Origin of the sequence: Pedobacter polysacchareus (assembly GCF_019802255.1) — a bacterium.
GTDB lineage: Bacteria > Bacteroidota > Bacteroidia > Sphingobacteriales > Sphingobacteriaceae > Pedobacter > Pedobacter polysacchareus.
Window position 1 is genome coordinate 634,386 of sequence record NZ_JAHYSS010000002.1, and the last position, 57,671, is coordinate 692,056.

Annotated in this window: 51 protein-coding genes and 1 tRNA gene (2 of these 52 cut by a window edge); 41 read left to right on the top strand and 11 right to left on the bottom strand. The window is 39.9% G+C overall.

Annotation, left to right across the window (positions count from 1 at the left end; genetic code table 11):
* Positions 1-340 carry the 3' portion of a ribonuclease HI gene (rnhA, locus tag K7X70_RS06620; RefSeq protein WP_062547419.1) on the top strand. Its footprint begins 134 nt before the window's first position, so only the last 340 of its 474 coding nucleotides appear in the window; its start codon lies off the left edge, out of view; its stop codon occupies positions 338-340.
* Between the two features lie 17 nt (positions 341-357).
* On the opposite strand, the gene fbp is transcribed toward rnhA, so the two are convergent.
* The 3 genes from fbp to K7X70_RS06635 form a co-directional block, all read right to left on the bottom strand.
* The gene (gene fbp, locus K7X70_RS06625; protein ID WP_222536295.1) at positions 358-1,413 is read right to left on the bottom strand and encodes a class 1 fructose-bisphosphatase; all 1,056 of its coding nucleotides are present in this window, start codon (positions 1,411-1,413) and stop codon (positions 358-360) included.
* Positions 1,414-1,435: 22 nt separating this feature from the next.
* Positions 1,436-1,927, bottom strand: coding sequence for a metallophosphoesterase family protein (locus K7X70_RS06630; protein WP_222536296.1), 492 nt, complete (start codon positions 1,925-1,927; stop codon positions 1,436-1,438).
* A 141-nt stretch (positions 1,928-2,068) separates the two neighbouring features.
* On the bottom strand, positions 2,069-2,722 hold the full coding sequence (locus K7X70_RS06635) for a tRNA1(Val) (adenine(37)-N6)-methyltransferase (protein WP_255606951.1): 654 nt from the start codon (positions 2,720-2,722) through the stop codon (positions 2,069-2,071).
* A 197-nt stretch (positions 2,723-2,919) separates the two neighbouring features.
* Between K7X70_RS06635 and K7X70_RS06640 the strand changes: the two genes are divergently transcribed.
* The 9 genes from K7X70_RS06640 to K7X70_RS06680 all read left to right on the top strand — a co-directional run bounded on the left by K7X70_RS06640 (position 2,920) and on the right by K7X70_RS06680 (position 10,682).
* Positions 2,920-2,996, top strand: a tRNA-His gene (locus tag K7X70_RS06640).
* 431 nt (positions 2,997-3,427) lie between these two features.
* Positions 3,428-4,153, top strand: a complete 726-nt coding sequence (locus tag K7X70_RS06645) for a LytR/AlgR family response regulator transcription factor (protein ID WP_222536298.1) — start codon at positions 3,428-3,430, stop codon at positions 4,151-4,153.
* Positions 4,146-6,059, top strand: a complete 1,914-nt coding sequence (locus K7X70_RS06650; RefSeq protein WP_222536299.1) for a sensor histidine kinase — start codon at positions 4,146-4,148, stop codon at positions 6,057-6,059. Before K7X70_RS06645 ends, K7X70_RS06650 begins: the two co-directional genes overlap by 8 nt.
* Positions 6,060-6,220: 161 nt before the next feature.
* A complete protein-coding gene (locus K7X70_RS06655; RefSeq protein ID WP_222536300.1) occupies positions 6,221-6,676 on the top strand; it encodes a hypothetical protein in 456 nt (151 codons plus the stop codon).
* A gap of 14 nt (positions 6,677-6,690) precedes the next feature.
* Positions 6,691-7,389, top strand: a complete 699-nt coding sequence (locus K7X70_RS06660) for a hypothetical protein (RefSeq protein ID WP_222536301.1) — start codon at positions 6,691-6,693, stop codon at positions 7,387-7,389.
* 4 nt (positions 7,390-7,393) lie between these two features.
* Positions 7,394-8,107, top strand: coding sequence for a DUF1266 domain-containing protein (locus K7X70_RS06665; protein WP_222536302.1), 714 nt, complete (start codon positions 7,394-7,396; stop codon positions 8,105-8,107).
* A gap of 188 nt (positions 8,108-8,295) precedes the next feature.
* Positions 8,296-8,814 (top strand): hypothetical protein, encoded by a 519-nt coding sequence (locus K7X70_RS06670; RefSeq protein WP_222536303.1) that lies wholly within the window; start codon positions 8,296-8,298, stop codon positions 8,812-8,814.
* A 192-nt stretch (positions 8,815-9,006) separates the two neighbouring features.
* Positions 9,007-10,236 (top strand): hypothetical protein, encoded by a 1,230-nt coding sequence (locus tag K7X70_RS06675; RefSeq protein WP_222536304.1) that lies wholly within the window; start codon positions 9,007-9,009, stop codon positions 10,234-10,236.
* Positions 10,233-10,682 (top strand): hypothetical protein, encoded by a 450-nt coding sequence (locus K7X70_RS06680; RefSeq protein ID WP_222536305.1) that lies wholly within the window; start codon positions 10,233-10,235, stop codon positions 10,680-10,682. The genes K7X70_RS06675 and K7X70_RS06680 overlap by 4 nt, the downstream gene beginning before the upstream one ends.
* Before the next feature lie 293 nt (positions 10,683-10,975).
* On the opposite strand, the gene K7X70_RS06685 is transcribed toward K7X70_RS06680, so the two are convergent.
* Positions 10,976-11,146: a hypothetical protein gene (locus K7X70_RS06685; RefSeq protein WP_222536306.1), complete on the bottom strand. Its 171-nt coding sequence runs from the start codon at positions 11,144-11,146 to the stop codon at positions 10,976-10,978.
* A gap of 115 nt (positions 11,147-11,261) precedes the next feature.
* Between K7X70_RS06685 and K7X70_RS06690 the strand changes: the two genes are divergently transcribed.
* The 14 genes from K7X70_RS06690 (at position 11,262) to K7X70_RS06755 (ending at position 30,140) form a co-directional block, all read left to right on the top strand.
* Positions 11,262-12,323 carry a LacI family DNA-binding transcriptional regulator gene (locus tag K7X70_RS06690; RefSeq protein ID WP_222536307.1) on the top strand — a complete coding sequence of 354 codons (1,062 nt, stop codon included), beginning with the start codon at positions 11,262-11,264 and terminating at the stop codon, positions 12,321-12,323.
* A 116-nt stretch (positions 12,324-12,439) separates the two neighbouring features.
* Complete coding sequence (locus tag K7X70_RS06695; RefSeq protein ID WP_222536308.1) at positions 12,440-13,726, top strand: sugar MFS transporter; 1,287 nt, start codon at positions 12,440-12,442, stop codon at positions 13,724-13,726.
* A gap of 38 nt (positions 13,727-13,764) precedes the next feature.
* Entirely contained in the window at positions 13,765-14,424 is a 660-nt protein-coding gene (locus K7X70_RS06700; RefSeq protein WP_222536309.1) for a carbohydrate-binding family 9-like protein, read from the top strand.
* 131 nt (positions 14,425-14,555) lie between these two features.
* The gene (locus tag K7X70_RS06705) at positions 14,556-15,335 is read left to right on the top strand and encodes a family 16 glycosylhydrolase (protein ID WP_222536310.1); all 780 of its coding nucleotides are present in this window, start codon (positions 14,556-14,558) and stop codon (positions 15,333-15,335) included.
* A 136-nt stretch (positions 15,336-15,471) separates the two neighbouring features.
* Positions 15,472-18,564, top strand: a complete 3,093-nt coding sequence (locus K7X70_RS06710) for a SusC/RagA family TonB-linked outer membrane protein (protein ID WP_222536311.1) — start codon at positions 15,472-15,474, stop codon at positions 18,562-18,564.
* 4 nt (positions 18,565-18,568) lie between these two features.
* On the top strand, positions 18,569-20,026 hold the full coding sequence (locus K7X70_RS06715; protein ID WP_222536312.1) for a RagB/SusD family nutrient uptake outer membrane protein: 1,458 nt from the start codon (positions 18,569-18,571) through the stop codon (positions 20,024-20,026).
* Positions 20,027-20,038: 12 nt separating this feature from the next.
* Positions 20,039-21,547 (top strand): CBM96 family carbohydrate-binding protein, encoded by a 1,509-nt coding sequence (locus K7X70_RS06720; protein ID WP_222536313.1) that lies wholly within the window; start codon positions 20,039-20,041, stop codon positions 21,545-21,547.
* Between the two features lie 50 nt (positions 21,548-21,597).
* Positions 21,598-23,145 carry a beta-N-acetylhexosaminidase gene (locus K7X70_RS06725; protein ID WP_222536314.1) on the top strand — a complete coding sequence of 516 codons (1,548 nt, stop codon included), beginning with the start codon at positions 21,598-21,600 and terminating at the stop codon, positions 23,143-23,145.
* 31 nt (positions 23,146-23,176) lie between these two features.
* Positions 23,177-25,765, top strand: coding sequence for a family 20 glycosylhydrolase (locus K7X70_RS06730; protein ID WP_222536315.1), 2,589 nt, complete (start codon positions 23,177-23,179; stop codon positions 25,763-25,765).
* Complete coding sequence (nagA, locus tag K7X70_RS06735) at positions 25,743-26,930, top strand: N-acetylglucosamine-6-phosphate deacetylase (protein ID WP_222536316.1); 1,188 nt, start codon at positions 25,743-25,745, stop codon at positions 26,928-26,930. Before K7X70_RS06730 ends, nagA begins: the two co-directional genes overlap by 23 nt.
* Positions 26,931-26,935: 5 nt before the next feature.
* Positions 26,936-27,697 (top strand): glucosamine-6-phosphate deaminase, encoded by a 762-nt coding sequence (locus K7X70_RS06740; protein ID WP_222536317.1) that lies wholly within the window; start codon positions 26,936-26,938, stop codon positions 27,695-27,697.
* Positions 27,698-27,975: 278 nt separating this feature from the next.
* On the top strand, positions 27,976-29,076 hold the full coding sequence (locus tag K7X70_RS06745; protein ID WP_222536318.1) for a helix-turn-helix domain-containing protein: 1,101 nt from the start codon (positions 27,976-27,978) through the stop codon (positions 29,074-29,076).
* 410 nt (positions 29,077-29,486) lie between these two features.
* Positions 29,487-29,876: a hypothetical protein gene (locus K7X70_RS06750; protein WP_222536319.1), complete on the top strand. Its 390-nt coding sequence runs from the start codon at positions 29,487-29,489 to the stop codon at positions 29,874-29,876.
* A gap of 60 nt (positions 29,877-29,936) precedes the next feature.
* Positions 29,937-30,140, top strand: a complete 204-nt coding sequence (locus K7X70_RS06755; protein WP_222536320.1) for a hypothetical protein — start codon at positions 29,937-29,939, stop codon at positions 30,138-30,140.
* A gap of 17 nt (positions 30,141-30,157) precedes the next feature.
* On the opposite strand, the gene K7X70_RS06760 is transcribed toward K7X70_RS06755, so the two are convergent.
* A complete protein-coding gene (locus K7X70_RS06760) occupies positions 30,158-31,459 on the bottom strand; it encodes an NRAMP family divalent metal transporter (protein WP_222536321.1) in 1,302 nt (433 codons plus the stop codon).
* A gap of 513 nt (positions 31,460-31,972) precedes the next feature.
* On the opposite strand from K7X70_RS06760, the gene purL reads away from it, so the two are divergent.
* The 6 genes from purL to K7X70_RS06790 all read left to right on the top strand — a co-directional run bounded on the left by purL (position 31,973) and on the right by K7X70_RS06790 (position 40,045).
* The gene (gene purL / locus K7X70_RS06765; RefSeq protein ID WP_222536521.1) at positions 31,973-35,638 is read left to right on the top strand and encodes a phosphoribosylformylglycinamidine synthase; all 3,666 of its coding nucleotides are present in this window, start codon (positions 31,973-31,975) and stop codon (positions 35,636-35,638) included.
* 100 nt (positions 35,639-35,738) lie between these two features.
* Positions 35,739-36,443 (top strand): dipeptidase PepE, encoded by a 705-nt coding sequence (pepE, locus tag K7X70_RS06770; protein WP_222536322.1) that lies wholly within the window; start codon positions 35,739-35,741, stop codon positions 36,441-36,443.
* Positions 36,444-36,451: 8 nt separating this feature from the next.
* Complete coding sequence (gene pxpB, locus K7X70_RS06775; protein ID WP_222536323.1) at positions 36,452-37,138, top strand: 5-oxoprolinase subunit PxpB; 687 nt, start codon at positions 36,452-36,454, stop codon at positions 37,136-37,138.
* Positions 37,139-38,104 (top strand): 5-oxoprolinase subunit C family protein, encoded by a 966-nt coding sequence (locus K7X70_RS06780; protein ID WP_222536324.1) that lies wholly within the window; start codon positions 37,139-37,141, stop codon positions 38,102-38,104.
* Complete coding sequence (locus tag K7X70_RS06785; protein ID WP_222536325.1) at positions 38,097-38,867, top strand: LamB/YcsF family protein; 771 nt, start codon at positions 38,097-38,099, stop codon at positions 38,865-38,867. The genes K7X70_RS06780 and K7X70_RS06785 overlap by 8 nt, the downstream gene beginning before the upstream one ends.
* Positions 38,864-40,045 carry an NRAMP family divalent metal transporter gene (locus K7X70_RS06790; RefSeq protein ID WP_222536326.1) on the top strand — a complete coding sequence of 394 codons (1,182 nt, stop codon included), beginning with the start codon at positions 38,864-38,866 and terminating at the stop codon, positions 40,043-40,045. Before K7X70_RS06785 ends, K7X70_RS06790 begins: the two co-directional genes overlap by 4 nt.
* Positions 40,046-40,055: 10 nt before the next feature.
* Here K7X70_RS06790 and K7X70_RS06795 read toward each other — a convergent pair whose 3' ends face one another.
* Together K7X70_RS06795 and K7X70_RS06800 are read right to left on the bottom strand one after the other, a co-directional pair.
* Entirely contained in the window at positions 40,056-40,535 is a 480-nt protein-coding gene (locus K7X70_RS06795; RefSeq protein WP_222536327.1) for a MarR family winged helix-turn-helix transcriptional regulator, read from the bottom strand.
* Entirely contained in the window at positions 40,535-41,023 is a 489-nt protein-coding gene (locus tag K7X70_RS06800; protein WP_222536328.1) for a GNAT family N-acetyltransferase, read from the bottom strand. The genes K7X70_RS06795 and K7X70_RS06800 overlap by 1 nt, the downstream gene beginning before the upstream one ends.
* A 199-nt stretch (positions 41,024-41,222) precedes the next feature.
* Here K7X70_RS06800 and K7X70_RS06805 point away from each other — a divergent pair, with 199 nt between their 5' ends.
* The 3 genes from K7X70_RS06805 (at position 41,223) to K7X70_RS06815 (ending at position 46,523) form a co-directional block, all read left to right on the top strand.
* Entirely contained in the window at positions 41,223-41,867 is a 645-nt protein-coding gene (locus K7X70_RS06805) for a hypothetical protein (RefSeq protein WP_222536329.1), read from the top strand.
* 118 nt (positions 41,868-41,985) lie between these two features.
* Positions 41,986-44,121 carry a response regulator gene (locus K7X70_RS06810; RefSeq protein WP_222536330.1) on the top strand — a complete coding sequence of 712 codons (2,136 nt, stop codon included), beginning with the start codon at positions 41,986-41,988 and terminating at the stop codon, positions 44,119-44,121.
* 188 nt (positions 44,122-44,309) lie between these two features.
* Complete coding sequence (locus tag K7X70_RS06815) at positions 44,310-46,523, top strand: beta-N-acetylhexosaminidase (RefSeq protein WP_222536331.1); 2,214 nt, start codon at positions 44,310-44,312, stop codon at positions 46,521-46,523.
* 77 nt (positions 46,524-46,600) lie between these two features.
* Here the strand turns inward: K7X70_RS06815 and K7X70_RS06820 are convergent, their stop codons facing one another.
* Positions 46,601-47,644, bottom strand: a complete 1,044-nt coding sequence (locus K7X70_RS06820) for a hypothetical protein (RefSeq protein WP_222536332.1) — start codon at positions 47,642-47,644, stop codon at positions 46,601-46,603.
* Positions 47,645-47,797: 153 nt separating this feature from the next.
* Between K7X70_RS06820 and K7X70_RS06825 the strand changes: the two genes are divergently transcribed.
* Together K7X70_RS06825 and K7X70_RS06830 are read left to right on the top strand one after the other, a co-directional pair.
* Complete coding sequence (locus K7X70_RS06825) at positions 47,798-48,040, top strand: hypothetical protein (RefSeq protein WP_222536333.1); 243 nt, start codon at positions 47,798-47,800, stop codon at positions 48,038-48,040.
* 64 nt (positions 48,041-48,104) lie between these two features.
* Positions 48,105-48,551, top strand: coding sequence for a hypothetical protein (locus tag K7X70_RS06830; protein WP_222536334.1), 447 nt, complete (start codon positions 48,105-48,107; stop codon positions 48,549-48,551).
* Positions 48,552-48,605: 54 nt separating this feature from the next.
* On the opposite strand, the gene K7X70_RS06835 is transcribed toward K7X70_RS06830, so the two are convergent.
* The gene (locus K7X70_RS06835) at positions 48,606-49,616 is read right to left on the bottom strand and encodes a helix-turn-helix domain-containing protein (RefSeq protein ID WP_222536335.1); all 1,011 of its coding nucleotides are present in this window, start codon (positions 49,614-49,616) and stop codon (positions 48,606-48,608) included.
* A 2-nt stretch (positions 49,617-49,618) separates the two neighbouring features.
* Positions 49,619-50,599, bottom strand: a complete 981-nt coding sequence (locus K7X70_RS06840) for a helix-turn-helix domain-containing protein (protein ID WP_222536336.1) — start codon at positions 50,597-50,599, stop codon at positions 49,619-49,621.
* Positions 50,600-50,905: 306 nt separating this feature from the next.
* On the opposite strand from K7X70_RS06840, the gene K7X70_RS06845 reads away from it, so the two are divergent.
* Positions 50,906-51,271, top strand: coding sequence for a hypothetical protein (locus K7X70_RS06845; protein ID WP_222536337.1), 366 nt, complete (start codon positions 50,906-50,908; stop codon positions 51,269-51,271).
* 8 nt (positions 51,272-51,279) lie between these two features.
* Here K7X70_RS06845 and K7X70_RS06850 read toward each other — a convergent pair whose 3' ends face one another.
* Entirely contained in the window at positions 51,280-51,882 is a 603-nt protein-coding gene (locus tag K7X70_RS06850) for a hypothetical protein (protein ID WP_222536338.1), read from the bottom strand.
* Between the two features lie 96 nt (positions 51,883-51,978).
* Between K7X70_RS06850 and K7X70_RS06855 the strand changes: the two genes are divergently transcribed.
* The 5 genes from K7X70_RS06855 to K7X70_RS06875 form a co-directional block, all read left to right on the top strand.
* The gene (locus tag K7X70_RS06855) at positions 51,979-52,896 is read left to right on the top strand and encodes a UbiA family prenyltransferase (protein WP_222536339.1); all 918 of its coding nucleotides are present in this window, start codon (positions 51,979-51,981) and stop codon (positions 52,894-52,896) included.
* Between the two features lie 65 nt (positions 52,897-52,961).
* Complete coding sequence (locus K7X70_RS06860; protein ID WP_222536340.1) at positions 52,962-53,648, top strand: class I SAM-dependent methyltransferase; 687 nt, start codon at positions 52,962-52,964, stop codon at positions 53,646-53,648.
* A 286-nt stretch (positions 53,649-53,934) separates the two neighbouring features.
* The gene (locus K7X70_RS06865) at positions 53,935-54,621 is read left to right on the top strand and encodes a hypothetical protein (protein WP_222536341.1); all 687 of its coding nucleotides are present in this window, start codon (positions 53,935-53,937) and stop codon (positions 54,619-54,621) included.
* Positions 54,622-54,887: 266 nt separating this feature from the next.
* Positions 54,888-56,639 (top strand): PAS domain S-box protein, encoded by a 1,752-nt coding sequence (locus K7X70_RS06870; RefSeq protein ID WP_222536342.1) that lies wholly within the window; start codon positions 54,888-54,890, stop codon positions 56,637-56,639.
* Between the two features lie 160 nt (positions 56,640-56,799).
* Positions 56,800-57,671, top strand: partial view of a pirin family protein gene (locus tag K7X70_RS06875; RefSeq protein WP_222536343.1) — the 5' portion only. The gene runs 1 nt beyond the window's last position; 872 of the gene's 873 nt are visible here — the first part of the coding sequence; its start codon is at positions 56,800-56,802; the stop codon is cut by the window's right edge — 2 of its three bases fall inside, at positions 57,670-57,671.

Sequence of the window (57,671 nt, forward strand, 5' to 3'; positions counted from 1 at the left end):
ATTACTGGCCGTGATCGAAGGTTTAGAGGCTATTAAAACTCCCGGACAGCAAGTAACTGTAGTTTCCGATTCTAAATATGTGGTAGATTCAGTAGAAAAAAAATGGGTATTTGGTTGGGTGAAGATTGGCTTCAAGGGCAAAAAAAACAAAGATCTCTGGAAGCGCTTCCTGGATGTCTATAAATTACATGATGTGAAATTCGTATGGATCAAAGGCCACAACGCCCATCCTGAGAATGAACGTTGTGATCAATTGGCCGTGGCAGCAGGAAAAAATAAAGCTGCATTGGCTATAGATGTAGAGTTTGAAAAAGAGAGAAATAAAGAAACGTTATTGTAACGTTCCTTTATTTTTTATTAACCTACCTGCTTTAATTTTTGTGAAGCTGTGGCATTGACGTTCTTCTCCGCAGAAAATTCAGCCATCATTCCTTCTGCCATATTGACCATTTCCTTTGAGCCAATAAAAATAGAACTGCGCTGATGTAATTCAGTAGGTTCTATATCGAGGATTCTGTTAAAGCCATCAGAAGCAACGCCGCCAGCTTGTTCTACAATGAAAGCCATCGGATTACATTCATATAACAACCTTAATTTTCCATTGGGTGAGCTTGCAGTAGTAGGGTAGATGTATATTCCGCCTTTAATCAAGTTTCTATGAATGTCACCAACCATGGAGCCAATATATCTGGAAGTATAAGGTCTGTTGGTTTCCTCATCATGAACCTGTACATATTTCAGGTATTTTTTTACGCCTTCAGGGAAGTGTACATAGTTTCCTTCATTTAAAGAATAGATGTTTCCGCCATCAGGAATAGTCATATTAGGGTGAGATAAACAGAATTCACCAATTGAAGGGTCAAGTGTGAAACCGTTTACACCTTTTCCTGTGGTGTATACCAACATGGTAGAAGAGCCATAAATTACGTACCCTGCAGCTACCTGCTGTGTGCCTTTTTGTAATACGTCTGCCAGGGTTGCTTCTCCTTCAACAGATTTCCTGCGGTAAATGGAGAAGATTGTTCCAACTGCTACATTACAGTCGATATTTGATGAGCCATCTAAAGGATCAATACATACGATGTATTTTGCATTTTTGGAGACTGGTGAGTCTATGCGTACAAATTCATCTTCCTCTTCAGTAGCTACAATACAGCATTCACCGCCGCTGGTTAATGCGCTGATAAACTGAATATTGGCAAAAACATCCAGCTTCTTCTGGCCTTCGCCTTGAATGTTGACTGTTCCGGCATCCCCTAGGATATCTACTAGACCAGCCTTGTTGACCTCCCTGTTCACAATTTTAGCCGCGATTCCTATATCCCGAAGCAATCTGGAGAGTTCTCCTTTTGCATATGAAAAATCAGCTTGTTTTTCAATGATAAATTGGCCTAGTGTTTTGATGCCTGACATATTACTTAGTGTATTTTATACGTTATCTATTTCCTATTTCTATGGCCTCTAAGGTATGGATTTTTTCGTCTGAAATACAAAATCTGATTAATGTTTTAACCTTGTGCCAGCCTGAATTTCCTGCTGCACCGGGATTTATATGGAGACAATTGATTTTTGGATCGAACATTACTTTCAGGATATGAGAGTGCCCGGTGATGAATAACATAGGAGGGTTAGTGTATATTTCACGCTTTATATTTGGCGCATATTTTCCGGGATATCCACCGATATGCGTCATCCATACATCTACTTTTTCACAGTTAAATCTGAGGTGTTCCGGGTATTCCGCCCGAATTTCTTTCCCGTCAATATTCCCGTAAACCCCTTTAAGCGGTTTAAAGGCAGCAAGTCGCTCGGCTACGTCTGGACCAAAGTCGCCGGCATGCCAGATTTCATCGCATTCGTCGAAGTGTTTGAAGACGGCATCGTCAAGAAAACCGTGGGTATCAGATAGAAGTCCTATTTTTTTCAAAGTATAGCTTTTATTGTCTATACAAAGCTATGTATATTGAACAGGAGATTCACAAAAAAGGACCGGAAAGAATCTATTATAGAATCAGAAAAAAATAATAGAAGAATTAAAAAAAATGTTTGAAGAATGGAAGAGAAATCCTCAAAAGGCCAGAAAGAAATCTTTTAGCAATTCCTTATAGGCTGGAGTATGAATGCCTTTAGACTCGTAAATGTAAAAATTTTCAGAAGCTATAGCTGCTGTTTTTTGTTTTGATAAACAGATGATGTGACGGATCACCGGTCTACTTTGATCAGAACAAATGGCAATGCGTCTTTGCAATGATAATCCGTACTTTGTTGCGCTTTCCACAAGGAGTTCCGCTTGCTTTACGGGTAAAATTAACCAGAAAGAACCTACATCACTCAGTATTTCGCTTACTTTTTGGACTAAGGATTCAAAGAACTCTTCATCTGCATGTCTTGCAATACCTTTTCTGACCTCCGGGTTTTTCAAATCATTCACAAAGAAAGGAGGGTTTGATACTACCAGGTCGTATTTGCGTGTCGTTTGATAGTCGGCAATTGGACTAAGATGTGCTTTGCTGCGTGTGGCGAATTTTGAATTTTCAAAATTATTAATAGCAGCGTTTGCTGCGGATTCATCAATTTCTACTGCATCAACTTGTGCTTCCGGGAAGCGTTGTGCCAACATCATAGCAATAATGCCTGTTCCTGTACCAATATCTAGTATATATTCAGGCTGGCTCTGAACTGCCGTAGCACCCAATAATACCCCATCTGTATTGATTTTCATGGCACAGCCGGCTTGATTAACCTCAAATTCCTTAAATTTAAAAATACTGCCCATGATGGTAATTGATTGATATAAAAGTAACTGTAAAACTGAAGAGGGGATTGGGAACGCGGCAAAGATAAAAAAATACATTTATTTCACTGAAATATTGGGAAATCAAATTTTAATGCTACTTTTGTGGCCTTGAAAAAAACATGGTGGTTTTAGCTCAGTTGGTTAGAGCATCGGTTTGTGGTACCGAGGGTCGTGGGTTCGAGCCCCATATTCCACCCCAAGTTTTGAAAGCAGTCTGAAAAGACTGCTTTTTTTTTGCCCAAAGTTTTCTGTTGGATGAGTTTGGCTGCTAGATTCATTGAGGGTGTTCGATACATCACCCCATCAAAGGTCAGTTTCTCTGGGTATAACATCCCTACTAGGTATATTTTACCCTCTACGTCAGCTTTTTCATAAAATTCGTCCAATAACCGTTAGCTGTCCATACGCTTAGTTTGAGCGTTAACTACAAGTGCGCTTCCCGAATGGTTTTTTATTTTTTGAATAGCGGCCTTGATGGGGTCAATTGCAGTAGGGGGGCATAAAAAACGGATCCGTCATTTTACTGTGGTGATGGCTCACCTAAAACACATTCCTCTGTTAATAAAGTAATTAACAACAAAGCAGATTTGCTTTGTATATAAATTCCTATTTTTATTTTTTTTGCACGAAATGGCTAAAATTTTTATCGTCGAAGACGAAGCGGAAATACGGGAAGAACTGATACAATTAGTTAGTGCGCGGACTCATGATGGTATCGTAGGGGCCTGCGGCTCGGTAAAAGAAGCATTACTACTCATCCCATCTGCGGCTCCGGATATTATATTGATGGATATAGAACTTTCTGATGGCCATAGTTTTGAGATATTGGAGCGCCTTCCTTCAACACCATTTTCGGTAATTTTTGTAACTGCCTATGAGCATTATGCGCTACGTGCCATCAAGGCGGGGACATTGGATTATCTATTGAAGCCCGTAAAGGAAAAGGAATTGTATGATGCCCTCGATAAAGCCAGCTTGCGACCTAATGTCTTGCATGCGGTACAAAAGAAAATCCTCTTCGATAAGCAATCGACAATGTTGGTATTGAAAACCCTTAATGAAACGTATTTTGTGCGCCATTCCGATATTCTATATTGTAAGGGAGATGGTGGCTATACTACCTTCTTTTTACTTGATGGCAGAGAAATTACAACAAGTACAACACTCAAAGAATATGAAACCCTGTTGCCGGAAGGTTTGTTTCTGAGAATTCATAAATCTTTTCTGATTTGTCTAAATTTTATTATTTCGTACCATCATGATGGCTTTGTTTTTTTACAAGGTGGTATACAAGTGCCTGTATCTACCCGTAAGAAAGATTTATTGATGCAAAAAATGACAATTAATAATGCATAATAAACCCTTGAAGATCTCCTTCCTAATCTCTATTTGGCTAATCATTACCCTATTTATCAGCTGCGGGGAGCCTTCCTCTCCTCGAATAAATCAAGGCCAGTTACTGGATAGCTTATTTGAGCAGATAAAACTAAGTAAACAGCCTAAAAAAGTAATACCACAGCTACAACAATTAATAAAAGAAAATCAAACGGATAGCTCCATACTTAGTCGGGCTTATTTTTACCTCAGCTATTGCTTACTTAAAAATAAACAAGATTCTGCTTCGTTTGAAGTGGCCCAAAAAGCTTTAAATATATTGCCTTTGTCGGAAAAAAATGGGGCCCAGGCGGCTACCAATTTCTATTGGATGGGCTATCTTGAGCAAAAAAAAGCGCAATATTATGCGGCAACTTATTACTACACACAAGCGGCATATCTTATTGATGCAGGCAATTTGAAGCTCAGTTTTCCAAAATCTTCCGGTTTTATTTTATTATGGGCATCACAACTAAACAGTTTCAATAACAGATTGGATTTATCTAATAGATTTGCCAGGAAAGTGCTCTTTCTTTTGAAAAAAGATACCAGTATGTTGGCAAAAGACTTGTCTATATCCGCGAATTTATTGCTTTCACTAGGGTATTTAGATAAGAAAGGACTGGCTAATGACTCCGTTCGATTATATTTAAATCAGGCCACAGAAATAAAAAAGAAAACTAAATTTACCCGTATAGATTACAATTATTATATATCAAAAGCAAAAATATTTTACGAGGGTAAAGAATTGGATTCTGCCCTTTACTATCAATTAAAAGCCTATAAAGCAGATACCTCCAATGCTGATATGGCCTACAACAATCTATTGGGCATTTATGTAAAAAAGCATCAATTGGCAAAAGCACGTGTGGCAGAGCGTGAAGTGACCAGGCGGTTAAGCCAATTTGATGCAGATGATTACCTGATGTATCTGGAAAATAAGATCGCGTTTGCTATTGCTCGTGGCGATAATAAAAAGGCACAATCGACATTTGAAGAGTATGTTCAAAAAAAGAAAGAGAGAGAAGAAAATGAAAACCGAAAAGCAGCAAACGAAATATCTTCGCTTTATAAAACAGTGCAAAAAGACCAACAAATTGGTGCATTAAACAAAAACATAGATAAGATAACGGGACAGTTGGAGTTGAACAGGCTCTGGTTGGCGGTGATTATCCTTTTTTCAGGATTGCTATTTGCGATCATATTATTACTGTTTTTAGACCGAAGGAGAAAAGAACTCATCACCGAAAATAAGCAGGTTTCAGATCTTAATATCAAACTTGAATTGGAACAAAGGTTGTTGCGGAGCCAAATGGACCCACATTTTATTTTCAATTGTTTAGCGAGTATTCGTGCTTTGGTTCGGCAAGAGAAAACTCAGGAGACACTCACTTACCTGGATCATTTCTCCGTTTTGATGCGAGAGAAACTAACGGCAGGTAAACAACGAAATATTGACTTGAAATCTGAAGTGGACTTTCTGGAAAACTATTTAAAGCTGCAACAAATGAGGATGCCAGGCAAATTCGACTATGTATTTGAATTGGACAATGAGGTTGCCAATATGTTTGATGAAATAGAGATTCCGGCAATGTTGCTTCAGCCATTTGTAGAGAATTCTATTTTACATGGATTTAAAAACATCAGTTATAAAGGTCAAATACACGTATCAATGGCCATTAACAATGAGGTTTTAAAGATCATCATTAACGACAATGGAGTTGGTTTGGATACCACTGATAAGCCGACCCATACTTCGCGTGCCACCCAAATTGTAACAGAACGAATTCAGTATTTACAAGCTGAAGGTTTAGGAGAGGCTAGCCTGTCGATGAATTCCCAGGTGGATGCTCCTGGTACAATTGTCACTTTACGGATTCCGGTTTAAGTGTAGCGTTCGTTCACTGAAAGCCGGCACTTCTTTATCGCTTTGTTCACCTTAGATTTTATTTGTTTTATTTGTTTTTTAAGTAATTAATTGGCTTAAAATGATCTGCTGCGCTTATAGATTTCCAGCAATTGCGATACCATTTGAAACAAAAAATAGATATGATGAAAACAATTATTTTAACTGCATGTATTGCGTTTGCAAGCTTAAGTTTAGTATCTGCAAAAGCAAAAATCCCTATTTGTCTTCCCTGCGAATCCATCGAAACTGTGCAGGAATTACCTACAGATTCTGAAATTCAAAAATTGGCCGGACAAAAAGTAAACCTATCTTATGCTAATAAAGAATATGGCATTTTTGGGTTGTCTATTTGGAACACTGATGGAAGATTTGTATTGAGTGACATTTCTAATAATACGTATTTTGAAATTGATCCCCAGGTAGCTAAAATATTAAAAGAGAAACATGATTTTGATGCGGAAACTGCAGAAAATCCTTTGTCTTTTTGGAAAAAAGCAGGAGGAAAACTTGTTTTCTTAGTCATAATAGCATTACTAATTTGGGCAAGTATTCCTTCAAAAAACAAAACTAAAGACGTAGAACCAACTAATATTTAAAATAAGCATTTTTTATGAATCCAATATTCTTAATTCCTGCAGTATTAGTAATTGCCGGAGTGTGTTTTATGATCTACATGAACAAAAAACACCAATCAGCAAAATCAGAAATAGACTTAGATTTTGAAAGAAATAAATATGATGTTTACAAACAAGAGGTTTTAGCACAAGATTTCCCGCAAATAAAGCAATGGATGAAAGGAAAATCAATAGATGCCTATACCTCCGCATCTGTACCTCAATCTACAGCAAATAAAGTTCAGGATGTGATAAGTGACGGCATAAAAAACGTAGCACTCTCTGCAATTGGGGTAAAACTTAGACGAATAGAAACCGAATGCTTTTGGGTGTTAAGTGGCAGTGATTTACATTTTTTTAGCACCAATACTGTTGGCGAATTAGATGAACATGTGGTTTTTGACAATTTCAGAATGGAAGAAGCAACGCTTCGGTATGGAGGTATATTAAAATCACAGTTAGGTGTTTACTCAAAGTCTTCGGAAGAGTATTTACCAAAAACACACATTATCACATTTAACATCGATGGTACTCCTTTGTCACTTGAAGTTCATGACAGACTAAATTATGTACCAGACCCAACGGATATTTTAAACATGAACAAACAGTTAATGACAAGAGTTAAATATCAAATAGTGGGTGAAAAATTTGTGAAAATATTGCAAGACAAGTTCCCAAACCTTCAGGTAGCATAATTGTATGAGCATATTTTCGAAATTTATTAACGCCTTCAAGAATCTAAGACTAAACGATAAAAATGTAGTAATTGGCCTGCAATTAGATCATCTACTAATTAGTTCAATGTATGCTGAACAACAAGCTGCCTATCTTAACTCTTATGAAACGGGGCTTGATAAAGGCACATTGAAAACAATTCTAGAGGATTATTGGGAGATCTTTGACAAAGATGATGCAATTGAAGTTCTTTCAGATCTGCAAAACAGAAATCAAGACGAGTATTTAGATATTGTGTATAATGCCTTTGAGAATAGGGAAAATTATGTAGCTATTTTAAAATCTAATCTACCGGATGAAGCAGATGTTTTTAAACACTATGTGGAAATATATCGAAAACTAAGCAATGTTGTACCTGAGCTTATAGCACAGAATGTATTCCAGGATTTCTCAGCTATTAAGCATATAAGAGATACTGCCTGGAATTATGGAAGAGGTGCATTTTTATCACGCTGTTGTTATGAAGCAGGCTATATTTCTGAAGTAGAATTGATTGAATATTTACAGAAATCACATACAGGGCTAAGAAACTATTGCAGAACCTGGAGAGAATACACAACCAGTTATATTTTTGGAAGAGCAATCTGGGGTGGTTCAAACAACGATGGAATGATACAGATTGCAGACGATCTGCTGAATAGTGAAAAAAGCCCATTGAAGAACAAAATCTATCTGTAAAAAATGCCGGTCAGCCTCTACAATTTGGTGATAGTGAAGGTTGACCGGCAATAGACGGTACCATTAATCTGAATCAATCTCTTTTTCGTACTTCGATTGCCGGTTCAGCATGTATAGTTTCCAAACGATTAATCTTCAACAGAAAAAAATCACATTAGCTCACAATTGGGCTAAAAATGAAATTCAATATGAAATTTAGACTTTTAATTTTGTCATTATTGATCCTTGGTTGTCAAACAAACAAAATGGAAATAGTAAATAAAAAGTTTTCTATTGGTAACCTCAATAATTACAAAGAAAATGACACTGCATTTGTAAGTTTGAAACGGAATATAGAAACCGATGAAATTGAATGCGGAGGAAATAATTGTTTGATAAATATTGAATTTACAGAAAATGTCCCCAAAATAAGTATTGACCAAAGTTTGGGGATTTTTATTTCTAAAACGGGAGATTTAAATGACGATAAAGCAAATGAAATAATAATTTTTTCTCGAACCAATGAAGGTTACTGGAATAATATTTCAGTCTGGTCGTTTAAAGGCAGAAAGTGGAATGAAATTGCAAAAACTAGAGCATTTATATCAGAAAATCTAGATTTTGAAAATAGGATAACTAAAGAAGACGGCAACTATTATTTAATTGGAGAAAACCAATGGGAGGAAGATGAAAACGGAGATTTTAAAAAAATAAAGGTCAAAATATAAAATCCACATCGCTACGCTGCGGAGGTTAGCGTTAAGTTTGACTGGCCGACTGCAAGAGTCAGAAATAAACATTAACACAGAAAAAGTTATCGGTCACAATTCTGAACTAAATGAACTTTGGACAGACAACGAATAGCTTTACCCCAAATGGAAAAGGAATATTGAAAAATTAATAGAACGACTGAAATAGAAATGAGTAGAAAAAACCAAATTTCAAAACATTTTGGAAAATCAGTTTTAATTGCCTTTAGCCTAGCTGCGGTTTATGCCATAATTGCACCTGTTTTAATAAAGGGGATGTATGCTGAATTTTTTCATTTTTCCGTTGCAGTTGGGCTATTTTTAGGAAGCATTATTTTTTATTTCATTTTTATATTTTTCAGATCTATACAAAAATTACCATGGCTTTTTGGGGGTATTGCTGTTTATATTTCTATTGTAGTTATAGCCAATACTGATGTTGATATTTATTTCAGAAACTTATTTAACAGTAGTCATTTACCTCAGCAATACAGTGAATATCAAGACCTAAAACAGCCTGTGTTACAGTTTAATAACAAGGAAATGAAACTTGTAATTGATGGCAGTACTGATTTGGACCACTATTTAACGACAAAAAATCACTTGATAGTAGTAGAGGTTAAAAATGAAAGAACAGGTACTGAAGCTATACAACAAAAGGAATATTCTAAATTTGATAGTCTAGGCAATTTTATGGCTAAATACAAGCCAACTAATTCCAACGAAATTTTGTTTGAAGGTTATCTGATCAATGTAGTTGAGAACTACTACAGAACCTGGCCTTTAGATGGTGATACTTCGAAAATAAACATCGAAACTCAGAACGCAGATTTTAGTTTCGATGCGAATAAACAAGCTGATTTTATTGCAAACTTTGAGGAAAGGGCTACTTTTCTATTTTCAAAACAATGTTGGACAGCTGACCAGCCATCCAAGAAATTTATAAAAACAATATTTAGGGAAAACGATAAATGGATTGCGTTTTATAATGATACAAAAGCCAATCGGACTATTAAAAGTAGAGGTACGGTTTATAATGATCTATTCAGATATTATTCAATAGAAGATTATAAATTGGTTCCATATGATAATGAAAACATTCAATACCAATATTTTCAAGAAATAAGCTTGAAGCGCAGTGATTCCGGTACGGAAAATTGGGATGGTTACTTGTATACCAATGTCATTGTTAATAAAGACACTTTGAAAATCAAGGAAGCTTTAAAATTGGGTCTGGAATGGGAAATCAACCAATCAAAAATTAAGGATAAAGTTGTTGGAGGTCTATCCAAAAAAAGCCAGGGAGAATATTCACGTTATTTTTTTTATAGTAACCCCAAACTTCAATATCAATTATTTACAAACCATCTCGGCAAACTGTATTTCATCAAAAATAAATGAAAAACTCACAAAAAAGCATAAAACTAGTTGCATACTTTTTAATCATCATCTTTTTAAATTCTTGCTCTTCGAGATACATTAAATTGGTAAGTCCTGATACAAAAACAGAATTTGGAATAACACTAACAACGCCTTCTCAAGGAATATTTTTTGTGGAAAATGAAAAAGTTGGTGCCTCAAAAAATAAGATTGAAATCCATACCAAAACAGCTAACTCAATTTACAACAATTATGGACCAGCAACAGACAAAAGGTTTGTAGGAAGAACAAATGCCCGACAATTAAAATTTAATGTCAAAGACAAAACATACCTAATAGATATTACGAAATTTAAAAAAAGAACTGCTATGGTTTTGTTTAACGGAGAAAGCAAACCTATCATTAAGTATAACGCAAAAAACTACAATGCAGTAGTTAAAGATTATTTTGCTGCACAATACAAATAATATGCTTACCACTAACAAGGGTTCCTGCTTAATTTAAAAGTGGTTTTACATTTGCAAAGTCAGTATTTAGCTGAAAGTTTATGCTTCGAAACCAGTTTCTTCAACAAGCTACCACCACCATAGGCGGTAATTTCAGACAGACCAAAACCATATGAAAATAACAGACAAGCTGACGTTGTTGTTTATACAAGGCATCTAAAATATTGTTTCATAAAAATGAACGACATGTTTCTTATCACTAATAGAGAGGTTTGGACTTCTGTAGTAGTGATGAATTTTGGCCAATCTGAAGATCATTTTCCTGGACTAAAATAGTTTAGCCCTTTTCCAAGCTCATCAAATTCATCCATTTTTCTTTTTAAATCGGCCAGACGCTTCAAATCATTAATAAACTGAAAATTAATCAGAAACATAAGTGATATCAAGTTTTGAGAAACAGTCTGAAACAACTGTTTTTTTTGCATACAGAATTTTTTTTTTCAACCAAAAATCAGACTTGACTATTCTTTAGAGACCAATACTGAGCTAGTTGAACTTTTGAGAATATAATCTGTTATCTTTAGATAATTTTTTAAGTATATGTCAGCAAAAGATATTGAATTAACAGGGGTAAAGGAAATCGCAAGAAGGGCTAATGTTTCAATTGGAACCGTTGATCGTGTGATTCATGACCGCAAGGGAGTGTCACAAAATACGAAAGACAAGGTTAACGCAATTATTAAAGAGCTTGATTATCAGCCGAACATCCTGGCAAGAAGACTGGCTTCTAAAAAGCAGGTTATTTTTGCAGTGCTGATTCCAAAGGTTTCGCAAGAAACAAATTATTGGGAGGCACCACTTCTTGGTATTGAACAGGCAGGAGCGGAGATCAGTCCCTACGGCATTACCTTACAGAAATATCTATTCGATGTAAATGATAAAAACTCTTTCCTGGAGCAGATTAAACAGATCGATCTTTCCATGGTACAAGGAGTGCTTTTGGCACCAAGTTTTATCGAAGAGTCTGAACGTTTCGTGAAAAAGCTTGAAACAAGAAAAATACCATACGTATTTATCAACTCAGATATACAGGGACACAACAGCTTAAGTTATTTCGGTCCGGATCTTTATCAGAGTGGTTACCTATCTGCCCACCTGATGAAATACCTTGTTAAAAAAGAAGACGAGATTCTAATCGTTAACATCTCACAGGAAATAGATAACCAGCACCACTTGTTGCGCAAAGAGCAAGGTTTTAGAAACTATTTCGCGGATAAAAAACTGGAAAATGCGATCCTAAAAATTGATATCAAACAGACCGACTATACCTATATCAGCAACGCACTGGAAGAGGTCTTAAAAAAACATAACATCGTGGCTGTTTTCGTCACCAATTCGAGGGTTTCCACTGTTGCTAAGTATTTATCAAAGACAGGAGATCAGCATAGAGTTTTAATCGGATTTGATTATACCAAAGAAAACCTGACTTTCCTTAAAGAAGGTGATATTGATTTTCTGATCTGTCAGAAACCTAGGGAGCAGGGATATAAAGGGCTGATGGCATTATATCAATTTGTGGTACATTCTAAAGTTGGCGAAAAAAATAATTTTATGCCAATTGATATCATCACAAGCGAGAACTGTGACTTCTACCTGAATTAAAGCCCTCATTTCATTTCTATTCCCGTCAAATACAAAGTAACATTCTTCAGCTAATTTGGAATTCACAATAATGTTTTGTTTATTCGTGTACGTTAACGTTAAGCACGGTAAACTATATGGACAAGAAGACTTATCATAAATCTTTATATATCATCGCGGTACTTTTTTTTGTTTTTGGTTTCGTGACCTGGATAAATGCAATGCTGATCCCATACTTCAAAATTTGCTGTGAGCTTAATAACCTCGAGTCTTATTTTGTAGCTTTTGCTTTTTACATTTCTTATTTATTCATCTCCTTTCCCGCTTCAATACTGCTCAAAAAATATGGCTTTAAGAATGGTATGATGATCGGTTTTTTTGTGATGGCTATTGGTGCATTTATGTTTGTACCAGCTGCACTGTTACGTAATTACCCATTATTTTTAGTCGGCCTGTTTACGCTGGGAGCGGGGCTGGCTGTTTTACAAACAGCAGCAAATCCTTACGTCACTATATTAGGTCCAAAAAATAGCGCAGCAATGAGGTTCAGTATTATGGGAATCTGCAATAAGTTTGCAGGGATTCTCGCTCCCTTGCTTTTTGCTGCGGTGGTACTCCAATCTTCGGATCAGGCATTATTTGAACAAATCAAGTCGTTAGGACCAGCTGAAAGGGCACCGATTCTAGACGAATTAATCAGAAGGGTTATTGTTCCTTATTTATGCGTAGGTGGAATCCTGGTTTTACTAGGTTTTCTGGTACGCTTTTCCTCTTTACCAGAAATTAATACAGAGCAGGAAGATGAGCTGACCGCAGCAACGAATAAAGGGAAGCGCAACATCTTTCAATTTCCACACCTCGTTTTAGGCGCAATTGCCATATTTGTTCATGTAGGTTCGCAAGTTATTGCGGTGGATACCATTATCGGGTATGCCCATTCCATGGATATTTCTCTTTTAGAAGCAAAAGTGTTTCCTTCGTACACACTTGCCGCAACCATTGCTGGCTACCTCCTGGGAATTTCGCTGATTCCAAAATATCTTTCTCAGATTTTCGCTCTGCGTGCCTGTATCATTTTCGGTGTCATATTTACCTTATGCATCGTTTTCAGCAATGGCAGCGTGACGATATTAGGCCATAAGGCTGATATATCTATATGGTTCATTGTATTACTCGGCTTTGCAAACTCCATGATATGGGCTGGAATCTGGCCATTGTCTATGGATCGATTGGGACGTTTTATAAAAATTGGCGCTGCAATTCTGATCATGGGGCTTTCCGGAAATGCCGTTATGCCACTCTTATATGGCCACCTGGCCGATATTTATGGCTTACAGAATGCCTATTTAGTGCTTTTACCATGTTATGTCTACCTGCTATTTTATGCTTACAAAGGGTACAAACTCGAGCGCTGGGTTAGTTAATGTTAAATCACCTTTATTATTCTGCATAAAATTTCAAAATGAACTTAAACATCTTTTATCTCCATGAAGATTCCAATGTCTCTCCAGAACAGCTTTCAGAAAAACTAGCTGCCTTTCCCAGACATCAATTAAACAATGACTCCTGGCCTCATATCAATACAATTTGTACAGCCGATTTTACCATTGCCTACAGGAAGCAAGAGATCCTGTTAAAATTTAGGGTATATAATGATTATTTCCGCTCGATAAAAAGGCCGATTAATACGGAAGTACATTTCGATAACTGTGTAGAATTCTTTGTTGCTTTTGACCAGTCAGATCAATATTATAATATTGAGTTTAATTGTCTGGGGATTGGAAAGATGGCTTATGGCAGCCAAAAGGATAAAAGAACTTTATTACCGGAATCTGTCGTACAAAAGATTCATACCTGGACAAAATCAAATATCCTGGGAGCGGAGTTTAACTGGGAGATGACGATGAGTATACCTGCAGAAGCCTTTGTGTTCCATCAGATTCAAAGTTTTGAAGGCCTTAGTGCTAAGGCAAATTTTTATAAATGTGGGGATGAACTGCCAAATCCTCATTTCTTGTGCTGGAATAAGATTGTCTCGGCAACACCTGATTTTCATAGCCCGGACTATTTTGGGACCATCCAGTTTATGCCTGCACAAGCTGAACCGGCTAGTTTTAAATGATCACACCTATATTTTTTTAAATAAATTCGTGTACGTACCCGTTTATTTAATATATTAGCATTTAGATAGTTGTAATTGTTGTTCAACTGGATTTCTATCTGTCATTTACTAACCAAAACTAACCAAACAAGATGAAGAGATTTTTACTTTTACTGCCATTGATATGGACTTGTAAGCAAGATGTGGCTGCTTTCAGCAAAGAGAAAGTACCAGACAGCGCTGTTATATCGACATCCACACCCGCTTCTGCTACAACTTTAAAATTTGCCGGATACACCTGGGTTGTTAAAACTGGAACTGGTTTGGGACCCGGACCTAATTTCTGGAGTGAACGCAATGCCTGGGTAGATGCAGCAGGATTACTTCACCTTAAACTTTCTTATGATCAGGCAACTTCGAAATGGTTATGTGCTGGGATTACTTCGAAGGAGAATTTGGGATATGGTACTTACCAATGGCAGGTTCAAGGCCCAGCCAGTACTTTAGATAAAAATGTGGTGGCAGGGCTTTTTCATTATTCTGGTCCTGATGGATTTAATGAACTGGACATAGAATTTGCGCGTTGGGGAGACGCAGCTAAACCCAATGTAAATTATAGCGTATACCCGGCAGCTGGAAGTAAAGGAAAACAGCAGCGGATCACGACAGAATGGAAACAATCTGGCGGTACAGCAAGTACGCACCGCTATACCTGGACTAATGAATCGGTTGTGGTTAAAAGCATGAATGGTTTCTATAATGATGATACAAATATGTTTTTTACACATACTTTTTTGCCTCCTTCAGCGGTAATACCAACAGAGAAAATGCCAGTTAAAATGAATCTCTGGTGTTTCCGTGGTATGCCGCCAAGCGATGGAAAGGAAGTAGAGCTGGTCATCAGAAGCTTTAAATTTACACCAGCTCCATAATAAAAAAAATTTGACTTTTAATCGTGTACGTAAACGTTTAATTGTGCTTAGTTTAGTAATTTACAACACCTATTAAGAGAGGTCAGAACCGTTACCGGTGATGCTGATCTAATCTATCAACCAAATAAAACCGCTAATGAAAAAGATATACTTAATGGCCATAATGGTCGCATTTTCCATGCTAAGTACCTTTGCCCAGGTCAATCCCGATAAAGGGACCGGATTTACTTTAACCGGGCAGGTCACTGATGCAAAAACGAATGAGAGCCTGATAGGTGTTTCAATTCGTGTGCAGGGAACAGATAAAGGCACCGCAACAGATAAGAATGGCAAGTTTAGTCTGGCGATAAATCCTGGAGCAGTCATTTTGGTCAGCTATATTGGTTACCAGAACCAGACTGTCAACGTCGGAGACCGTAAAACCTTAGATATTAAACTTGCTGAAAGTGGCAAGCAGCTATCTGAAGTCACCATTAATGTGGGCTACGGTACTCAGAAGGTGAAAGAAGTAACTGGTGCTGTCGGTTCAATTTCGGCTAAACAGATGGATAACCATGCGCTGGGGGATGTAAATTCGAGTCTCCAGGGAAAGATTGCCGGACTTCAGATTACCAGTAATTCCGGTGAACCAGGTGCTGGGGCCACAGTTAGAATTCGTGGTGCCTCTTCAGTCAACGGAAGCAGTCAGCCTTTATATATTGTAGATGGTGTACCCATCAACGCTGATACTTATGGTGGTGGATTGGTAGATGATGCCTCTACTTTCAGTCCTTTGGCAGATTTGAATCCCCAGGATATAGAATCGATAGAAGTATTGAAAGATGGAACCGCATCTATATATGGCTCCAGAGCATCTAATGGTGTAATTATCATCACTACTAAAAGTGGAAAAAATTCCAAGAAACCGGAGATACAGTTCTCTGCTAATGGAAGTATTGCTGACATCACCAGGAAAATTGGCGTGCTGAATGCACCACAATTCAGAAGCGCATTTATAGATGCGATATATAATTTCACAGGAGCACAGACCACTAAAGTTTCGGTAATAGATTCCCTGCATCCCTATTATAATAAGTCTAACAATTGGCAGGACTTGATGTATCGTACCGCGTATCAGTATAAAGCTGATGTGAGTGTCAAAGGCGCTTCTAAGGATAACAACATGAATTATTTTGTGAGCGCAGGCTATAAAGATATAGATCCGATCATCATCAATACTAAATTTAAGCAGGCTTACGGTTCTGCAAAGGTGTATTATACCGTCAATAAGACCATTTCTGGAAATACAAACTTCAACGTATCCACTAATGATTACAATAGAATTCTCAGCGGACTCAGTAACCAAAGTGCGATCTATCAGGCTTTAAGTACCATGCCCGTTTATTCCCCTTACGATCCCATCACCGGACAGCTGATTCCGCTTTTAGAAGGAAGTAAGCCCAATCCGATTGCCATCTCTGAGCTGGCAGCCAATAAAATCAATAGGTGGAGGATGTTTGGAAATCAGGACCTGAAGTTTAAAATTATGAAAGGCCTGGAATTCAAAACTACTTTAGGCTTTGATTATTCGAATACCGAGGAAACAAATTTCACGCCCCAAACACTCTTACCGCAAGGCCAGATCAGTTCCTCTTACCTGACCACAGGGAAAAACTATTCCTTAATTAATGAGAATACATTAAACTATAGGACTACGCTGTCTAAAGACCATAACCTTACTTTTCTACTTGGTCAGTCTTATCAGAAATTCACCGACAATACGGTCAATGTGATCGGCAGGGGCCTGATTGATGCAACCATTACCTCTATCAATGGTACTTCAGTGGTTTCACTTTACAATCAGAACATCGAAGAACATAGCTTGCTGTCTTACTTTACCAGGGCAAACTATGACTACAAAGGAAAATATCTTTTCTCTGCGGTGATGAGAGCAGATGGTTCTTCCAGGTTTGGAGCGGATAATAGGTTTGGATATTTCCCTTCATTCTCGGCCGGATGGAGATTGTCGGAAGAAGATTGGTTTAAAAAAATCAGCTTTGTTTCAGATGCAAAGATCCGGGGAAGCTATGGTGTAACTGGTAACCAGTCTATTGGGAACTATGCATGGCAGGGATCATTGACTAACGTAGGTACTTATTTAGGAAATGTAGCCATCGTTTCCAACGGAGTTCCAAACGCATCTTTAAAATGGGAAACGACGAAACAATCAAACTTAGGGGTTGATCTTTCCTTTCTGAATGATAGAATTCGCTTCACTGCGGATGCTTACCTGAAAAAGACAACGGGGCTGTTATTTGATGTTGCCGTTCCAGGAACAACAGGGTATTCGACTGTTCCTGCAAACTTCGGCAGTTTAGAAAATAAAGGACTTGAATTTACACTTTCAACAGTTAATATAGATAAGGAGTTCAAATGGAATTCTACATTCACCTTCTCGTTAAACAGAAATAAGGTGCTTTCTCTTCCTGGCAATCAGGATTATCGCCCAAACATTTATAATATGGCCAGGGTGGGCGAAGCTGCCGGTGTGTTTTATGGACTTAAAGCCATGGGCGTTTACGCTTATGATACAGATAATGTTTACAAGCGCGATGCGGGAGGAGCTGTGGTTCCTTACCGTCAGGGATCTGCAAATGGATCTATATATAAAGGTGGCGATGTCATCTGGGAGGATGTAAATGGTGATGGTATCATAAACGATTCGGATTTACAGGTAATTGGAGATCCAAATCCTGATTTTACAGGAGGTTTCCAAAATGAATTCAGCTATAAAAACTTTACGCTTTCTACATTGATCACCTACAGTTTTGGGAACGATGTGTTTAATGAGGTGAAAAGAAATCTGGACGCAACGCCTTATGATCAGAATTTTACCACCGATCAACTGCGCAGATGGAGAAAGCCGGGTGATGTAACTGATGTTCCAAGATTGGTGAAAACTGATCCGATGCTGAACAATGCCATCTCCAGTAGATTTGTAGAAGATGGTTCGTTTATCAGGATTCAAAATGTTGCGCTTAATTATAGAATTCCAGCAAAAACTTTAAGCAGGTTAAAAATAAACAATGCTACTGTAGGGTTCTCGGTAGTTAACCTGTTCACCTTTGGTTCCTACACAGGTTATGATCCCGAAGTCAGCTCTTCAACCAATGCATTGGCGGTTGGTATAGACCGAGGATCTTTCCCAAGAACAAGAACATATAATTTGTCATTGAACTTTAGTCTTTAATATTATGAAACGAAAAGATTATAAAATATACAGCATCATGCTGATCACATTGATTTTCTTATCCAGCTGTAAGAAGGCATTAGAAATCGACCCGACCACTGCTTATTCCAGTTCTAATTTCTGGACGGAAACCCCTCAGGCAACGGCAGCTTTATATGGTGCATACAACCTTTTACAAGGAGCCATGGCTCCGGAATCTGTTTTGTACGGAGAGGGAAGAGCTGATAATGTGGTGATCAACCCGTTGGCATTGAGCTCGCAAACCTTGAACCTGTTAACAAACAACCTAAACTCAAGTCTGCCGATTACAAACTGGAGTGGTATCTATCAAGTGGTGAATCAGAGCAATTTAATTCTAAAAAACACGCGGGAGATGAAGGCGAAAGGATTGTATGCGGGGAAAGATGCGGAATACAATAGTGTAAGAGGACAGGCTTTCGCCATTCGTGCATTCTGTTATTTTTACATGACCCGTATCTGGGGCAAATTGCCTGTGGTCACTGAGCCCTTTATGGACGCAAAACAAAATGTAAGCATTGCGCGTTCCGATACTGCTGCGGTGTATGCACAAATCCAGTCAGATCTTGATTCTGCAGCATTAGCGCCAATCCCTGCATCGTATACCACAAGTTCAGCAACCAGAGCTCAATTTACAATGGGAGCAGTGAATGCTTTGTATACTGATTTTTATATGTGGCGTCATCAGTATGAGAATGCATTGGTGGCTTCGCAGAAAATCCTGACAAACTCCACTTATTCTCTAGCTTCACTTTACAGTGCATCTTCCACTATAGATTACAATATAAATCCGGCATTAATTGACAATACCGCTTATGCGCAGATGTTTACTAAAGGATTTTCTAACGAATCTATATTTGAAATCGATTATAACTTCGCAGAGCGGGCCACACGGTCATTCTTAATTACCGTTTATGGCGACCTTGGCTTTCAGCCTTTTTTCAAAGCCAGCGGTTACCTGTCCAGTAAATTCAGTTCAACGGATTTACGCTCTAAAGTTAATTTTGACACCAATTCGGGCATTGTTAAATTCTTTGAGAAATCAGGTTTTGTTCGGGGAACGCAGGACGACAAGAACATCATCGTGTATCGTTTAGCCGATATCATACTGTTACGTGCGGAAGCATTGAATAAAACCGGCAATATTCCTGGAGCAATGGCACTCGTGAATCAAATCAGAGCCAGAGCAGGAGCAACCACCTATACAGAAGCTTCCTACAATGGATTGACTACTGATCAAATAGAAGACCTGATCCTTGACGAACGTGCTAGAGAACTTTGTTATGAAGGAAAACGATGGTTTGACCTGGTACGTACAGGCAAAGCAATTAAAGTAATGGGGCCTATCAATGGATTGAGTCAGACCGAAAATTTCCTTTGGCCATTGAGCCTTACCGAAATCAGGTTAAACCCGCTATTGGATCAAAATTCATATTATCAATAAAAATATTTAAAGATGAAAAAACTAAATCTTTACCCAAAAGTCCTTTTTCTCTGTCTGTGTATGCTCACAATTATGGGTTGTGGCAAACTTGAACTATTGAAAAATGAAGATAGTGATGGGGCCGACGCAGGGGCTAACCTCAAGGCTCAAACCATACAGCAGTTTTTGCTGGAAGACCACAGCTCAGATTTAACAGAACTTGACCTCTTTGCTTCGGCAGTGAAACGTGCAGGGCTGATGGATGTGCTGGGCAAAATGGAAGACCATACCGTGGTGTTCCTCACCAACCCTGGAGTGAAACAACTTCTGGCAACGATAGGTTATTCCAACGTTAACGATGTACCTCCCGTAATTCTTAAAAACCTATTGAGTGATCTGATCACCAAAGGCAAATTAAAGTCTACTGACCTTAATATCGATGAGACCAGAAAAATTGAAACTATTAATGGTAACTATATTTATTACTCCAGAAAGTCGAATGCCTCCGATCAATATGTGCTGACGATTAACCAGAATCCAACGCTGGGCTCAACAGCAGCCCTGGTCAGGTCGCAGGACCTGGAATTTAACAACGGGGTGGCTCAGGTTACCGCGCAGTTTACCTTCTACAGATTGTTAGACGATAAACCAGATGAGGCAGATTCAGGAGGCAATGTGATTACACAAAAAATCAATGTAGCTAAAGACGTTTACATTCGTGGCGGTTCTGGCAACTCGAATGCGAATTTCAATGATTTGGCAACCATAGATTTAAAAGCAGTCAGCAATGCTGATGCTACTGTTGGTCGGATTGGTGTCATGCAGTTCCCATTGCAGAAACCAAGCTTTGGCGACAAAATTGGTGCCGCAAGAATGTATGTCTATGTTTACAATACGGGTTTAACACCTACCACCACCTTCTCATTTTCTGCGCATTTAGGTGAAAATAAAGATTGGGCGGAAACTGCCATCACCTGGAACAATGCACCAACTTATAACTCCGTTCCAATTTCCACCTTACCTATTCCTGGAGGAACTACCGGATGGGTTTCTTTTGATGTGACCTCCGCAGTGAGTCAGCTTTACGCAAATAATCAAACCTTTATCAATGTATTCCTAAAACACAACGTTGATAATTTTATTAAGCTTCGCCCAAGAGAATTTTCTGCAGGAGCTTTCAGTTCTTATCTCAGCATCAGTTCTCCGCCACAGACACTGTTGAAGCTAGGTCTGGTAAATGTGCTGAATGTTTCTGCCCTTGACCAGATTGCACCTTTAACATTAGCTAATCTGAAAATGGAAGGAACAATCGATAACAACATTACTTACACAGTAAAACAAGTTCCAACAGCTGGTTTCTTAGTTAAATATGGAATTCCGCTTGCTGCAAATGCTTCTTTTTCGCAAGCTGATATTGCAAAAGGAGCAATTAAATACTTATACGGCGGATCAGGCAGTACGGATAAAATCGTTTTTGAAGCAAGAGACCATAACGGCGGTTATTTTGAATCACAACTGAGCCTGGACGTTGCAATTAAATAAACCCTGTCTGGTATTTGCTTAAACCAGTATTTGGAATAAAAATAAAAATTATGAAAAAAACAGTATTTCTTGTGATGCTTTTAACTTCAATATTTGGTTATGCAAAAGCATTTCAAAATGAGCTAAACGATCCGGTTTCCCCATTTCCAGTAAGAGGATTTCACCTCGATCTGCGTATTCAGGCCATTCCTATGCCAGCACTTAAAAAACTTGCATCGCAATTGGTGGAGGGCGGTATCAATACCTTAGTGATGGAATGGGAGGCCACCTATCCTTTTCAGGAAGAACCTTTGATCCCTAATCGTTTTGCTTATACAAGAGAAGAAGTAAAGGCTTTTATTGCCTACTGTAATTCCATGAAATTGGAGGTTATTCCACTTCAGCAAAGCTTCGGACATGTGGAATATATTCTTAGAAACCCTAAATATAAAGACCTGAGAGAAGATCAGAAAGATTACTCTCAGGTAAATCCAATTCGCGAAGCCGAAGCTAAAAAGCTTTTTACGACGCTTTACAAGGATCTGATTGCTACGCATAATTCTCCTTATATCCATATTGGGGGGGATGAAACCTATCTTTTAGGACACTCAGAAGAATCTAAAAAGAAAATTAAAGCAGTGGGTATTGGAAGGCTTTATGGTGATTATATCAAAATGCTTTGCGATGTGGTAGTGGGATTGGGTAAACGGCCGGTTCTTTGGGCAGACATTGCTTTGAAATATCCAGAGGCCTTGAAAGGATTACCAAAAGAAACTGTTTTTATCGATTGGAATTACGGATGGGACATCAATATGTTTGGCGACCATGAAAAGCTGATGCAAAGTGGATTTGAGGTATGGGGAGCACCTGCAATCAGGAGTCATCCAGATAATTACTTCCTTACTCAATGGGGAAAACACTTTAAAAATATCTCTGATTTTGTGCCATTGGCAAAGAAACTGGGTTATAAAGGCATCATTATGACTTCCTGGTCAACCTCTGGATTGTATTCTCCAGTATTTGAAACCACCAGAGATATCGTAGATCTTTATGCAATCCGTCGTGTTTATCCCATCAGTGGATTTAATATGCTCATTGCGGCCTTTCTTGAATCTATAAAATCTGAGAAAGCATTGGATGCCGAAAACTTCATTTACAGGTATGCCAAATCGCAATATCGCCTTGATGAAAACGACGCTAAAGTGTTTTGGAAAGCCGTTTCAGCTGTTCCCTTTGAGATTACACAGGGAAAACCTATAAATACCAATTTAAGCATTGATCAAATGCTCGATAGTACCAAAAATGCTGCTGTTGCACTCAGCAAACTGAAGCCGGTTAAAAATGCAAAAGAGTTTGAGCATTACCGATTAATGGCCGCTATTCGCGTACAATACCTGAGTTATCAGTCGATAGAGTCCAGAGCAAATGCACCCGAAATGGATGCTGAAAAACTTAGACCATTGATTTCGGAACTAGAAGCATTACGTACAAAGGAATTGGATAAGAGATTTATAGCACTCAATTCGGAGGTGATGTATCCTTCAGAGATGGCACAGGAAAATATCCTGAGAGGTGCAAAAATCCAAGTATTGCTGGACAGGTTGAAAAGAGTTAAATAATACTATTTATCTATCATTAAAGAAAATAACATTGTATAAAATAATCTATAGTTACCTATTGCTGATGCTGTTTTTCGGAACAGCTGGCCACGCGGCTAAGCAGCAGTATCCAACACCAGATCAGCTGGAAGTTTATTGGCATGTTTATGAAAATCATTACCTGGGGAAGGATCAGACACTCTTTTCAATTGGCATTAGAAACCATGCCAGGCAGCCCTTTCCAAAAACGGGCTGGAAAATATATTTTAACCTCGGAAAAAGAGTAAGCACTGTATCCGGAACGGAAAAGTTAAAAATAAACCATGTAAATGGGGGCCTTTATTACATTGCTCCAGGCAAGGACTTTAATACTGTGGGTTCTGGAGAAAGCTTAGAACAACAGTTTATTTCCAATTCCTGGGTAGTGAATAGCAGTGATGCGCCTCAAGGGTTTTACTTAGTCTGGGACAATGCTGCGGGGGTTGGTATTCCTTTAAACGATGTTAAAATAGCTACTCCCAAGGATCAGCGTAAAATGGACAGGTTTGCCGGAGATAAGGAGTTAACCCAGGAGCAGCATTTCCTGTTGAATGAACGTGGTAAAACTGAAAACAGCAGCCCGGCAAAAATATTTCCAGCGCCGCTTTCTTACACAGAAACACCAGGCCATTTTAAATTGGACCATACCGTTACTTTGGTGTCGGATCCTGAGTTCAGTAATGAAGCGCAATTGTTTGCTGATGAGTTGAAACCGCTGACTGGAAAAAGACCTTTAATCTCTAATCATCCCAAGAAAACAGGAACAATTACGCTTAAAAAAGATGCTTCGATCAAAAAAGATGGATATACTTTAAAAGTAACTCCATCTGGCATTGTGATTTCTGCCAATGGCCCCAGAGAAATTCATTATGGCATTCAATCATTAAAAGTGATGCTGGATCCTTCAGCCTATGCTGATCAGGGGAAAAAGAAAGTATTACTGGTAAAGTGTATAGCGGTAGAAGATCGTCCTGCTTTCGGATTTAGGGCAATTATGCTGGATGTCGCTAGAAATTTTCAATCTAAAGAAGAAGTCATGAAGCTGATTGATTTACTGTCTTTATACAAATTCACTACGCTTCACCTCCATCTGAATGATGATGAAGGCTGGAGATTGCAGATGAATGCTTTGCCCGAACTGACTACCGTGGGCGCGAACCGTGGGCATGGATTAAATGAGCAGGAAAGTTTAATGCCTGCTTATGGATCAGGTCCAATTGTCGGGAAATCCTCTGGAAGCGGCTTTTATTCAAGGGCAGACTTTATTGAGATGCTAAAATATGCAGCAAGAAGACACATCAATATCATCCCGGAAATTGAAACACCTGGTCATGCACGGGCGGCAATCGTTTCCATGCAGGCCAGATACGATAAAATTGTAAAATCGGGTGATACCCTAAAGGCAAAACAATATCTGCTCAGAGATGCAGCTGATTCCTCTGTTTATCGTTCGGTACAGCAATGGAATGATCATGTGATGGATGTGTCTATGCCCTCGGTATACAATTTCCTGGAAACTGTTACTGATGAAATAATTGAGATGTATAAACTGGCCGGCGCGCCATTGCAGACCATACATTATGGTGGAGATGAAGTGCCTGCAGGGGTATGGACCGCATCTCCAGCTGTGAATGCATTCAAAGCAAAGCATCCGGAAGTAAAAAACGCTGCTGATCTATGGGATTATTTTTTCGGTCGCATTGCAGACATGCTGGATAAAAGAAACCTATACCTTTCTGGATGGGAGGAAACCGCATTAAGGAAGTCAACCGTTCCAGGAGGAAAAAAATGGCAGCCCAATCCAGTATTCCTCGATAGAAACTTTCATGTGAATGTCTGGAATAACATGTCCGGCAATGAAGATCTGGCTTATAGATTGGCAAATTCAGGATATAAGGTGATCCTCTCATTTGTGACCAATTTCTATTTTGATATGGCCTATGTCCGTGAGTTTGAGGAACCAGGATTCAATTGGGGTGGTTTTATCAATTTGGAACAAGCCTACAAATTTATCCCTTTTGATTACCTGAAAAACCAGCATACGGATTACGTGAACAGGCCATTGCCTAAATCAATGCTCAAAAAATTTGAGCCATTAACCGAAGTTGGTCAGCAAAATATATACGGTATTCAAGGGCTTTTATGGACCGAAACCGTGAAAACTGCCGAGCGGTTGGAATACATGTATTTACCAAGGCTTCTTGCCCTTTCTGAAAGAGCATGGGCATCCACACCAGCATGGGCAACGATACAAGATACTTTAAAAGCGAAACAGCTGTATGAGCGCGACTGGTATAAATTCAGTACCTCAGTTGGGCGAGAGCTGAACCGGCTTGATCACTATGCAGGAGGTTTTGAGTATAGAATACCTACGCCAGCAATTATGCTGCGGGATGGAATGGTTTCTGCAAATACGGATGTTCCCGGATTTGAAATTCGCTATACTACAGATGGATCCACTCCAACTGTAAAAAGTAAGCTGTATCAACAGCCAGTTCCACACTTAAAAGAACTCCGTTTCCGTGCATTCAATAAGATCGGAAGAGGAGGGAAGGTTGCGAAAAATGACACTGAAGAAAATGGAAAAGATCAAGATATATAATGGTAAAATAATTACTCCTCATCGTACGATTAATGGAGGATGTATCATTATCGAAGGAGGAAAGATATTGGAAGTAAGCACTTCGGATATTCCTATTGAAAATGCACTGGAAATAAATGCAATGGGCAATTTTATTGGACCCGGATTTATTGATTTGCATGTTCATGGCGGGGGCGGTCACGATTTTATGGATAACGAGCCTGAGGGGTTTTTAGCCATTGCAGCATTACACGCCAAACATGGTACAACCGCACTCATGCCTACCACATTAAGTAGTGAGCATCAGGATTTAATGGATACCTTAAGCGTTTATGAAACTGCCAATGCCAGAAATGTGAATGGTGCCCAGTTTATAGGGATACACATTGAAGGGCCGTATTTTTCCATGGAGCAGCGAGGAGCACAAGACCCAAGATATATCAGAGCGCCGGTTCCGGCAGAATATCAGGAGATTATTGCCAATTCTAAGTCTATTAAACGCTGGAGCGCTGCACCGGAGCTTACAGGGGCCCTGGAATTTGCGCAATACCTTACTGAAAGAGGGATTTTACCCTCCATCGCACACACCAATGCGATATATGAAGAAGTATTGCCGGCATTTGAAAAAGGTTTCAGACATGCAACACATTTTTATTCCTGTATGTCGGGGGTTTCGAGGCGAAATGCCTACCGTTATGCAGGAGTAATAGAAAGTGCTTATCTGCTGGATGCGATGACTGTAGAAATCATCGCAGATGGGACTCATCTTCCAGCACCATTGCTCAAGCTGGTGCTTAAAATTAAAGGGGCAGACCGAACTGCGTTGGTTACTGATGCGATGCGCGCGGCGGGTATGCCGCCAGGGCCAAGTATTCTTGGTAGCCGACGCGATGGTCTGGAAGTGATTGTTGAAGATAACGTGGCTAAACTAAAAGACAGGACTGCCTTTGCAGGTAGTGTGGCTACGATGGATAGCTTGGTAAGAAATATGGTAACCATGGCCGATGCAACATTGGAAGATGCGGTTAAAATGGCTTCCCTTACCCCGGCAAACATCATCGGTATAGGCGATCGAAAAGGATCGCTGGTGGCAGGCAAAGATGCAGATATCGTGATTTTCGATGAAGAGATAAATATTTTGCGAACGATAGTGGCGGGAAAAAGTATATATGAAAAATTAATTTAAAGCGAATGGTACTAGAAAAAGATTTAAGTCTGCCTAAGGTTAATATTTACGAGTCAAGGAAACTAATGGGAGAGGCGGCAGCCAGCCGGCTTGCCAAAGAGATGGATGCTGTTCTGAAAAATAAGGAGGAGGTTAATATCGTATTCGCAGCAGCGCCTTCACAAAATGAATTTTTGACCGCTCTTTTTTATGAGCCGATCAAATGGGAGCAGGTGAATGCTTTTCATATGGACGAATACATCAGCCTGGATGAAAATGCGCCTCAAAGATTTGGGAATTTTTTAAAAGAGCGGCTATTTGAAAAGTTCAATTTTAAGTCTGTCCACTATCTGGATGGGAATGTTGAGGACATTCAGTCAGAATGTAAACGTTATTCCACATTGCTTGAAAATCATCCGGTTGATATCGTTTGTATGGGGATAGGTGAAAATGGGCACCTGGCTTTTAATGATCCTCCCGTTGCCAATTTTAATGATCCTGAAAATGTAAAAGTGGTGACGCTTGATTTGCCCTGCAGACAGCAGCAAGTAAATGACGGTTGTTTTGCCAGTCTGGAAGAAGTTCCTACTCAGGCCTTAACACTAACGATTCCTGTGCTGATGAGTGCAAAAGTAATCAATTGCGTGGTGCCGGGAGCGGCAAAGGCAACCGCTGTGCTAAATACCTTAACGAAGCCAATATGCAGCGAGTTTCCATCTACAGTATTGCGAAATCATACTGGAGCGGTACTTTTCCTGGATATGGACAGCAGCAGATATATTCGATAGTAGAAACGCTGGATTACAGGTTAATCCATAGACTCATGTTGCTGAATTCAATGATTAGTAAATAAGGTTTAACTCCGAGCTATAATAATGATGCGTAAGCATTAATACCAAAATTTGATTCTTGCAGGCTTTCAGAAAATGTTTTATTCATTTAAAATAAAAACATCTATCTTGCAGGATCAAATATGGGGGTTTTGAGCTTTTTTTCAAGTATTAGTTGTTTTTTTCTGCTCTTACTTTCATTACACCTGTTTTTCGCGAAACGGGGAGTAAAGGTGTTGAATCGTTTACTCTCAGTTATTTTTATTTCAAGATTTGGTCAGGTGCTGATCTTTTTGCTTGTTAATTCCGGCGATAGCACTATTTTTCCCTATTTCTATCAGTTGTTTACGCCAATTTATTATGCTGCTCCAGCCTGTTTCTATTTGTATGTAACCACTTTTATCAGTGGTCGCATCCACCTTCGTAAATTTGAATGGCTATATTTTATTCCTGCTCTTCTAGCCATGATCCATGTGCTGCCTTTACCTGTTTCTTCGGTGATCAGATGGGAACTTATCGCTAATGAGATTGATCAGAATAAACAGCTTTTTGTGACGGAACGAAGTGGTTTATTTCCAGGTTGGTTTTATTACCTGGGGAGGCCATTCTTATTGCTAACCTATCTGACTGCAACTTGGGTTGCCGTATTAAGATCAAAAGTGCGGATTGAAAAAATGGACGCTGGTGCTAAAAAATGGATTTTCTTTTTCCTGAGGGTAGCTACTTTCTTCCAGTTGATCAGCTTTATCCCCTTACTGACATTGGATTTGGAAGCACCTTTATTTAAAGCCTCTTTTATTCTGATCAATTGTACGGTGCTTTTGATGATTATTATATTCATCCTGCATCAGCCCAAATTATTTTACGGATACCTTTTTGTGGCGGTAGACCTGGATCAGGAAAAAGAGATTACAGATGATAAACTTAGTCTAAATGATCCCGAGCTGCCTAAAACTATAGCAGTACCCAAAAAAACAACGCTTTTACCCGAACAGTTGATCAGCTATGTCGAATCGATGAAATCTTTTATGGAAAGTAAAAGACCCTATCTCCAGTCCGACTTCCAAATTGTTGATTTAGCCAATGAACTCAATATTCCAGTGCACCACTGTTCATTTGTAATTAATAGCTCTTTCGATAAAAATTTCCGCGACTGGATTAATGGTTATCGGATTGCTTTTTTTATCAGGCAATATCCAATTAAATCGGATAGGATGACCATCGAAGCAATAGCCTATGAATCGGGATTTAAGAGTCTGACGACTTTTTATAATGCCTTTAAAAAAGAGACAGGCTTGATGCCTAAAGCCTTCTTTTCACAGCAGCTTGTATCATAAAGCCCCTTATTTTTCTATAACTATTCAATGGTTGCAGGAAGATTAGGGTATTTTTAGGCCATTCATGATGATCTGAGCTTACATTTGTCAATAATAGAAATATTCATTTTTCCTCTATTCCAGATTAATCAGCTCTATATGAAAAGCACATTCCTCTTTTGCATCTCCTTATTGTTATTTTTTTGAATGCAAAATCTCAGGATCTATAAAATACATCGTATCGCAGCCAGTGTAAAATCTAACGATTTCTGCAAGCTTTATAACAACAGCAAACGCTGACTCTCAGGTAGCAGGCAGCCCTTAGACAATTAGGGCTGCTGCTGCTAATAATCCAAACTGAATTTACGGTACTAATTGCTATCTTTATATAGGTGATGAAGGATCAAAAGACATATCGTAAACAGCAGGTAGTGAAATTTTTACTGGTCTTTTCTCTGGTGCTGTCTTTTTTTGGTACCTCCGGATACATCGGCTTTTCTAAGCTTCAACCTCAAAAACACCTTACAGAAGCTCGCTGGTCTGAACAGCAAAGATCGTTATCCCGCAGTGTTCATTACCAGACCGGGCCAAGCGTTGAAATTTCAACTCATGTCAGTTTTTTACGGAGCAGCTTTGAGCATTCCGCAAGGTTGATATATGCAGGTTTACTAAAAACAAAACTGAATCAGTTAGCAGAAAAATTTAAACGATTTAAGTCTGGTACATTGTATCAGGAGCATTTTATTGAATTCATCCATCATCAGCATACGCCTTCAATCCAATTAATTTCTTGCCTGTTTCGGGCATATCCCATCAATTAATCAAAGCTGCTTGGAGGCAATCATTGTCAGGGCAGCAATTTTTGAATTTTAATTCATCACATGCGAAGTTTAAAGAAAGCTTTGAAGCTATTGTGCTGGGCTTTGCTGATTATTTTGGCTTCATTTGGCATTGGGCTAAGTGGTGGTGTGGCCATACCTGCCAATAGAAGAAGAGCAGATGATCCCATGACCATCGAAATGGTAGATTTAGATCATCAGCAATCAACAGTCAAAGCCGAGGAAGAAGAAGAACAGAAATCCTGAAATTAGAAATGACTAGCTTATTGCCATATCGTAAAGAATAAAGCTATTGCTGCTGCACCCATGATGAAAAAAGTGGTCCAAAGCAATGTTTTCGATAACCACCCACTTTTATATTCCCCCATAATTTCATCACTTGCCGCAATTTTAACAATCAGATACAATAGAGGAACAGCAGCTACGCCATTAATTACCGCCGTATACACCAAGGCCTTTACCGGATCGATTCCTATGAAATTGATGAATAAACCAATGAATGTGGAAACGATAATAACGCCATAAAAGCCATGTGCTTTTTTGAGTTGAAGATTGAGACTGGCATCCCAGTCGAAGGCTTCTGAAACGGCATAAGCTGCGGATCCTGAAAGTACTGGCACTGCCAGTAAACCAAGCCCGATAATTCCTAAAGAGAAGATTAATTTTGCCAGGTAACCTGAATTTGGAAAGGAATGAACCAAGGGTTCAAGCGCTTTGGCTGCATCTGCTGCGTTCTTTATATCGGTAATCCCACTATTGTGCAAAACTGTTGCACCAACTAAAATAATGCACCAGGTGGTAAATTCTGAGATCACCATGCCTACATTATTATCTTTACGCATATCGTGAATGTTTGACCAGCCAATTCTCGGTTTTCCATCTGTTAAAAGTCCTTTGGCTTTTTCTTCCTCGACTTCCTGCGAAGCCTGCCAGAAAAACATATAAGGGGTGATGGTAGTACCAAATACACCTGTAATGATAAAAAGGAAATCAAATGAAAATTCAAAATGTGGAACCACAGTGGCTTTTAGCACCGTTCCCCAGGGCTGATCAATCATGAATGCCGTGATCGGATAAGCGAGTAAGGCAAGTGCCAGCCATTTTAAGATCTTCGAGTAAGCTTTGTAGCTGGTGAAAATTTCAAGTATCAGAATGGTGGCCGTAAAAAAAAAGGTCAGCACCACAAAATTTACAGGAACTAACAGTTGGGCCGCCGCCGCCATCGCACCGATATCTGCACCAATATTAATGGTATTGGCCACTACAACCAGTCCAACTACCGCATAGAGTACGTTGCGGCTATAATGTTCTTTAATGACAGCAGCAATGCCTTTTCCGGTCACTAATCCTATTCTTGCACAGGCCTCCTGAACGGCGGTCATGAAAGGGAGCATATACAAGGCAGTCCATAGTTGCGCGTATCCAAATTGTGCCCCGGTTTGGGAATAGGTAGCGATACCTGAGGGGTCATCATCCGCAGCCCCTGTCGTAAGTCCTGGCCCTAAAAGGCTAAAGAATTTTTTGATTTTTCTGATACGGAACTTTGCGCTGTGCTTTAAGGCCATAGGTAGGGGGCGATTAATCTGATATCACTAACTAAATATACTAGCTAATTTATTAATATCCACGCTTTCTATGCAGCTGTTCTTTTATATTGATGTGGATGATGTGATCCTATGAACTTAGGTTTTGGAACAGGACTGCTACTCCCTTGAATAAGGTTGAGCAGCGTTTTGGGCCCTACAAGGCCCTACCAGCCCCCTCCTGCCACTCAGCTAAAGCTTCACAACCATAAAGCACATCAGGAAGAGCAGCCATTGCTGAAACTCATACTGCTGAACTGAACATTTTGATATTTTATCATTTTTTAATTATCGAGGGCAGCGATAAAGATAAAGCTTGAAATTAATCACCTTCATATGGAGGTAATCTACCTCCCAAATATACATCAAAAAAGATCAGATCAGGGTCATAACTGAGGCAATCTACCTGTTTTTGTCCGATGTTTGTTGTTATTTTAGTCATTTTCAATTGCATCATTATTACTTTTTAAAGTATCTTTGCAGCACTTTATGAATATGATCTTTTTCTTCGAAACCCCATCTGCCAAGATTTATGTCTTGCAAGTAAACCGGAGCCTGACACCAGCTGATATTTCAAAATTAAGTTGGCTGTTTGGAGGCGCGAAAGTTAGAACCGAAACTTCCTTAAATGGTTTCTTTGTTGGCCCAAGGGCTGCAATGGTAACCCCATGGAGCACAAACGCGGTAGAGATTACCCAAAATATGGACCTTCATGGTATCGTTCGTATTGAGGAGTTTGAAACGGTAACTGCTGATGCTGCGGATTATGATCACATGTTGTTTCAAAAATATGAAGGACTAGGTCAGGATGTATTTACGACTAATGTTCAGCCGGAAGCGATTCTGGAAATCTCTGATATTGCTGCTTACAACAAGCAGGAAGGATTGTCGTTGAGCGACGAAGAAGTAAATTACTTAAACCAATTGGCTGAAAATCTAGGTCGTAAGTTAACAGATTCAGAAGTATTCGGTTTCTCTCAGGTAAACTCTGAGCACTGTCGCCATAAAATCTTCAACGGAAGATTCGTAATCGACGGAGAAGAAAAACCTTATTCTCTATTCAAAATGATTCGTCATACCTCAGAAGCACACCCTAACGGCATTGTTTCTGCGTATAAAGATAACGTTGCCTTCGTAAAAGGTCCGGTAGTACAGCAATTCGCTCCAAAAAGAGCAGATGTGCCTGATTATTACCAGGTAAAAGATTTCGAATCCGTAATTTCTATCAAAGCGGAAACACATAACTTCCCAACTACTGTAGAGCCGTTTAATGGTGCTGCAACTGGTGCTGGTGGAGAAATCAGAGACAGACTGGCTGGTGGACAAGGGTCATTACCGCTTGCAGGTACTGCAGTATACATGACTGCTTTGTCGAGATTAGAAGAAAATCGCCCATGGGAAGCTGGTGTTGAGGAAAGAAAATGGTTGTACCAAACGCCAATGGATATTCTGATCAAAGCCTCTAACGGAGCTTCAGACTTTGGTAATAAATTCGGACAACCGCTAATCACTGGTTCTGTGCTTACTTTTGAGCATGAAGAAGAAGGAAGAAGATTAGGTTACGATAAAGTGATCATGCTTGCAGGTGGCGTAGGCTACGGTAAAGCAGATCAGGCTTTAAAACATAAACCAAGTACAGGTGATAAAATTGTCATCTTAGGTGGCGAAAACTACCGCATTGGTATGGGTGGTGCTGCGGTTTCTTCCGCAGATACTGGTGCACTAGGTTCCAGCATCGAGCTGAATGCAATTCAGCGTTCTAACCCTGAAATGCAGAAAAGAGCAGCCAATACCGTTCGTGGTATGGTAGAAAGTGATATTAATCCTATCGTTTCTATTCATGATCACGGAGCTGGTGGTCACTTAAACTGTCTTTCTGAACTAGTTGAAGAAACAGGTGGATTGATCGACCTGGATCAGCTTCCAGTTGGAGATCCGACACTTTCTGCGAAAGAAATCATCGGAAACGAATCTCAGGAACGTATGGGATTGGTAATTGGTGCAGACAGTATCGATACGCTACATAAAATTGCGGATCGCGAGCGCAGCCCAATGTATACCGTTGGTGAAGTCACCGGCGATCACCGCTTCACTTTCGCTTCTAAAACTACTGGCCTAAAACCAATGGACTTAGAGCTGAAAGACATGTTTGGCAGCTCGCCAAAAGTGGTGATGGAAGATACTACAATCGACAGGAAATATGAGCCTGTTACTTATGATATCAATCAATTGGATACCTACCTTGAGCAGGTATTACAATTGGAAGCAGTAGCATCGAAAGACTGGCTGACTAATAAAGTTGACCGTTGTGTAGGTGGTAAAGTGGCTAAACAACAATGTGCAGGCCCTTTACAATTGCCATTAAACAACTGTGGTGTAATGGCATTGGATTATCAGGGAAAAGACGGTATCGCGACTTCAATTGGTCATGCACCGATCTCTGCTTTGATTGATCCTGCTGCAGGTAGCCGCAATGCGATTGCTGAATCTCTTTCAAACATCATTTGGGCACCATTAAAAGATGGATTAGATAGCGTTTCGCTTTCTGCCAACTGGATGTGGGCTTGTAAAAATGAAGGTGAAGATGCCCGTTTATATGACGCAGTAAAAGCATGTTCGGAATTTGCCATCGAATTAGGCATCAACATTCCTACAGGTAAGGATTCCTTATCCATGAAACAGAAATACCCAGACGGAGAAGTAATTGCTCCAGGTACGGTGATCATTTCTGCCGGTGGTCATTGCGATGACATCACCGCAGTAGTAGAACCTGTTCTTCAGAAAAATGGCGGTTCAATCTATTACATCAACCTTTCAAATGACACTTATAAATTAGGTGGATCTTCTTTCGCACAGGTCATGAACAAAATTGGTCATGAAACTCCGGATGTAACAGATGCTGCTCAATTTAAAAATTCATTCAATACGCTTCAGGAGTTGATCAAAACTGGTAAAATCCAGGCTGGTCATGACATCGGCAGCGGTGGTTTAATCACCACCCTATTAGAACTTTGCTTTGCAGATAGAGACCTTGGTGCAGCCATCGACCTTTCTGAATTGAGCAATGAGGACCTGATTAAGGTGTTGTTCGCAGAAAATATTGGTATTGTATTCCAGGCCGATCCATCTGTAGAAGGATTACTGGCAGAAGCAGGTGTAGCTTACCATAAAATTGGTATCGTGAAATCTGAGCCGGTATTAACGGTTAAAAACGCGACAAGCAGCCATAGCTTTGATATCGATCACCTTCGTGATGTATGGTTCAAAACTTCTTACCTGTTAGATCAGAAACAAGCAGGTGCTGTTAAAGCAAAAGAGCGTTTTGATAACTACAAAAACCACGTTTTAAACTATACTTTCCCATTACAGTTTGATGGTAAAAAAACTTCTTTTGACGCCAGCAAACCAAGGCCAAAAGCAGCGGTATTGAGAGAAAAAGGAAGTAACTCTGAGCGTGAACTGGCGAATGCCATGTACCTTGCAGGTTTCGACGTGAAAGATGTACACATGACAGATTTAATCTCTGGCCGTGAGACTTTAGAAGACATCCAGTTTATCGGTGCAGTTGGAGGTTTCTCTAACTCAGACGTATTGGGTTCTGCAAAAGGCTGGGCAGGTGCATTTTTATACAATGAGAAAGCAAGAGTAGCTTTAGAAAACTTCTTTAAACGTGAGGATACACTTTCAGTAGGTATCTGTAACGGTTGTCAGCTGTTTGTGGAATTAGGATTGATCAATAAAGATCATGAAGAAAAACCTAAAATGCTGCACAATGACAGTCAGAAGCATGAAAGTATCTTTACTTCATTAACCATTCAGGAAAACAATTCTGTAATGTTATCCAGCCTTGCCGGAAGTACATTAGGGGTATGGGTTTCACATGGTGAAGGTAAATTCCAATTGCCGTACGCAGAAGATCAGTATGGTATCGTAGCGAAATATGCTTACGAAAGCTATCCTGCCAATCCAAACGGTTCTGATTACAACACCGCAATGATGTGTGATAAATCAGGAAGACACCTGGTGATGATGCCGCACATTGAACGTTCATTGTTCCAATGGCATTGGGCTAACTATCCGAAAGGACGCAAAGACGAAGTAACTCCATGGATGGAAGCTTTTGTAAATGCCAGACAATGGCTGGAAAGCAAATCTAAATAAGCGATTTTTTTTAAACGCCTCCCGATTCAAATTGGGAGGCGTTTTTTCGTTTATACGGAACCAGATTCCTACTTTAGCTATGCTTAATAAAAACATTGTTATGAAAAATGTCCTGCTGGCTAGTACCTCTACCTTATATGGAGAGGAATATCTTGCTTATCTATTGCCGGAATTGTCTGCCTTTTTTGCCGGTGTTTCCGAGATCATATTTATTCCTTTTGCCCGCCCGGGAGGCATCAGCCATGATGACTATACCGAAAAGGTAAGGGAAACTTTTGACACCATAGGGATTAGCGTTCGCGGGTTACATACTTTTCCTGAGCCGGAAACCGCAATCGCGAAAGCAGAAGGCTTTTTTACAGGAGGTGGAAATACCTTTTTACTCGTACAGCAGCTGCACAATTTAAACCTGATGGAAGTATTGAAACAAAAGGTAGAAGGCGGTGTTCCTTACTTAGGAACCAGTGCAGGCAGTAATATCGGAGGTGTCAATATGAAAAACACCAATGATATGCCCATTGTTTATCCCTCGGATTTTACAACGATGGGCCTGATTCCTTTTAACATCAATGCCCACTACCTGGATCCTGATCCAGCAAGTACGCACAACGGTGAAACCAGGGAAACGAGAATCAAAGAATTTCATGTATTCAATGATACGCCTGTAGTCGGACTTCGTGAAGGGAGCTGGATTCGTGTAAAAGGGGAGGCTGTCACTACAGAGGGTAGCAAAAATTCAAGGATTTTTCTCGCCGATAAGCTGCCTTATGAATTGGCACCCGGATCACCATTAAAATTCAGCTAAAAACGGTTATGGAAAAAGCAACTTTTTATCCGCTCGGTGATTCTGCTATTGTGATTCAGTTTGCCGAGCTGATCAGTCCGGAAATTCATCAGAAGGTAAGGGCAGTTGCAGCTTATCTGGATGAATATGCTTTTGATGGATTCCTGGAATATACGCCCGCATTTACGTCGGTAACGGTCTATTATCAGCCTTGGGTAATCGATTATTCAGCCATAATGCTGCTGCTGGAAGAGATGCTGGACGATTTAATGGAAGAAGTCGCAATTCCTGAATCGGCAATCATTGAAATACCAGTGGTATACGGACGAGATCGGGGTCCAGACCTTGATTTTGTAGCCCGGCACCATCAATTGAGTACTTCAGAGGTGATCGCCATTCATTCTGCCGCGGAATATGTGGTGTATATGATTGGATTTGCACCCGGTTTTCCTTACCTCGGTGGGATGAGCGAAAAGATCACAGCCCCTAGAAAGGAAAAACCAAGAGCAGTAATTCCTGCCGGTTCTGTCGGGATTGCAGGCCTGCAAACAGGAATTTATCCAATAGAAACCCCAGGTGGATGGCAGATTATCGGACAAACTCCGCTGCAATTATTTGAGGTAAACAGAGCAGTTCCAGCTTTGTTAAAGGCCGGCGACCGACTCCGGTTTGTAGCTATTTCTGAAACTGAGTTTAAGAAAATAAAAAGGAATTAAATGGGAATTAAGGTCATAAAAGCAGGAATGCTAACTACTATACAGGATCTTGGGAGAATTGGATACCGTAAAGATGGAGTCATTGAAAGCGGAGCAATGGACAAAGATGCGCTCTTAATGGGTAATTTATTACTTGGAAATGAGGAGACCGAAGCCGGACTGGAATGTACCTTATCAGGACCCACGCTGCTTTTCGAAAATGAGGCGTTGATTGCGATTACAGGTGCTGATTTATCGGCGGAAATTGATGGTGCTGCGGTAGAAATGTGGCGTCCAATATTGGTGGCTAAAGGTGCTGTACTTTCTTTTGGTGAAGCTCTTGCCGGCTGTCGTGCTTATTTAACCGTTCAGGGAGGTTTTGATATCCCTCAGGTTTTGGGCAGTTATTCCACTTACCTCCGTGCAGGTTTTGGTGGTTTCGAAGGACGTGCTTTAAAAAAAGGAGATCAGATTGCTTTTAAACAGGACATTCCGGTTTTACCAGAGCGATTGAACTGGAGCTTAAGCCGAGGCATGTATGCGTCATTAAACCCAGAGGTAATTCGCGTGATAAAAGGCCCGGAATTTGATTTGTTCCAGGAGAAAAGTATTGCTGATTTATTTATCAAAGCGTTTACCATCAGTAATGCTGCAGATCGGATGGGGTATCAATTGGAAGGTCCGCTTTTACAACTGAAAACAAATAAAGAAATGTTATCCTCTGCTGTTGCTTTTGGAACAGTGCAGGTCACCGCTGAGGGGAGTCCGGTTGTTTTAATGGCAGATCATCAGACCACTGGTGGTTATCCACGGATTTTACAGGTGCTCAGCGTCGATCTTGGAAAATTAGCCCAGCTGCGTTCAGGACAGGTGATTCAATTTGAAATGCTCACCTTAAAACAGGCACAAAAGCTGTTAACAGCCAGAACCGAAGAAATAAACCAGTTGAAGCAAAGCTTAACTTTTAAATATAAAAACCATGGCTAAAACTCTTAAGGTGGACCTGAATTGTGATATGGGTGAAGGATTTGGTGCCTTTGACATCGGCAATGATGCCGCAATTATGCCCTTTGTTTCTTCGGTAAATATTGCCTGTGGTTTCCATGCAGGAGATCCGGCTGTGATGAAAAGAACAGTTCGTCTGGCCATCCGTCATGGAGTTGCGATAGGTGCACATCCAGGCCTTCCTGATCTTCAGGGTTTTGGTAGAAGAGAGCTGGCAATTACTCCCGAAGAAGCTTACGATATGGTAATTTATCAGGTTGGGGCACTCGATGCTTTTGTGAAAACGGAAGGTGGAAAGCTGCATCATGTGAAGCCACATGGGGCCTTATATAATATGGCTGCAAAAGATAAAGCGCTCGCAGAAGCCATCGCCATGGCAATTTATAAGATAGATCCAAATCTGATTTTATATGGACTTTCGGGTTCAGAGCTCATTCTTGCCGGAGAAAGTGCAGGGCTGAAGGTGGCAAACGAGGTGTTCGCCGACCGTACCTATCAGCAGGATGGAAGTTTAACTTCCAGAAAGCAGCCCAATGCTTTGATTACAGATCATTTATTAGCTGTAGCTCAAGTGATACAGATGGTAAAAGAAGGGACCGTGATTTCTGTACAGGGGACTTTAGTGCCCATCCAGGCCGATACGATTTGTATTCATGGAGATGGGAAATCTGCGCTTACCTTTGCAGAACAACTCTGTAAAGAGTTTCACAAAGAAGGACTACTCATTCATACTGTTCCCCAATGAAAGTGATTAAAAACAGAAGTGTCCTGATTGGGGCTGCATTTCTGATGGCTACCTCTGCGGTTGGTCCGGGATTTTTAACACAAACTACCTTTTTTACACAGTCGCTGGGTGCAAGCTTTGGTTTTGTGATCCTGGTGTCTATCATTATAGATATAGGTGTGCAGCTCAATATATGGCGGGTAATTGCTGTATCTGAGAAAAGGGCACAGGATATTGCGAATATGCTGTTGCCAGGATTAGGTGGCTTCATCTCTTTTTTAATTGTTCTAGGTGGATTGGCCTTTAACATTGGAAATATAGCCGGTGCAGGTCTCGGATTACAAGCTTTATTGGGGATTTCTGTCATTAACGGGGCGATCATTTCGGCCGCCTTAGCAATCGCAATTTTTATGGTTCGAGAAGCTGGAAAGGCAATGGATCGCTTTGCGCAATTGATGGGTTTTATAATGATCATAGTGATCATCTATATCGCAATTACATCCGCTCCTCCAATAGGAGAGGCGGCAATCAGAACGGTTTTACCTTTAAAGATAGACTTTGTAAGTATCGTTACACTGGTTGGTGGCACGGTTGGGGGCTATATTACTTTTGCTGGCGGTCATCGTTTACTGGATGCCGGAGTGAAAGGAAAAGAAGCTTTACCTTCGGTAAACACGAGCGCAGTAATGGGGATTTCTGTGGCTTCTCTAGTACGCGTGTTCTTATTTTTGGCTTCTTTAGGGGTGATTAGTCAGGGCTTCGCAATAGATTCCGCGAATCCTACGGCTTCTGTATTTCAGCTGGCAGCAGGGAACCTGGGCTACCGTTTATTCGGATTGGTGATGTTTTCTGCCGCTGTAACCTCCGTAATCGGTTCTGCTTATACCTCGGTTTCTTTTATCAAATCTTTTAGTTCTAAAATCAGAGACCATGAACGGATCGTAATCATTGCTTTCATTCTCATTTCTACGTTGATCTTTGTAATGATCGGTAAGCCGGTCAAATTGTTGATTCTGGCAGGGGTACTGAATGGGTTTATCTTGCCGGTTACGCTCGCAACCATCCTTTTCGCCGCCTATAAAAAGAAGATTGTCGGAGATTATAAACACCCTTTATGGCTCAGTATTTTTGGCGCTTTAGTGGTGCTGATTGTCGGGTTTATGAGCATAAAAGTGCTTTACGATATGATTTTTGGCTAAGGCTGGCGGCTTAATTAGAAGCCGCTGCCTGCAAGGCTCTTTGTATAAAGCTTTGCTGTTTTAATTTCTCCTCCGCCTCAGTGAGGGCCTTCAGCAGGTTGTGCTCTGTATCGGTCACCTCAGATAAAATACGGGTCATGAGCTGCCATACCGGTTGCATTTTAGCGATCAGTTCTTCTCCTTTTGCCGTCAGCTGCACCAGTCGTTTCCGCTCATCTTTTTTGTCTTTTTTAGAACGGATCAGCTTTTGTTTTTCCAGTTCTTTCAGCAAACTAATGGTGGAAGGATGGGTATAACCGATTTCCGTGGCCAGTTCTACAACGCCTAATGGCTGTTTATGGTGAAGCGTATAAATCACCGGAAACCACTTCGGTTCGAAATCAATTTCATAGGTTTTGTAGAGTAGGGCACCGTCTTTCCGGAGCTGCTCACTCAAACGCTGTAAACGTGTAGAAAGGGCCAGGATACCAAGTTCGTCTATGACGTTCATTAGGATAAGTCTAATTGATAAAATACGGAATCTCCACCCATCAATGGGAATTGTGCAGGCAAGGCCGATTTTTCCATTTTCTGAAAGTCATTTCGCTCATAAAAACGAAGGGCTGCCTGCAGCACTGGAACTGTTCCGAGGTAAAGATGGTCAATTCCATGGCTTTTGCAATGTGCGATCAGGTTTTCCAGTAAGCGCTGTGCAATACCGAGTTCTTTTCCACGGAATTCCTTTTTAACAAACATTTTCCTGATGGCTGCTTCATGCTCGTTGAATTTAATCATGGCAATCGTGCCCACCAGTTTTCCATCAATTGTTGCGCCCCAAAAGGCACCGCCTTTTTGGTAGTAGACTTCCTCTATAGCTAATAAATCCGGTTGGTCACTTAAAGTAATGGCTACCTTAAATTCAATTTGCTGAATCGGTAATACCAGGTCTATGATGGCTGCGGCGGATTCGTTTTTTATTTGTGCGATCTGTACTTCCATTGCTCTTTTTTTATTGTACGGTTCAAAACTACGTAGTTGACTACATATATCCAAATGGTTTATTATATTTTTAATATCTTTGTGCCCTTGTCAAAATTATATGTCCTGTTTCGGTTATTGCAATGATTGTGGGGAAATTCACGAATTGCCCTCAGCACTTGCTATCCCTCATTGCCATGAACTTATGGCGCAGCTTTCTATGCATAAAAGAATAGATTTTGATGTTCCTTTAACATTGGCAGATCCCAGATTGTCTACTGATATTTTATACTCGAAAATGCGGGGACGCATGTTCGGGATCCTGGTTTGCGAGGATGCAGTAGGAAATGAAGTCATCCTTCGTGCCTTTTCTTCCAGACACAATGGGGTATGGAATGTAGCAGGATGGGTGCCGCCACTAGTAGATGAGCATGCTTTTGTTGCGGAGGTGGAACTCGGTAATCTCGACATTCATCCCCTAACGGATTTAATTGCCAGCCTCCCCAAAGAATCTAAAGAATGGTACTCGAAACTGGCAGAAAGACGGCTGGTTTCCCATGGAATACTGGCAAAACTAAACGCGCTTTATACCTTCCATAATTTCAAGGGGGAAAGCCGAAGCCTGGAGGAAGCTTTTCAATTGAAAAAGGGAATTCCTGTAGGCACTGGTGATTGCTGTGCACCAAAATTGCTGGATTATGCAGCAAAAAATCGATTGAAACCTTTGAGTATTGCCGAATTTTTCTGGGGAAAGGAAACAGCTTCAGGCCATCGGGCCGAGGGTAGTTTTTATGCTTCCTGTGAAGAAAAATGTCAGCCCATCCTGGGTTTTATGCTTTGTGGGGTAAACAAGTTGTTACACTAATAGTACTCCTGTTTATAATTATTCGGTTGTTTTAGCGTTCTTATAAATTATGTTTAACTTTGATTAGTAGATAAAATCGGCTAACCGATTGAAATTTATATTGATCCTTTTTTTATCAATGAAAAACAAACAGCGCTCTTTCCTTCTCATCTCTGCGGTCATTATATTGTTTATCGGATTTTTATTTCGAAATTCAGTGGTGCAGCGTGCAGAACAATCTACGCTTGTTTCTAGTCTTAAGGAGTTAGAAGTTAATAACTTGAGGATTTCTAAACTGGATACGATTACCCTTAGTTTACAAACCGCAGAAAATAATTTCAGAATGTATACCACGCTCTGGGATACTGCTTATTTTAAGAAATATGTGCTGGATATCAGGTTGATTTCCAATTTGCTAAAAGAGCTTTCTGCAGGAGACAGCAGTGATATTTCAGATGTTATTGTAGGTGACCTCAGGAGTAAAAATGGGCAGATGGCCATGTATAGTGAGCTTAAAAGGCTCACCGATTCTTTAAATAACATCAATCTGCAGATGGAATTGTTAAAGATCAAGGCGACTGCACCAAAATTGAAGAGCTATCCCAAAGCGATGCTGAAAAAGGTAACGCAGGTGGAGGAATTGGCTACAGTACCCACGGCACCTAAGCAAAAATTATTCAAGAGACTAAAAAATGCCATTCTGAATAAGGGGGAGCGGAAGGATTCTACGAAAAGGGTGAAAACCGAAGTGACGTACGAACAAACGGCCGCTGATATAGAGGCTTACAATAAGAAAAGCCTGGCAAATGTAGAACAGTTTTATGCCCGTCTTTTTCAGGATCTACAGCGTAACCGTAATATTTTAACCAAAAAGGAAGAAACAATTCTGAAGCTAAATGAAAGCATCTTTCAGAATATTAAGCGCTTGTTTCAGGAGTTTCGAAATAAAGAAAGTATCAATTCCGACCTGAAAAAAGCGATATTAAAGAGTAGAGCGGACCAATCTCTTGCTGCAATCGGTAGATCCAGACAAATTAACTTTGGAATTAGTGTGCTTTCTTATCTCGCGATCATCCTGCTGATGTGGAAACTCTATCGGGCTTACGATAAAACATTAAGGGCAAACCAGCTGGCGGCAGAGCAGGTGATCATTAAATCCAGATTCTTTACCAGCATCAGTCATGAGATGAGAACGCCTTTAAATGCCATTATAGGGGTGTCTGAGCAACTCAAATCTACTCCTTTGAATGAAGATCAGCAACAGATGTCTAAGCTGCTCGACAATTCTTCTTCTATGTTGTTATCGGCGGTAAATGAAGTGCTGGATTTCTCAAGATTGGAAACAGGGAAGCTGGCATTGGCAAAAACGCCTTTCCGTTACAAACGGATCCTCTCTGATATTGCCTCTACTGCCAGAATTCTGGCAGATCAGAAAGACCTGACTTTGGAACTCGTTCTTGGTGATTCACCGGATTTACTATTGGATGGAGATCCTTACCGATTGAAACAGATGGTCATGAACCTGATTGCAAATGCAATTAAGTTTACGGATAAAGGGAAAGTGAGCATTCATGTGAGCTTAAAGAAAACAGATGAAAAACACATTGTCTTATTGGTTAAGGTAAAAGATACCGGGATTGGTATTTCTGCGGAAAATCAGGCCTTGATTTTCAATGAGTTTTCACAAGTGATCAATTCTAACCGCAGCGATTGGCAAAAAGGCTCTGGATTGGGATTAGCCATTAGCAAGAAATTGGTGGAAATGCATAAAGGGAAAATTTCTGTGGAAAGTACCTTGGGTAAAGGTTCTACTTTCACGCTGGAAATCCCCTATGTAGTGGCCGAAAATGATCGTGAAGAGCTGGATGAACAAAAGTCACTGGTGATCAATAGCGATCACTTTAAGAACCTTCATATACTGGTGGTTGATGATTCAGAAATGAATTTGCTGGTGATCAAAATGATCTTTAAGAAAATTGGGATCAGCTTTGATACGGCAACAAACGGACAGGAAGCTTTGAATTTCCTGGAGTCAAAACGCTATGATATGGTGCTGACCGATATTCAGATGCCTGAAATGGATGGTATAGAGCTCACCAAGAGAATCCGTGCGCTGGAGGATCAACAAAAATCTCAGTTGCCTATCATTGCCATCACTGGGCAAATCAGCAGCGAATCGCATGAAAGATACCTTTCTGCCGGTTTAAATGATTACATCATTAAGCCATTTACGGAGTCCGAGCTGATGGAGAAAATCCTGGATTACCTTAAATAGTCTGCAAATTGGCCGCCAAGTAGATTTGCTTTGTAAATTACGCAACCGTTTGCAATGGTTAATGCAAACGATTGTGTGCTTCCTCATGGTTTTGTATCGGCTGTTTTTAGTTAATATTTTCTTACAATTGTGTAAAGACAACTTGACTGAATAGTTTGTCCGCATGCTAAAACAAACCAAATATTGTTATGAAAATTAAATATCAGGCGCGCTTTTTACTAGCCATGCTGCTGTTGGCCAGCTCAGCGGCATTCGCCCAGTTTAACCTAGTTCCATTACCTCAGCAGATCGTACTGGGGGAGGGTTCATTTCTAATTAAACCACAAACAAAGATATTTTATGAGAAGGGACTGAAACAGCAGGCAGAATTGCTGGTTTCAGCACTATCTCCTGCCACAGGGTTTGATTTCGTATTGCTGGAATCAAATACTACTCGTGTAAATGGCATCACATTGCGTACTGGAAATTCAGGTGCTGAGCATAAAGAAAGCTATAAATTAACGGTCAATAAAGACCTGATCAGCATTGTTGGAAACCATAGTGCAGGGGTATTTTATGGCATACAAACCTTACTTCAAATGTTGCCTCCGGAAGTTTACCATAAGGAACGTCAGAAAGCGGTTAAATGGGAAGTTAAAGCTGCGGTCATCACAGATGCGCCATTGTACCCATGGAGGGGAATGATGCTGGATGTTGCCCGGTATTTCTTCTCGAAAGAATATGTATTGAGGTTCATCGATATGATGGCGATGTACAAAATGAATGCACTTCATTTTCACCTGACGGATGATTCTGGATGGAGAATAGAGATCAAAAAATATCCTAAGCTGACGACTGTTGGTGGTTTTAGTGGTGTTGGACCAGATAGAAAAGGTGGATATTATACGCAGGAAGACCTGAAAGAGATCGTGGCGTATGGCCTGGCAAGGAACGTAGACATTATTCCCGAATTGGAATTGCCTGCTCATGCGCAGGCTGCTGTTGCTGCCTATCCTTATTTATGCTGTACCGGAGAACAATATGATGTTCCAGGACAACACTTTATCAGTAAAGAGCTTTTATGCGCAGGCAAAGAAAGCACTTATGAATTTATTGACAACATCATCAAAGAAACAGTAGCGCTATTCCCTTCAAAATACCTGCATATTGGTGGTGATGAAGCAGTGTATACGCGCTGGAAAGCCTGTCCGATATGCCAAAAGAAAAAAGCAGAACTTGGTCTGAAAACAGAAGAACAACTGCGCCTTCATTTTAACCGTCGCGTTCAGAAAATCGCTGGTAAATATGGAAAAACCATTGTTGGATGGGATGAGATTATCGAAGATGGTTTAGAAGATAAAGCAGTGGGCATGATCTGGCATGAACCTAAAAAAGCCTTCAAAGCTGCTGAATCAGGGCATTATTCGGTGATGTCATTGACCGGTTATTGCTATTTCGATGTGGCAGAAAGTGCAATCCCCGGTGAAATTAAAGCAGCTGGATGGCTGCCTCCAATCTCCTTAGAGAAAGTTTACCAGCTGAATCCAATGCTGGAAGGTATGGACGAAAAATACCGTCCATTGATCTTGGGTGCGTCTGCTACTTTATGGGCGGATCAGTTCATTCATGGGACGATACTTCAGGAAATTCCAATGATAAATGAGAACCGCTCGGAGAAATATTTTGACTACCTGACCTTTCCCAGGATGTCTGCATTGGCAGAGGTTTTATGGACACCATTGGCCAGACAAAACTGGAAGGATTTCGAAAACCGCATGCGCAGTCAATACAGTCGCTATGATGCTGCCGGGATCGGTTACCGCATGCCAGTACCAAAATTAATCAGTCAGGAGAAAACTGCAGCAGGATATGTGATCAAATTAGAAAACCTGGTAGATGGAGCGGAGATTCGCTACACCACAGATGGCAGTCTGCCGAATGTATATTCGCCGGTTTATACGAAAGCGGTTGCGGTAAAGGAATTGACGGATTTCTATGCGATTACCGTATTGAACAGGAGTCAGTTTTCCCTGCCTTTCTATTTCCCTGGTAAACATGAGCAGTTTAAAAAGTATGGGGAGCTGCTTGCCGAATGGAATCCTCAAAATGTTAAGGGAAAGGAATTTGGCCTGCTGGAAATGAATGCTGGTGGAAAAATCAGCGGCAATGGTGCGTATGCGCTTCATTTCTGGTATACTGCTGGTGATTCACGTTTGGAAATTCAATCGATAGCAGTGTATAAAAACGGGGTAAAAATCACAGAAGATGTACACGATGGTTTCAGTGGAACTGAAGCGAACAACAATAAGTATAGTTTCAAAATCGACAACTACGAAACTGGCGCTGTATTTACGATAAAAGCAAAGGTACGCGGTGATGTGAATGACAGTACCAATGGGGTAGTGATGGTTAAAAAGATCTAGCAGGAACCGATAGGAAGCACGCTGTTTTTTAAAATCATGGCAAGGCCTTTAAAATTATAAGGAGGTATATTCTCTCCTTATAATTTTACTTGGCGGATGATGTTCTTTACATTCAATTCAATGATATCTGTCATGGTTTCACATTCCAGATAATGCTCATCTTCAAAATGGGCGGCCATCCCTAATTTTAACTGATTGGTATTTTCAACACTAGTCAATACATCTTCATTTGAGACATCTCTTAAATCTGCCAAACGGTGACGTTCACTGCGTACCCGGTGTAGTATCGACGATTTTTCCTCCTGCTGGTATTGAAGAAAGGTTTTATCTGTCAATTGTTCCGTGCATAATTTCACATAAGGGAAGTTCTCTTTAAAGAACTGCGGCAGGTATACCTTTAGATTTCCCTCATAGAATTGCTGGTCAAAATCTATGGCCCTGATTCTAAATTGGATATCGTCAAAATCTGGGGTGATCTGTACCACAAAATTATAGGCGCGCATGTCTCCCAGGAGCATGACCAAACAACGTTCATTAAATTTCACAAACTCCTTTGCAATCCTGGTCTGGTTGTATTCCGGGTTGTGTAAATAGTTTTTTGCAAATACATCACCAGGAATTCCGGCAATATGTTCTTCAATCAATGTTTCCCGATCTACCAGGTAATTCACCTGATTTGGCGATAAGATTTCTTCCAGTTCCAGGCCATAAATCCTTGAAGCATCTGCTTTCTTTACATAGAAATAATCGTATACATCATTTAAACGGTTGACAATCCGAATCCGGAAGGGGTGGGTATTACCAAAAGTGCAGTATTCAATTTTATCAATGTATTTGTGCTGTACGATGCGCAGATTACCAGATGCTTTTAAGTTGGCATAAATCACTTTTAGGCCATTATGAAGGTTTTCAATGCGTTCGGAAGAATAAATAGGACCTTCCCACAAAGTGTCTTTACCATATTTATCCATGAGCGGAAAAGATTCATCAAACATCATCAGATCATTATAACTAATCGGGAGCCTGGATTCCCGCTGGTAACTTCTCAGGTATTTCTGTAAGGCAGGGGAAACCGGAAAAGTCGGTTTCTTACGTGATATTTTTACATCATTATCTTCCATGGATTCGTATTTAGGGTCAATTTAGTGTTTTCTACAGGGAATCAAGCTATCCGGCAAAATTTGAATCGGTCTTATTTTAAGAGTTTTTTGTCTGAATGTTCCATTCTCCGGAATCTGCCACCCGTACTTTTGTCCTATAAATCAACAATAACAATGGCATCATTAAGAAAATACATCGTCGTAAAAGGGAACCCAATTTTATTTCCCTCAGATCTGGTTCATGCAGAAGTAGCTGGTCAGGATAACTTGGTAGATAGCGCAGGGTTTTTCGTAATTGTAAAGGATAAAAAAGGCAAACGTGTCGTTTGTATCGGGGAAAGTACGTCCTTATCTATAGCGAGTAAGCCAGAAAGAGATCAGAAACTAATTGCACGCTACCTGGGGATTGAAGATTAATGGATCAATAGCACCGAGAATATCACACAAAAACAACCATAATTAATCAATTAAAAACAACAAGATGAAAAACAAATTTTTAGCCGTATTACTAGTGATCGCAGCTGCATTTACTGCCTGTAAAAAAGATAAAGCACAAGAACCTGAAGAAAATGTACTGCCCGCTGGAAAATACAGACTGATTGAAATGCAGCAGACCGATGCTGCCGGAAAAGATTCTGTAACTGTTAAATATCCATTAAGCAGTTTAAGCCTGACCTTTGATCAGGAAAAACAGACCGCAAATGTTACTGGCAAGCCAGAATTGCTGCAAATAACGGGCAGCTATAATGTCAAAGTTGATGGCAGTCTGACCGATGCGAAAGTTTCCACTTCCAGAAATGTTCCTGGAGAGAACGACCTGAATGTTGCAGACCATTTAACTGCCGGAGAAAAATTTGAAGCAAAAGGAGGAACCGTAATTATACGTGCAAAAAACAAGGGCTACCTGGTTTTTAGTATGCAAAAGTAGTTTAACAAAAGAATGAGGGATTCTTTTAATAATTACTACAGACAGCAGGCCTGATTAGGGCTTGCTGTTCTGTTTTTCCAAAATATCGCCTGGCAATACCTGGAACATATGCTTATAAACTTTAGCAAAATAATTAGGGCTGCTATAGCCCAGTTCATAAGCCACTTCCTGGACACTTGAAAAATGACCACTGCTTAAAAGCTGTTGTGCCAGTAACAGTTTCTCATTCAGGAAAAACTGATTCGGACTATCTTTTAATATCTTTTTGAAAAGCCCCTTATATTTTGAAACGGACATTTCTGCCATATCAGCCATCTTCTGTAGACCTGGAAATTCGGAGAGCAGGTTTGCCATCAGGTATTCAGAAGTTAAAAATATACGTTCTATATCCTGATTAGATAACTTATTGATTATCGGCTCAAACCTGCTGGCACGTTCTAATAGATAGCCCAATAAATATAAAGCTGTACTTTTTAGCTTTAACTCAAAAGAAGGACTGGTATAATCATCCTCCTTTAGCTGGCTCAGCAGTATTTTGCTCCTGCTGTCGATATGGCTATAGAATAAAAGCGTGTTCTTAGATTCATCAAAAAGCAGGTTGTTTGTTTCCAGATCCCTGGTAGATGCGGCCAGCTCTTTTAGGTGACCTTTATCAATAAATAACCTTAAACTATAGGATCGCTTACCTATTGGCGGCATGATGACACCTTTCATACTGCAGTCCATAAAGCCCATCCCCAGTTTAGCATGGTACCCGGCTTTATGAATGGTATTGCCAATGATATGTGTGGTGATCTCGTCCCCAATGTCAAAATAAACCATATAATAATTATGGTCGGTAGGGATTCTGGTGATGGCTACAGGAACCTTAAAGGTCATATCCAACAGCAGCACCGATAATCCTGGGGTCACTTCCAGAAATATGGAACCTCCATCAGCAATGTTCCCGGGCATGGTTAAAATCTTATTGTCTTTTAGGGTTGCACCAATACCGTCCACAATTTGCTGCTGCCATTCCGGCCCAAGGGTGTAGTGGTAGAAAAATTCGATCCTTTCCTCGGTCATATTTATAGTTGGCTAAGGTATTCTTTTGGGGGGACGCCAAAGGCGGTTTTAAATTGCTCAATCAGGTGTGTGGAATTGAAAAAGCCAAATTTATCGGCAATTTCTCCAATGGTAAATTCACCTGTTTCCAGCATTTCTTTAGCATAAGAAAGCTTATTGCTTTGGAAAAATACATGCGGACTGATGCCGCTGATCTTTTTGAAAAGCTTTTTATACTTGGTTTCCGACATGTTTGCCGCTGCAGCCAGAAACTGAATTCCAGGGAATGCAGTTTCAATATTTGCAATCAGGTAAGCCTGTGAACTGATAATATGGCCTACATCTTCAGGGAAAACCTGTTCGATGATGATTTCCTGATTGATGATCTGATCCAGGTAATCAGCGATGAGACCATATACGGTGCCGGTAATATAGAGGTCGTATAAAGGCCCTGAAGGTGGTACTTTTCTGAGTTCATTCATGAGCCACCAGGCCTGATTGCTCATCCTGTCAAACCTAACAATGGTATTGAGCTCCGGATCAAAAATAGACTCTACAATTTGCTGGTGCTGCGGAATTCTGGAGAGGTATTGTTTCAAGGCGTTTTTCTTAATGAAAATAGCAATCATATAGGTAGTAGCTCCCGCTTTCACCTGGAAATCACCGTTTAAATCTGCATCAAATATGCCCAGATTATATCCCCATCTCCCCGCAGATCTGGTTACCTCATTTAGAATGTGAATAGAATCGCCCTCGCTGAGGTTAAAATAGAGTCCTATAAAGTCGCTGCGGGTATTTCTTAACTTGTAGACTACATCTTGCCGATAGGTGACATCGATGATAAAAGCAGACAACTGATCATTGATCTGGAGGACATACCGGTTGCCTTGCTGTTCCTCATCTGCGATGCGGATGTAATTCCCCTCCACATAACCGCCTATTCCTGCAGCAAATCCTGCAACCCAATCTAATTCTACCCCATATTGGTGGATGACTTCCTTCATTTAAGATGTTCTTTAAGTTTTGGCACAACCAGATCAATCTTAACCCAAAGATAGTTTTTCCATTTAGTATCTTTTTAAAATTTAACATCCTGTTGATAGGCTAATGTTTTTGATGTCATTCCTGTCTACATGATGGCATTTCTGTCAATTTACTGGTATTTCTGTTAATATGCTAATTTTTCTGTCAGTTTGTTGGTCTCCAGTAGTTTCAGCTGAATTAGAAGCTGGATTACATTTTTCATTCCTAAAAATAATACGTAATTTTCTACTTTATAAATTAGCGATAGATTCTCCATCTTACATCTCATGAAAAAAACAATGCGTTATCGGACATCCCTTATTTTCCGTTTTAAAAAATGGCTAAGAGCTATGGTCGTTCGCTGGAAGAAAAGAAAGGAAGTCACTTCTAATCTGGAGAAGTTTCCTTTGATGGAATTTAAAGAAGTAGCGTTGGTTAGGGCTGAGATCAATACCGGGATTGTTTTGGATGAAGCGTGTAATTATGCCGTGTATCCTGATCAAAAGGTGTATACCGTTTTTGAGAATATTGAAAAAGGTTTAAAATATGCCCGACAAATCATCGAAGAGCGAAGAAATATTGAATGTATCCTTTATGGAATAGATCAAAGGGTATTGCATTGCGTGAATTGCGATAATTTTGAAGCGTATTAATGATACGGTTATTCCAGCTTTCTCATTTTTGTCTTCAATGATTCCATTAAATCGCTGCATTTTAAGGCGTATTGTTCTACCTGCTGATCGCTAAAATCTTCCAGATTGGTAAGGGGGAGGACTAAGGTCTTTTTGATGACCGGCATTTTAACTAATTTTTCTTTTTCCTGATCATAGTAATTCCAGTTTCCGGTGTATTGCTGACTGATCAGATTTATGGAGGAATTTCCACTGCCATCATTTGCGGCATTTCCAAATTCGTACCTGGTCATGCTGACCAGTCTGATGCTTTTGGTTTTTTTATCGTATCGGAAGAAGCAAGTATAGCCAGCTCTCATCCAGTTGTTGAAAAATTCAAAGCCATTTTCCATCGGCCTGATGCCAGTCATCACCAATTCAATGTTGTCAATTTCTTTGCTTTTGATCTCCTGGAAAGCCTGACTCGATAATTTACAAATGATCCTGGCGGCTGCTTTATCAAAAAAAATACTGTCAGGATGCTGATCTGCATCCAGGTCTTTAAGTAAGGTATCTGGTTTGAGCTCCTGTCCACAGCAAAAAGAAGCCAGGACTAGGGTAAACAAGATGGTGAGGAAGCTATGTTTTCTCATTTGATTCAGATAGGCCATAAAAATAGGATGTTTATGGTGAAATATTCTTTTTATATCCGAAATTGCCCTCCTAGATCCTTCTGATCTTATATTTTGATGGGCAGTAAAATTATTCGGTTTATTTTTTTCGGAAATTACTTCGTGGGCATACTGGCTGTTGCCTTAACGCTGGAAGCCACGATGCAGCTTAAATTACCCTACAATTCCATCAATTATTATGTATTGCTGTTTTTAGCGCCAACCATTTATTATACCTACGCTTACCATAAAATGTCTGCGCAGCCCGTACCAAATAATCCAAGGAGTCTATGGTATTTCCAGCATAAAAATTTTATCAGATGGAGCCAGGCAGTACTGTTCAGCGTGTGTTTGGGGCTGGCAATAAGCCTGCTTTATCAGAATTACCAGAATATTCTGAATCTGCCGGTCAATTACTGGCTCGCCATCGGCGTCATTGTTTTTGCAGGAGCTTTTTATTATGGCTTGCTGCCCAAATCTTTCCGGCAATTGAACCTGAGAAATACGGGCTGGCTAAAGGCTTTTGTGATCGGTTTTGTCTGGGCTTGCTGTGCTAATGTCATGCCGCTGATCATGCTCAAAATAGAAACCGGTGTCGGTTATCATGATCCGCTGCTCTGGACCTGGTTATTTATTAAAAACTGGATGTTCTGTACAGTGAATGCTATTATTTTCGACATAAAAGATTACCCTACAGATTCGAATAAACATTTGAAAACTTTTGTAGTTCAGTATGGTTTAAGAAAAACCATTTTCTATATCTTAATTCCGCTGCTCGTCATAGGGATCATTGCATTATCCATATTTGTCAGTTATAAAGGCTTTGGGCCGGTTCCATTTCTACTGAATTTATTGCCTTTCTTATTGACGATTTATATTGCTTATACGATGAGGCGTAGAAAAAACATTTTATATTATCTCATGGTGATTGATGGATTGATTTTGTTTAAAGCCATTTGTGGAATGCTGGCCATGCAGTTTATGCCGCTGGCTTAGATTTATGCCAGCCTTAGTTTTATGCCCATGCTTTAATTATGGAACTGTTTTAAACACTCGGATTGATGAAGAACAACTACGATAAAATAGCGCGTTATTATGATCGACTGAGTCGCCTGGTTTTCTTTAAATCACAGGTCAATGCACAGATTGATCAGCTTCACTATCTTCCTGAAAAAGGAAGGGTTTTAATTGTTGGAGGAGGCACGGGCTGGATTTTGGAAGCAATAGCTAAAGTTGTTCCGGAAGGTTTACACCTGGTCTATGTGGAGATCTCCGCGAAAATGATGGCGCTGTCAAAGGAAAGAGCGGTTGCCGGAAATACCGTTGATTTTGTCAACCTTGGAATTGAAGATTTTTATACTAACCAGCCTTTCGATGTGATCTGTACCCCCTTTTTATTTGATAATTTTTCAGAGGAAAGCGCGGTGATGGTTTTTCATCATCTCGATTCGATGCTTAGGAAAGGCGGACTATGGTTTCATACGGATTTCGATTTAGTAGTGAATAAGGGGGGAAACGATGATCGGAAGCCCGATGTCGGGGATTGGTGGAAAACAGTTTTCTTAGCGCTGATGTATCGGTTTTTTAAATTAATAGCGCAGGTAGAAGCCTCAAAATTGATCAATATGAGGCCTTATTTTGAGGCTGCAGATTATCAGGTGTTGGAGCAAAAACATTATTACAGAAAGTTCATTCAGAGTTTAGTCCTAGAAAAATCATCTAGCAAAGCAGTTGTAAAAACAACTTAACTTCCTATTTCTGGCAATGCCACAAAAATTACAAAGCATGCCTTTGATTTTTTAATTAAAAAAGGATCATTCGGCTGGCAACTGAAAAGTGTAGGTCTGCCACTTTAATTTATAGCAGAAATATCAGGTAATTCATTAACAGTCAGAATGAATAAGGCGCAGTTGGCGATTATAGATGGTATTTCTGGAATCAGTCTGCGGTTAAAAGCGATAGAAGATAAATAGGAATTTAAATATAATTGTATATTTAACTTTATACCAACGTAGCTCTTGGGCGTAAATTATTATGAAAACTTCTATAAATGATCCGTTTGAGTTAGACACTTGTATCAGAGGCTTGAGTATATTAATGTCCTCTGTTCATTCAGATTTTTATGAATTTGTTTATTACCTCACCTTTAAAAAAGCCTTTAGACAATATTACAGCGAGTTTAATGATCCCTGGGAGCTACCAATTGAAGATGGTGATTTTTTCAATGAAGTGGATGATCCCTTTGTTCAAAACTGTTTGAAGGCATTTACAAAAATAGGCGAGACCAAAGCCGAATTGAATGCCTGGTTCGGAATTGATGAGTATGAAGATGGTCAAACTGCGAAGTACGTTTTCGAAGGCATGCGCTTTAAACCCTATCAGTCGTTTTATAAGCGCGCTAAAAGCTATAAAAAGCTTAAATTATGTTACGAACGTTCTCTGGCAGAGTTTATTCACAGCTTATTTTTATATGCTTGTGCATTAACTGCCCAGAGCAATAAAGTTCCCTTATTGCTAAAAAAGCAGTTTAACCTAGCCAATGATGAGTCCTTTAGACTGCTCAATCGGGATGATGATCAGGTGGCATTATTAATCGGCTTGATGAAGGAGTTGAAAAAAATCCTGAATGAGCTCCGTTTACTGATTTATACCCCGAATATCGCTGTTAAAATGCAGTCGGGCAAATCCAATGTAAATTCAAAAGGAGCGAATAAAAAATAAAGGTCTGCCATTGTGCTGTAAAAGACTTTTCTAAAATTCCTACAAACAATGTGTAGATTAATTTGGTTGTATTGACAAATTCAAATGCAGCAGAGAAGTTTACGGTATGAATTATTGGATTCTTGCCTTATTCCAATAAATTTTGATAGATTTTAATGTGTTTACTTGCATGTATTTGAAGCTTGTAAAATATGGAAGGGTTTAGCAATAATCACCTTCTTCGCATGGCAGCAAGTATATTCCAAAATTGATTAAGATAAATCAAGATGAAAAGTGTTAAGGCTCCAAATTCAGACGTCACTTTTGAAAAGCAACTCAAAGCCTATCAGAAAAGAATTTCCAACATCCTGGAAAGCTTTACAGATGCATTCTTTGAAGTAGACAGCGATTGGACTGTTATTTATTGGAATAAAGAAGCGGAACGGATACTGATGATGCCTAGAAAAAACATCATAGGCAAAAATCTATGGGAAGTATACAGTGATGCCATTCCACTTAAATTTTACAAAGAATACCATCGTGCAGTTGCAGAAAATACCGCCGTACGTTTCCAGGAATATTTTGAACCACATCAATTGTGGTTTGAGGTAGCTGCTTTTCCTTCCGGTGAAGGTTTGTCTGTTTATTTTAAAGACATTACAGCTCATGTAAATGCGACAGAGCAGCTAGAGAAGGAAAAACAGCGGTATATCGACTTATTTAACCTCAGCCCACTTCCTCAATGGGTATATGACAAGGAAACACTCGCTTTTTTGGATGTGAATGAGGCTGCAATAAAGTTTTATGGCTACACACGTCATCAGTTTTTAAAAATGAACATAGGGGACGTCCGCCCATTGGAAGATTGGGATGTACAGCAGGAGGAGGTCATTAAAGCGCTTAATATGGGGGATATTGGCCAGTCGATCACCCGCCATTGTAAAAAAAATGGGGATTTGGTCTATGTAACTGTAGAAAGTAATGAGGTTCAATTTAATGACGTGGCCGCTTGTTTGGCATTGGTAATCGACCGTACGGAACAAATTAGAGCTGAATATGATTTGTCAAGAAGCGAACAAAGGTTTAAAGCCATGGTACAGAATGGGTCGGACCTGATCACCATATTAGATGCCAAAGCAGTGTATAAATATGTAAGTCCAGCCGCTATGGCGATTTTAGGTGTTGATCCCGAGCAATTGTTAGGGAAACGTCTTTTTGATTTTATTCATCCGGACGACCGTCAGGAAACGCAACGCAGTTTCGATCGGATAAAAGAACATAAACAGATACATTTACATTCCTTTCGCTTTAAAAATAAACAAGGGGATTACCGCTGGATAGAAACCATTATTACCAACATGATGGACGACCCGGCGGTGCAGGGGCTTGTCTGCAATTCAAGAGATATTACCGAAGACATAGAGAACAAAAGAAAAATTGCAGAGAGTATCGGGCGCTACAATATTGTCTCTAAAGCCACCAGTGATGTGATCTGGGATTGGAATATGGAAACCGAAGGTATCCTTTGGAATAAAGGTTTAAAAGAAGTTTTTGGCTATGATCAGACTGAGAATAACCGGAATTGGTTTCTGGAACGCATCCATCCGGAAGACCTCACGATGGTATTGCGGGAGTTTAAATTGCTCACAACCAATAAAAAGACCAGGTTAAAACTGGAGTATCGTTTTCGCTGTGCGGATGGCATCTATAAATCAGTATTGGACCGCTCTTTTGTAGTATTTGATACCAAAGGGAAACCCACACGTATGATCGGTTCCATGCAGGATATCACAGAAAGGATCAACCATACCAAAGCAATAGAAGCACAAAATAGCCAGTTAAGAAAAATTGCCTGGATCCAGGCCCATGAAATCAGAGCACCTTTAGCCCGGATTATGGGCTTAGTAGAGCTGCTGCAAGGCTATTCTTCAGATCAGGTTTTAAAAGAATATATCGCCCATTTAAAATCATCTTCCGATGAATTAGATAAGGTCATCAGATCAATTATGAAAAATGCTGACCATCAATCCCTGGATTGAAATAGCTAATTCTTATCCTACATCAATGCACAGGCGTAAAAGCCAGGTTATCTTTGTATATCATAATTATTCGCTCAGGATCATACTTTGATTTAGTTCAGTAATGAGCTCAATTTAAATCTCACAGCGGAATAAATATGGTATAAAAAAGGAGAAGATAATGAAAAAGGTAATTGAAAAAATCGTGACAAATTCTGGCAGACCACACATGGTTGGTGATGGGTTTAGGGTATTTAATTATATCCCGGGAGCAGGTATCCCTCAGGAGAGAATCAGCCCATTTTTACTCCTGGATTTTAATCCTGAATATGATTTTGGCCCTTCAAGCCACGTAAGAGGTGTTGGCGTCCATCCACATAAAGGTTTTGAAACGGTAACGATTGCTTATAAAGGAACGGTAGCGCATCACGACAGTACAGGTAGTCATGGCATAATCAATTCTGGTGATGTGCAATGGATGACTGCTGGTAACGGTATTTTACATAAAGAGTACCATGAAGAAGCATTTTCTAAAAGGGGCGGTCCTTTTGAAATGGTACAGTTATGGGTAAATCTTCCTAAAAAAGATAAATCTGTAGCTCCGCATTATCAGGAGTTAACTGCTGCGGGAATGGGGAAACTGGAATTGCCGGATGCTGCAGGTGTAGTCAATGTGATCGCGGGAAACTTTAACGGAATCGCAGGGCCTGCTCAAACTTATAGTCCGGTAAATCTGTTTGATATAAAACTGAAAGCAGGTGGAACGGTAAGTACCCAGGTTTCCGCTGCTCATAATACTGCTTTATTAGTGGTAAATGGTAGTGTAGAAGTAAATGGAGAACGTGTAGGAGAACATAATTTTGTATTGTTTGGAAATGAAGGAGAAGAAATTCAGCTGAAAGCCAATCAAGACAGTGTGATCTTACTGATGAGTGGAGCGCCTTTGAATGAACCAATCGTGAGCTATGGCCCATTTGTAATGAATACAGATGAAGAAATCAGTCAGGCGATTGTGGATTTCAATATGGGTAAATTCGGAGAATTGGCTGATTA

What these genes read in the sequence shown, in the direction of transcription:
- fbp (WP_222536295.1), bottom strand. Translation starts at nt 1,413, where the DNA reads ATGTCAGGCATCAAAACACTAGGCCAATTTATCATTGAAAAACAAGCT.
- K7X70_RS06635 (WP_255606951.1), bottom strand. Translation starts at nt 2,722, where the DNA reads ATGAAAATCAATACAGATGGGGTATTATTGGGTGCTACGGCAGTTCAG.
- K7X70_RS06645 (WP_222536298.1), top strand. Translation starts at nt 3,428, where the DNA reads ATGGCTAAAATTTTTATCGTCGAAGACGAAGCGGAAATACGGGAAGAA.
- K7X70_RS06650 (WP_222536299.1), top strand. Translation starts at nt 4,146, where the DNA reads ATGCATAATAAACCCTTGAAGATCTCCTTCCTAATCTCTATTTGGCTA.
- K7X70_RS06655 (WP_222536300.1), top strand. Translation starts at nt 6,221, where the DNA reads ATGATGAAAACAATTATTTTAACTGCATGTATTGCGTTTGCAAGCTTA.
- K7X70_RS06660 (WP_222536301.1), top strand. Translation starts at nt 6,691, where the DNA reads ATGAATCCAATATTCTTAATTCCTGCAGTATTAGTAATTGCCGGAGTG.
- K7X70_RS06665 (WP_222536302.1), top strand. Translation starts at nt 7,394, where the DNA reads ATGAGCATATTTTCGAAATTTATTAACGCCTTCAAGAATCTAAGACTA.
- K7X70_RS06670 (WP_222536303.1), top strand. Translation starts at nt 8,296, where the DNA reads ATGAAATTTAGACTTTTAATTTTGTCATTATTGATCCTTGGTTGTCAA.
- K7X70_RS06675 (WP_222536304.1), top strand. Translation starts at nt 9,007, where the DNA reads ATGAGTAGAAAAAACCAAATTTCAAAACATTTTGGAAAATCAGTTTTA.
- K7X70_RS06680 (WP_222536305.1), top strand. Translation starts at nt 10,233, where the DNA reads ATGAAAAACTCACAAAAAAGCATAAAACTAGTTGCATACTTTTTAATC.
- K7X70_RS06685 (WP_222536306.1), bottom strand. Translation starts at nt 11,146, where the DNA reads ATGCAAAAAAAACAGTTGTTTCAGACTGTTTCTCAAAACTTGATATCA.
- K7X70_RS06690 (WP_222536307.1), top strand. Translation starts at nt 11,262, where the DNA reads ATGTCAGCAAAAGATATTGAATTAACAGGGGTAAAGGAAATCGCAAGA.
- K7X70_RS06695 (WP_222536308.1), top strand. Translation starts at nt 12,440, where the DNA reads ATGGACAAGAAGACTTATCATAAATCTTTATATATCATCGCGGTACTT.
- K7X70_RS06700 (WP_222536309.1), top strand. Translation starts at nt 13,765, where the DNA reads ATGAACTTAAACATCTTTTATCTCCATGAAGATTCCAATGTCTCTCCA.
- K7X70_RS06705 (WP_222536310.1), top strand. Translation starts at nt 14,556, where the DNA reads ATGAAGAGATTTTTACTTTTACTGCCATTGATATGGACTTGTAAGCAA.
- K7X70_RS06710 (WP_222536311.1), top strand. Translation starts at nt 15,472, where the DNA reads ATGAAAAAGATATACTTAATGGCCATAATGGTCGCATTTTCCATGCTA.
- K7X70_RS06715 (WP_222536312.1), top strand. Translation starts at nt 18,569, where the DNA reads ATGAAACGAAAAGATTATAAAATATACAGCATCATGCTGATCACATTG.
- K7X70_RS06720 (WP_222536313.1), top strand. Translation starts at nt 20,039, where the DNA reads ATGAAAAAACTAAATCTTTACCCAAAAGTCCTTTTTCTCTGTCTGTGT.
- K7X70_RS06725 (WP_222536314.1), top strand. Translation starts at nt 21,598, where the DNA reads ATGAAAAAAACAGTATTTCTTGTGATGCTTTTAACTTCAATATTTGGT.
- nagA (WP_222536316.1), top strand. Translation starts at nt 25,743, where the DNA reads ATGGAAAAGATCAAGATATATAATGGTAAAATAATTACTCCTCATCGT.
- K7X70_RS06740 (WP_222536317.1), top strand. Translation starts at nt 26,936, where the DNA reads ATGGTACTAGAAAAAGATTTAAGTCTGCCTAAGGTTAATATTTACGAG.
- K7X70_RS06755 (WP_222536320.1), top strand. Translation starts at nt 29,937, where the DNA reads ATGCGAAGTTTAAAGAAAGCTTTGAAGCTATTGTGCTGGGCTTTGCTG.
- K7X70_RS06760 (WP_222536321.1), bottom strand. Translation starts at nt 31,459, where the DNA reads ATGGCCTTAAAGCACAGCGCAAAGTTCCGTATCAGAAAAATCAAAAAA.
- purL (WP_222536521.1), top strand. Translation starts at nt 31,973, where the DNA reads ATGATCTTTTTCTTCGAAACCCCATCTGCCAAGATTTATGTCTTGCAA.
- pepE (WP_222536322.1), top strand. Translation starts at nt 35,739, where the DNA reads ATGAAAAATGTCCTGCTGGCTAGTACCTCTACCTTATATGGAGAGGAA.
- pxpB (WP_222536323.1), top strand. Translation starts at nt 36,452, where the DNA reads ATGGAAAAAGCAACTTTTTATCCGCTCGGTGATTCTGCTATTGTGATT.
- K7X70_RS06780 (WP_222536324.1), top strand. Translation starts at nt 37,139, where the DNA reads ATGGGAATTAAGGTCATAAAAGCAGGAATGCTAACTACTATACAGGAT.
- K7X70_RS06785 (WP_222536325.1), top strand. Translation starts at nt 38,097, where the DNA reads ATGGCTAAAACTCTTAAGGTGGACCTGAATTGTGATATGGGTGAAGGA.
- K7X70_RS06790 (WP_222536326.1), top strand. Translation starts at nt 38,864, where the DNA reads ATGAAAGTGATTAAAAACAGAAGTGTCCTGATTGGGGCTGCATTTCTG.
- K7X70_RS06795 (WP_222536327.1), bottom strand. Translation starts at nt 40,535, where the DNA reads ATGAACGTCATAGACGAACTTGGTATCCTGGCCCTTTCTACACGTTTA.
- K7X70_RS06800 (WP_222536328.1), bottom strand. Translation starts at nt 41,023, where the DNA reads ATGGAAGTACAGATCGCACAAATAAAAAACGAATCCGCCGCAGCCATC.
- K7X70_RS06805 (WP_222536329.1), top strand. Translation starts at nt 41,223, where the DNA reads ATGCATAAAAGAATAGATTTTGATGTTCCTTTAACATTGGCAGATCCC.
- K7X70_RS06810 (WP_222536330.1), top strand. Translation starts at nt 41,986, where the DNA reads ATGAAAAACAAACAGCGCTCTTTCCTTCTCATCTCTGCGGTCATTATA.
- K7X70_RS06815 (WP_222536331.1), top strand. Translation starts at nt 44,310, where the DNA reads ATGAAAATTAAATATCAGGCGCGCTTTTTACTAGCCATGCTGCTGTTG.
- K7X70_RS06820 (WP_222536332.1), bottom strand. Translation starts at nt 47,644, where the DNA reads ATGGAAGATAATGATGTAAAAATATCACGTAAGAAACCGACTTTTCCG.
- K7X70_RS06825 (WP_222536333.1), top strand. Translation starts at nt 47,798, where the DNA reads ATGGCATCATTAAGAAAATACATCGTCGTAAAAGGGAACCCAATTTTA.
- K7X70_RS06830 (WP_222536334.1), top strand. Translation starts at nt 48,105, where the DNA reads ATGAAAAACAAATTTTTAGCCGTATTACTAGTGATCGCAGCTGCATTT.
- K7X70_RS06835 (WP_222536335.1), bottom strand. Translation starts at nt 49,616, where the DNA reads ATGACCGAGGAAAGGATCGAATTTTTCTACCACTACACCCTTGGGCCG.
- K7X70_RS06840 (WP_222536336.1), bottom strand. Translation starts at nt 50,599, where the DNA reads ATGAAGGAAGTCATCCACCAATATGGGGTAGAATTAGATTGGGTTGCA.
- K7X70_RS06845 (WP_222536337.1), top strand. Translation starts at nt 50,906, where the DNA reads ATGAAAAAAACAATGCGTTATCGGACATCCCTTATTTTCCGTTTTAAA.
- K7X70_RS06850 (WP_222536338.1), bottom strand. Translation starts at nt 51,882, where the DNA reads ATGAGAAAACATAGCTTCCTCACCATCTTGTTTACCCTAGTCCTGGCT.
- K7X70_RS06855 (WP_222536339.1), top strand. Translation starts at nt 51,979, where the DNA reads ATGGGCAGTAAAATTATTCGGTTTATTTTTTTCGGAAATTACTTCGTG.
- K7X70_RS06860 (WP_222536340.1), top strand. Translation starts at nt 52,962, where the DNA reads ATGAAGAACAACTACGATAAAATAGCGCGTTATTATGATCGACTGAGT.
- K7X70_RS06865 (WP_222536341.1), top strand. Translation starts at nt 53,935, where the DNA reads ATGAAAACTTCTATAAATGATCCGTTTGAGTTAGACACTTGTATCAGA.
- K7X70_RS06870 (WP_222536342.1), top strand. Translation starts at nt 54,888, where the DNA reads ATGAAAAGTGTTAAGGCTCCAAATTCAGACGTCACTTTTGAAAAGCAA.